The organism is Erythrobacter colymbi, assembly GCF_002155685.1.
In the GTDB taxonomy this organism is placed as follows: domain Bacteria; phylum Pseudomonadota; class Alphaproteobacteria; order Sphingomonadales; family Sphingomonadaceae; genus Erythrobacter; species Erythrobacter colymbi.
Genome location: NZ_MUYK01000006.1, coordinates 112,732 through 168,912, shown reverse-complemented (window position 1 = coordinate 168,912; position 56,181 = coordinate 112,732). Strand labels below are relative to the sequence as shown.

At 68.9% G+C, this 56,181-nt stretch carries 49 protein-coding genes and 1 tRNA gene (2 of these 50 cut by a window edge); 25 read left to right on the top strand and 25 right to left on the bottom strand.

All coding sequences use genetic code 11. The features are described 5' to 3' along the window. From glmM to BZF57_RS13710, 5 genes are all read left to right on the top strand, one after another. A protein-coding gene (glmM, locus tag BZF57_RS13730) for a phosphoglucosamine mutase (RefSeq protein WP_086738907.1) crosses the window boundary here: on the top strand, nucleotides 1-299 show its 3' end. Its footprint begins 1,039 nt before the window's first position; only the last 299 of its 1,338 coding nucleotides appear in the window; its start codon lies beyond the left edge, outside the window; the stop codon is at nucleotides 297-299. Nucleotides 300-311: 12 nt separating this feature from the next. Beyond that, a complete protein-coding gene (locus BZF57_RS13725) occupies nucleotides 312-536 on the top strand; it encodes a DUF1272 domain-containing protein (RefSeq protein WP_086738904.1) in 225 nt (74 codons plus the stop codon). A 66-nt stretch (nucleotides 537-602) separates the two neighbouring features. Further along, nucleotides 603-2,927 carry a trypsin-like serine protease gene (locus tag BZF57_RS13720; RefSeq protein WP_086738902.1) on the top strand — a complete coding sequence of 775 codons (2,325 nt, stop codon included), beginning with the start codon at nucleotides 603-605 and terminating at the stop codon, nucleotides 2,925-2,927. A gap of 49 nt (nucleotides 2,928-2,976) precedes the next feature. Next, complete coding sequence (gene thiD / locus BZF57_RS13715; protein ID WP_206073270.1) at nucleotides 2,977-3,780, top strand: bifunctional hydroxymethylpyrimidine kinase/phosphomethylpyrimidine kinase; 804 nt, start codon at nucleotides 2,977-2,979, stop codon at nucleotides 3,778-3,780. After that, a complete protein-coding gene (locus BZF57_RS13710; protein WP_240505988.1) occupies nucleotides 3,777-4,682 on the top strand; it encodes an acyl-CoA desaturase in 906 nt (301 codons plus the stop codon). The genes thiD and BZF57_RS13710 overlap by 4 nt, the downstream gene beginning before the upstream one ends. 211 nt (nucleotides 4,683-4,893) lie before the next feature. Here the strand turns inward: BZF57_RS13710 and BZF57_RS13705 are convergent, their stop codons facing one another. The 20 genes from BZF57_RS13705 to BZF57_RS13610 form a co-directional block, all read right to left on the bottom strand. Next, entirely contained in the window at nucleotides 4,894-7,797 is a 2,904-nt protein-coding gene (locus BZF57_RS13705) for a DUF6519 domain-containing protein (protein ID WP_143738504.1), read from the bottom strand. Between the two features lie 10 nt (nucleotides 7,798-7,807). Next, complete coding sequence (locus tag BZF57_RS21130) at nucleotides 7,808-9,889, bottom strand: hypothetical protein (protein ID WP_086738895.1); 2,082 nt, start codon at nucleotides 9,887-9,889, stop codon at nucleotides 7,808-7,810. After that, complete coding sequence (locus BZF57_RS13695) at nucleotides 9,886-12,453, bottom strand: putative baseplate assembly protein (protein ID WP_086738893.1); 2,568 nt, start codon at nucleotides 12,451-12,453, stop codon at nucleotides 9,886-9,888. Before BZF57_RS13695 ends, BZF57_RS21130 begins: the two co-directional genes overlap by 4 nt. After that, nucleotides 12,450-14,966, bottom strand: a complete 2,517-nt coding sequence (locus BZF57_RS13690; protein WP_086738891.1) for a baseplate J/gp47 family protein — start codon at nucleotides 14,964-14,966, stop codon at nucleotides 12,450-12,452. Before BZF57_RS13690 ends, BZF57_RS13695 begins: the two co-directional genes overlap by 4 nt. Further along, complete coding sequence (locus BZF57_RS13685; RefSeq protein WP_086738889.1) at nucleotides 14,963-15,322, bottom strand: GPW/gp25 family protein; 360 nt, start codon at nucleotides 15,320-15,322, stop codon at nucleotides 14,963-14,965. Before BZF57_RS13685 ends, BZF57_RS13690 begins: the two co-directional genes overlap by 4 nt. Continuing rightward, nucleotides 15,319-15,627: a hypothetical protein gene (locus BZF57_RS20820; RefSeq protein WP_143738503.1), complete on the bottom strand. Its 309-nt coding sequence runs from the start codon at nucleotides 15,625-15,627 to the stop codon at nucleotides 15,319-15,321. Before BZF57_RS20820 ends, BZF57_RS13685 begins: the two co-directional genes overlap by 4 nt. Beyond that, the gene (locus BZF57_RS13675) at nucleotides 15,627-16,118 is read right to left on the bottom strand and encodes a phage baseplate assembly protein V (protein ID WP_086738887.1); all 492 of its coding nucleotides are present in this window, start codon (nucleotides 16,116-16,118) and stop codon (nucleotides 15,627-15,629) included. Before BZF57_RS13675 ends, BZF57_RS20820 begins: the two co-directional genes overlap by 1 nt. Then, nucleotides 16,115-17,257 carry a hypothetical protein gene (locus tag BZF57_RS13670; RefSeq protein ID WP_086738885.1) on the bottom strand — a complete coding sequence of 381 codons (1,143 nt, stop codon included), beginning with the start codon at nucleotides 17,255-17,257 and terminating at the stop codon, nucleotides 16,115-16,117. Before BZF57_RS13670 ends, BZF57_RS13675 begins: the two co-directional genes overlap by 4 nt. Beyond that, nucleotides 17,254-17,556 carry a hypothetical protein gene (locus tag BZF57_RS13665; protein WP_086738883.1) on the bottom strand — a complete coding sequence of 101 codons (303 nt, stop codon included), beginning with the start codon at nucleotides 17,554-17,556 and terminating at the stop codon, nucleotides 17,254-17,256. The genes BZF57_RS13670 and BZF57_RS13665 overlap by 4 nt, the downstream gene beginning before the upstream one ends. Before the next feature lie 16 nt (nucleotides 17,557-17,572). After that, nucleotides 17,573-18,223 (bottom strand): hypothetical protein, encoded by a 651-nt coding sequence (locus BZF57_RS13660; RefSeq protein ID WP_206073269.1) that lies wholly within the window; start codon nucleotides 18,221-18,223, stop codon nucleotides 17,573-17,575. Next, complete coding sequence (locus tag BZF57_RS13655) at nucleotides 18,220-23,058, bottom strand: eCIS core domain-containing protein (RefSeq protein ID WP_086738879.1); 4,839 nt, start codon at nucleotides 23,056-23,058, stop codon at nucleotides 18,220-18,222. The genes BZF57_RS13660 and BZF57_RS13655 overlap by 4 nt, the downstream gene beginning before the upstream one ends. Nucleotides 23,059-23,060: 2 nt before the next feature. Further along, on the bottom strand, nucleotides 23,061-23,321 hold the full coding sequence (locus BZF57_RS13650; protein ID WP_086738876.1) for a hypothetical protein: 261 nt from the start codon (nucleotides 23,319-23,321) through the stop codon (nucleotides 23,061-23,063). Continuing rightward, nucleotides 23,318-25,225, bottom strand: a complete 1,908-nt coding sequence (locus tag BZF57_RS13645) for an ATP-binding protein (RefSeq protein ID WP_086738874.1) — start codon at nucleotides 25,223-25,225, stop codon at nucleotides 23,318-23,320. Before BZF57_RS13645 ends, BZF57_RS13650 begins: the two co-directional genes overlap by 4 nt. Beyond that, complete coding sequence (locus BZF57_RS13640; protein ID WP_086738872.1) at nucleotides 25,222-26,547, bottom strand: Pvc16 family protein; 1,326 nt, start codon at nucleotides 26,545-26,547, stop codon at nucleotides 25,222-25,224. The genes BZF57_RS13645 and BZF57_RS13640 overlap by 4 nt, the downstream gene beginning before the upstream one ends. A gap of 3 nt (nucleotides 26,548-26,550) precedes the next feature. After that, entirely contained in the window at nucleotides 26,551-27,309 is a 759-nt protein-coding gene (locus tag BZF57_RS13635) for a hypothetical protein (protein ID WP_086738869.1), read from the bottom strand. After that, entirely contained in the window at nucleotides 27,306-27,983 is a 678-nt protein-coding gene (locus BZF57_RS13630; RefSeq protein ID WP_086738867.1) for a hypothetical protein, read from the bottom strand. The genes BZF57_RS13635 and BZF57_RS13630 overlap by 4 nt, the downstream gene beginning before the upstream one ends. Before the next feature lie 10 nt (nucleotides 27,984-27,993). Continuing rightward, the gene (locus BZF57_RS13625) at nucleotides 27,994-28,509 is read right to left on the bottom strand and encodes a phage tail protein (protein WP_086738865.1); all 516 of its coding nucleotides are present in this window, start codon (nucleotides 28,507-28,509) and stop codon (nucleotides 27,994-27,996) included. Between the two features lie 20 nt (nucleotides 28,510-28,529). Continuing rightward, complete coding sequence (locus tag BZF57_RS13620; protein WP_086738863.1) at nucleotides 28,530-30,716, bottom strand: phage tail sheath C-terminal domain-containing protein; 2,187 nt, start codon at nucleotides 30,714-30,716, stop codon at nucleotides 28,530-28,532. A gap of 419 nt (nucleotides 30,717-31,135) precedes the next feature. Further along, entirely contained in the window at nucleotides 31,136-32,026 is an 891-nt protein-coding gene (locus BZF57_RS13615; protein ID WP_086738861.1) for an LOG family protein, read from the bottom strand. A gap of 112 nt (nucleotides 32,027-32,138) precedes the next feature. Then, nucleotides 32,139-32,212, bottom strand: a tRNA-Gln gene (locus BZF57_RS13610). Nucleotides 32,213-32,397: 185 nt separating this feature from the next. Here BZF57_RS13610 and BZF57_RS13605 point away from each other — a divergent pair. Together BZF57_RS13605 and BZF57_RS13600 are read left to right on the top strand one after the other, a co-directional pair. Next, nucleotides 32,398-33,651, top strand: coding sequence for a Ppx/GppA phosphatase family protein (locus BZF57_RS13605; protein ID WP_086738858.1), 1,254 nt, complete (start codon nucleotides 32,398-32,400; stop codon nucleotides 33,649-33,651). Then, the gene (locus BZF57_RS13600; RefSeq protein WP_086738855.1) at nucleotides 33,648-34,307 is read left to right on the top strand and encodes an RlmE family RNA methyltransferase; all 660 of its coding nucleotides are present in this window, start codon (nucleotides 33,648-33,650) and stop codon (nucleotides 34,305-34,307) included. The genes BZF57_RS13605 and BZF57_RS13600 overlap by 4 nt, the downstream gene beginning before the upstream one ends. A gap of 47 nt (nucleotides 34,308-34,354) precedes the next feature. Here the strand turns inward: BZF57_RS13600 and BZF57_RS13595 are convergent, their stop codons facing one another. Further along, on the bottom strand, nucleotides 34,355-35,032 hold the full coding sequence (locus BZF57_RS13595) for a c-type cytochrome (protein ID WP_086738852.1): 678 nt from the start codon (nucleotides 35,030-35,032) through the stop codon (nucleotides 34,355-34,357). Between the two features lie 129 nt (nucleotides 35,033-35,161). Between BZF57_RS13595 and BZF57_RS13590 the strand changes: the two genes are divergently transcribed. The 8 genes from BZF57_RS13590 (at nucleotide 35,162) to bla (ending at nucleotide 43,470) form a co-directional block, all read left to right on the top strand. Continuing rightward, nucleotides 35,162-36,055, top strand: coding sequence for a prephenate dehydratase (locus BZF57_RS13590; protein ID WP_086738849.1), 894 nt, complete (start codon nucleotides 35,162-35,164; stop codon nucleotides 36,053-36,055). A gap of 62 nt (nucleotides 36,056-36,117) precedes the next feature. Next, the gene (locus BZF57_RS13585; RefSeq protein ID WP_086738848.1) at nucleotides 36,118-36,825 is read left to right on the top strand and encodes a hypothetical protein; all 708 of its coding nucleotides are present in this window, start codon (nucleotides 36,118-36,120) and stop codon (nucleotides 36,823-36,825) included. Then, nucleotides 36,822-38,198, top strand: a complete 1,377-nt coding sequence (locus BZF57_RS13580; protein WP_086738846.1) for a DUF4350 domain-containing protein — start codon at nucleotides 36,822-36,824, stop codon at nucleotides 38,196-38,198. Before BZF57_RS13585 ends, BZF57_RS13580 begins: the two co-directional genes overlap by 4 nt. Beyond that, entirely contained in the window at nucleotides 38,195-39,157 is a 963-nt protein-coding gene (locus BZF57_RS13575; protein ID WP_206073268.1) for an AAA family ATPase, read from the top strand. The genes BZF57_RS13580 and BZF57_RS13575 overlap by 4 nt, the downstream gene beginning before the upstream one ends. Nucleotides 39,158-39,159: 2 nt before the next feature. Next, the gene (locus tag BZF57_RS13570; RefSeq protein ID WP_206073267.1) at nucleotides 39,160-40,536 is read left to right on the top strand and encodes a DUF58 domain-containing protein; all 1,377 of its coding nucleotides are present in this window, start codon (nucleotides 39,160-39,162) and stop codon (nucleotides 40,534-40,536) included. Continuing rightward, complete coding sequence (locus BZF57_RS13565; protein ID WP_086738842.1) at nucleotides 40,533-41,600, top strand: stage II sporulation protein M; 1,068 nt, start codon at nucleotides 40,533-40,535, stop codon at nucleotides 41,598-41,600. Before BZF57_RS13570 ends, BZF57_RS13565 begins: the two co-directional genes overlap by 4 nt. After that, nucleotides 41,597-42,538 carry an RDD family protein gene (locus tag BZF57_RS13560; protein WP_086738840.1) on the top strand — a complete coding sequence of 314 codons (942 nt, stop codon included), beginning with the start codon at nucleotides 41,597-41,599 and terminating at the stop codon, nucleotides 42,536-42,538. The genes BZF57_RS13565 and BZF57_RS13560 overlap by 4 nt, the downstream gene beginning before the upstream one ends. Beyond that, nucleotides 42,535-43,470 carry a class A beta-lactamase gene (gene bla / locus BZF57_RS13555; RefSeq protein WP_086738838.1) on the top strand — a complete coding sequence of 312 codons (936 nt, stop codon included), beginning with the start codon at nucleotides 42,535-42,537 and terminating at the stop codon, nucleotides 43,468-43,470. The genes BZF57_RS13560 and bla overlap by 4 nt, the downstream gene beginning before the upstream one ends. A gap of 106 nt (nucleotides 43,471-43,576) precedes the next feature. Here the strand turns inward: bla and BZF57_RS13550 are convergent, their stop codons facing one another. Then, nucleotides 43,577-44,668, bottom strand: coding sequence for an isoaspartyl peptidase/L-asparaginase family protein (locus BZF57_RS13550; RefSeq protein WP_086738836.1), 1,092 nt, complete (start codon nucleotides 44,666-44,668; stop codon nucleotides 43,577-43,579). Nucleotides 44,669-44,742: 74 nt separating this feature from the next. Here BZF57_RS13550 and BZF57_RS13545 point away from each other — a divergent pair, with 74 nt between their 5' ends. Then, nucleotides 44,743-45,255 (top strand): GNAT family N-acetyltransferase, encoded by a 513-nt coding sequence (locus tag BZF57_RS13545; RefSeq protein ID WP_086738834.1) that lies wholly within the window; start codon nucleotides 44,743-44,745, stop codon nucleotides 45,253-45,255. 11 nt (nucleotides 45,256-45,266) lie between these two features. Next, the gene (locus BZF57_RS13540; RefSeq protein ID WP_086738832.1) at nucleotides 45,267-46,217 is read left to right on the top strand and encodes an SDR family NAD(P)-dependent oxidoreductase; all 951 of its coding nucleotides are present in this window, start codon (nucleotides 45,267-45,269) and stop codon (nucleotides 46,215-46,217) included. Here the strand turns inward: BZF57_RS13540 and BZF57_RS13535 are convergent. Then, nucleotides 46,214-47,152: an alpha/beta hydrolase fold domain-containing protein gene (locus tag BZF57_RS13535; RefSeq protein ID WP_086738830.1), complete on the bottom strand. Its 939-nt coding sequence runs from the start codon at nucleotides 47,150-47,152 to the stop codon at nucleotides 46,214-46,216. The two genes, BZF57_RS13540 and BZF57_RS13535, sit on opposite strands and share 4 nt — an antisense overlap. Before the next feature lie 47 nt (nucleotides 47,153-47,199). Continuing rightward, nucleotides 47,200-47,937, bottom strand: a complete 738-nt coding sequence (locus BZF57_RS13530; RefSeq protein WP_086738828.1) for a hypothetical protein — start codon at nucleotides 47,935-47,937, stop codon at nucleotides 47,200-47,202. Between the two features lie 200 nt (nucleotides 47,938-48,137). Here BZF57_RS13530 and ispG point away from each other — a divergent pair, with 200 nt between their 5' ends. From ispG to BZF57_RS13500, 6 genes are all read left to right on the top strand, one after another. Further along, nucleotides 48,138-49,286, top strand: a complete 1,149-nt coding sequence (ispG, locus tag BZF57_RS13525; protein WP_086738826.1) for a flavodoxin-dependent (E)-4-hydroxy-3-methylbut-2-enyl-diphosphate synthase — start codon at nucleotides 48,138-48,140, stop codon at nucleotides 49,284-49,286. Beyond that, nucleotides 49,283-49,780 carry a thioredoxin family protein gene (locus BZF57_RS13520; RefSeq protein ID WP_086738824.1) on the top strand — a complete coding sequence of 166 codons (498 nt, stop codon included), beginning with the start codon at nucleotides 49,283-49,285 and terminating at the stop codon, nucleotides 49,778-49,780. Before ispG ends, BZF57_RS13520 begins: the two co-directional genes overlap by 4 nt. Continuing rightward, nucleotides 49,777-50,322 (top strand): manganese efflux pump MntP, encoded by a 546-nt coding sequence (locus BZF57_RS13515; RefSeq protein WP_086738822.1) that lies wholly within the window; start codon nucleotides 49,777-49,779, stop codon nucleotides 50,320-50,322. The genes BZF57_RS13520 and BZF57_RS13515 overlap by 4 nt, the downstream gene beginning before the upstream one ends. 10 nt (nucleotides 50,323-50,332) lie before the next feature. Beyond that, nucleotides 50,333-51,256, top strand: a complete 924-nt coding sequence (locus BZF57_RS13510; protein ID WP_086738820.1) for a histone deacetylase family protein — start codon at nucleotides 50,333-50,335, stop codon at nucleotides 51,254-51,256. Nucleotides 51,257-51,326: 70 nt separating this feature from the next. Continuing rightward, nucleotides 51,327-52,028 (top strand): murein L,D-transpeptidase catalytic domain-containing protein, encoded by a 702-nt coding sequence (locus BZF57_RS13505; protein ID WP_086738818.1) that lies wholly within the window; start codon nucleotides 51,327-51,329, stop codon nucleotides 52,026-52,028. A gap of 3 nt (nucleotides 52,029-52,031) precedes the next feature. Continuing rightward, entirely contained in the window at nucleotides 52,032-52,547 is a 516-nt protein-coding gene (locus BZF57_RS13500; RefSeq protein WP_086738816.1) for a hypothetical protein, read from the top strand. Here BZF57_RS13500 and BZF57_RS13495 read toward each other — a convergent pair. Next, on the bottom strand, nucleotides 52,544-53,950 hold the full coding sequence (locus BZF57_RS13495) for a L,D-transpeptidase family protein (protein ID WP_240505987.1): 1,407 nt from the start codon (nucleotides 53,948-53,950) through the stop codon (nucleotides 52,544-52,546). The two genes, BZF57_RS13500 and BZF57_RS13495, sit on opposite strands and share 4 nt — an antisense overlap. Before the next feature lie 176 nt (nucleotides 53,951-54,126). Here BZF57_RS13495 and BZF57_RS13490 point away from each other — a divergent pair, with 176 nt between their 5' ends. Further along, complete coding sequence (locus BZF57_RS13490) at nucleotides 54,127-55,041, top strand: DMT family transporter (RefSeq protein ID WP_086738983.1); 915 nt, start codon at nucleotides 54,127-54,129, stop codon at nucleotides 55,039-55,041. 118 nt (nucleotides 55,042-55,159) lie between these two features. Continuing rightward, nucleotides 55,160-56,181, top strand: partial view of an aconitate hydratase AcnA gene (acnA, locus tag BZF57_RS13485; RefSeq protein WP_086738814.1) — the 5' portion only. Its footprint extends 1,651 nt past the window's final position; 1,022 of the gene's 2,673 nt are visible here — the first part of the coding sequence; the start codon lies at nucleotides 55,160-55,162; the stop codon falls past the right edge of the window.

The following is a 56,181-nucleotide window of genomic DNA, read 5'->3' as shown; positions in this document are numbered from 1 at the left end:
TACGGGTGCTGGCGAGCCTCGTGCGCTCAGGCAAGCCGGCGAGCGAGCTGCTCCACGTGTTCGACCCTGTGCCGCAGCTGCTCAAGAATGTGCGCTACGAAGGCGGCAAGCCGCTCGAGAACGATGCGGTCAAGGCCGTGATCGCCAAGGCGGAGGCGAGCCTTGTCGGCAAGGGCCGCCTGGTGATCCGCCCCTCGGGCACCGAACCGGTGATCCGCGTGATGGCCGAGGGCGACGATCAGGCGCAGGTCGAACAGGTGGTCGACGCGATCTGCGAAGCGGTCCGCGCGGCGGTTTAGGAGGGTCCCACAATGCTCGAAATGCGCCCCGATTGCGAAACCTGCGGCGTGCTGCTCCCGGCCGATGCGCCCGGGGCCTTCATCTGCTCGTTCGAGTGCACCTACTGCGCCGAATGCGCCGAGGATCTCGACGACCGCTGCCCTAATTGCGGCGGCGAGCTGATGGACCGCCCGACGCGGGCCAAGGCGCTCCACGCCAAGTACCCGCCCTCGACCGAGCGCAAGTTCAAGGGCTGACCCGGGCTCGCGCTTGACGCGGGAGGCCTGTTCTGATGCACTCCCGTCCACGAGGGGGTGGCGGTCATGGGGTGGATCAACCGGAGCGCCGTTCAGGCGATCATGCTGGCGCTGGTGCTCTGCGGTTCGGGCAGCGCCGCCCTCGCCCAGCCCGCATCGGACCGCATCGCGGCACCCGCCGCCCCGGAGGAAGCCGTATCCGAACGTCCGGAAGAATTCTCCTCTGACGATTTCGAGGAAGCACAACGCGCTTTCGACATTCTCGCGCGCAGCTTCAGCAAGAAGAAGCGTTCGGAGCTGATCAACCTCAAGACCTACACCGATGCCGAATGGGCGCAGCTCGAAGCCGGTGTGAAGGCCGACAACGCCGCCTGCCGCAAGGGCGATGCCGAGGCATGCCTCGCCGCTGGCCGGGCTTACGAGAACGGCGACGGCGTGTGGCTCGTCCCCGCAATCGCCTACATTCTTTACGGCGAGGCGTGCGAACTCGGCCTCGGCGAAGGATGCCGTGCCTTTCATGACCTCGCCAATTCGGGCTGGGGCTACCCCGAAGGCGGGATCACGGCGGCAGACGGAATGCTCGAGAAGGGCTGTGAGAAGGGCGATCTGGTCAGCTGCGAAATGTTCGCCGTCCAGTTGCGTGAAACGGACGAAGCCCGGTCCGATGCTGTTCTCGACACAGCATGCGCAGCGGGCGGCCTCGAGGCCTGCATGACCTACGGGAGTTATCTGCTTGGGAGCGCGGTTCCCGCGGACGCGGCAAGGGGTCGGGGCATCCTTGCAGCCAGCTGCGACAGGGGCGTGTCTGCGGCTTGCATGACGCTCGCGACGCGCGGCGGGCAAGATCCGGCCGAAGCCGTCCGCTACCTGAAGCTCGCCTGCGAGGGCGGCGATTCCGAGGCGTGCAGCCAGATCGGGCAGCGCGCATGGACCGGCACCGGCATCCCCGAGGATCACCAGCAGGCGATCGCCTATTACGCCAAGGCCTGCACTATCGACGATTACCTCTGCGCGATCCCCGCTTCCCTGGCGAGCCTGCCCGCAACGCGCGCGGCCTGCGAAGACGGCGCGGCGGAGGCCTGCGCCGATCTCGGCCGGGCGCTGCTGGTCCCCGGCTCGCCCGCCTTCGATGAGCCGCACGGCGCCGATTTGCTGGCGGCGGCCTGCCTTGGCGGAAAGAGCACTGCCTGCGCCGATGCCGCTGCTGCCGTCGGGACGCTCGGCGACAACGAGCGCGCGGGCGAACTGCTCGAGACCGGCTGCCGGGCGGACGACCCGCGATCCTGCATGGACCTTGCCGGCTGGCTCCAAACATTGTCGGACCGGGCGGGGCTCGATCGCGCCGTGGCGCTGTACCAGCGCCTGTGCGACAGCGGCGGGAACAAGGCCTGCGAGGCCGAGGCGCGCTTCGCCGGGGTGGTCGCCGCTGCTCGCATTCCGCCTGCCGACGGAACCTATCAGCCCCCCCTGCCCACGGACGGCGCATCGGGTTTCCAGCGCCCCTTGAACCTCCCACAGATCTGTCTCACCGGCAGCGAGCGCTTTCGCGGCAAGACCTATTCGTACCAGACCTGCGAGCGCCGCGAGCAGGGCATGAACAGCGACATCGCACGCTATGGTCAGGCCCCGTGGCAGGCGCTGCTGTGGCGGCCGGCAGCCATGCTGGGACGCGAACTCGTGGGGACGGAGCGGGTCCTGTGCGGCGGATCGCTGATCGCGCAGGGCTGGGTGCTGACAGCGGCGCACTGCACCCTCGACAACGGGACCGATCTCGCGAGAGACCCCGCGAGCAGCGGCTACCTGATCCGGCTCGGCGTGTTCTATTCCACGAGGGACGAAGGGATCGGCTATCCGATCCGGCGCGTGATCCGCCATCCGCGCTACGATCCGGCCAACCGCTATGCCTTCGATATCGCCCTGATCGAATACGACACCAGCCGCGGGCGCCCCGGCAGCGAGGGCGGGTTTCGCAATCCGGTCCGCACCATTGCGCTCGATCCGCGCGATGCGGACACCTACCAGTTCCCGGTCGGCGTGCCGGTCTATGCCTTCGGCTGGGGCTGGCAGAAAGTCGTCGATGGATCGGCAACCGATCACCTCCAGATCATGAAGATGACCGTCAGGTGGGAGGCCGCCTGCACGCTGGCCGCCGATTCGACCGGCGATTTCCGAAACTCGGCCCTGTGTGCGCTCGGCCCGAACCTCGAACAGGCCTGCACCGGCGATAGCGGCGGCCCGCTGGTCTATTACGACAAGGACAGCCGCCCCGTCCTCGTCGGGATCGTCAGCTCGGGCCATATGTGCGGCACGAAGAGGAATGCGAGCAAATACACCCGCGTGGCCAAGGTGCGCGACTGGATCGCGGCCTATGTTCCCGCGGCGGTCAAATAGCGGCGCAAAACCATCCCCTTGGCTGCGCCGAGGTGCTAGAGCGACCCGCATGACCATACGCCAGCCGCCCCGCATCCTGTCCATCGCCGGTTCGGACTCATCGGGCGGGGCGGGGATACAGGCCGATATCAAGACCATCACGATGCTCGGCGGCTATGCTATGACCGCGATCACCGCGATCACGGCGCAGAACACCGTGGGTGTTCAAGGCGTCGAGGCGATATCGTCTGCAATTGTCGCCCAGCAGATCGCCTCATGCATCGGCGATATCGGGGTGGACGCGGTCAAGATCGGGATGCTGGCAACGCCCGAGGTGATCGAGGCAGTGGCTGGCGCGCTTGCCGGGATCGCGGCTCCGGTGATTCTCGATCCGGTGATGATCGCGACCTCTGGCGCGGTGCTGGTGGGGCCCGAAGCGGTCGCGGCGCTGCGCGGGACGCTGTTTCCGCGCGCCACGCTATTGACCCCCAACCTGCCCGAACTCGCGCACCTCGCCGGACGCGGCCTGCCGACGCATGATGCCATGATCGAGGCGGCGCAGGAGCTGGCCGAAGCGACCGGCGCGGCGGTGCTGGCGAAGGGCGGCCATGCGGGGGAAGAGCGGGTCATCGACGTGCTGATCATTCCCGGCGAGGCTCCCCTCGCCTTCGATCATGCCCGGATCGACACCCGCCACACCCACGGCACCGGCTGCACGCTGTCGTCGGCCATTGCCACACTGCTTGGACAGGGCCAGACCTTGCCCGAGGCCGTGCGGCAGGCCCGCCAGTTCGTCTACAAAGCGATCGAGGCTGCGCCCGGCTACGGCGCGGGCAGCGGACCGCTCGGCCATCAGGCGGTGCGCCTGCCATGATGGAGCCGGTGATCCGCGTCGACGGTACGGGGGCCGACCCTTGCGCCGGACGGGTGCGGATCGACGGACCCAAGGCGCTCTGGAACGGCGCGATGATCGCCGGAACGCTCGCCGCGCTTATGGTGGCGACATGGCAGGCGGTGCTGCTGTTTCTGGCGCTGACCTATGCCACGCTGCTTATCGGCCATTCGGTGGGGATGCACCGGATGATGATCCACCGCACCTTCAAGGCGAGGCTCTGGCTGGCGCGCCTGCTGCTTTATGTGGGCACGATTGTCGGCGTTTCCGGCCCCTCGGGCATCATCCGCATCCACGACACCCGCGACTGGGCTCAGCGCGAGCCGCTTTGCCACGATTTCTTCGCCCACCGCGCCGGCTTCTGGCTGGATCTGGCGTGGAACCTGTTCTGCCGCTTCGAGTTCGACCGCCCGCCACGCATCACCATCGAGCCCGCCATCGCCGCCGATCCCTTCGTGCGCTTCCTCGATGCGACATGGCGCTGGCAGCAACTGCCGCTGGCGGCGTTGCTCTATGTCTGGGGTGGCTGGCCCTTCGTATTGTGGGGTGTGTGCGCACGGGTGTTCGTCAGCACCGCGGGACACTGGAGCGTCACCTATTTCTGCCACAATCCCGGCCCGGGCCGCTGGCGGGTGAAGGGCGCGGGGCTTCAGGCCTCGAACCTCCCCGGCCTTGGCCTCCTCACCTATGGCGAGTGCTGGCACAACAACCACCACGCTTTCCCCGAGAGCGCGCGTATCGGGCTCGAACCGGGCCAGACCGATCCCGGCTGGTGGGTGATCTGCGGGCTGGAACGGCTGGGGCTGGTCACCGCCGTGGGCGAACCGCGCCCCGAACGGCTGCGCGATGATCTTGAGGAGCGCGCTGCGGCGCAAACCGGCTGACTTGTGAGCTGCGGGAGCAATCTGTCCGGCCCGGAAACAACGTGGGCGACAGCCAGAAGGCTGCCGCCCGTTACACCTCAGGTTTCGACCCCATGACATAAAGCAAAGTGAAAGCAGGCCCTAAACCGCACACTCAACCAATCATTGAACCGTTTCTCTGGTGCAAATCGAATATCTGCCTTTCGCATCGAAAGGTCAAGCGTGATTCTTTTCATCCCGTCAGGTTATCGCGATTCTTGCAGCGTCCATCGAGTTCATAGGCAACACCTGCCCCCGTCACGGCGTTGTCTGCAACAATCCACTGCTTTGTCGAACCTTTACCTTCGACCGCTATCGTATCGACCCTGACACCGGTGCGGCAATCGCGCACGCTGTTGCCCCGCACCGTGAACATCTGGCCGATCGCCCCGGCGAGCCGGATGCCGTCGGTTTCGAGCAGATGGAAATTCGCGTTGCGCAGCTGCGTCATCCGGGTCTGGTCGGCGTTGGGATCGGCGGTTTCGAGCAGGATGTCGTTGTCCGTCACCCAGGCCCGCTCGGGGTTGGCGATCTGCACGCCGCAGCGCTGCATATCGAGCGGGACGCCCGCCATGACGATGCGGTTTTCCGTCACCCGGACGCTGGGGGCGCCGATCCGCGCGCCCGCCCCGCCCGCCAAACTGCGCGCGATCCGCACGCCTGTCGCCACGCCGGTGAGGGTGTTGCCGCTCACTCTGATCGACGTCGCCCGCGATCCGCTACCGAGCGGCGTCAGGCGCGATCCGGCAACGATGATCCCGACCTCGATGGTGGGGGCGATGGTGCGCATGACCACCGTGTAGAGATTGCGGAACAGGGTGAAGTTCGTCGTCAGCTGCACATCGCCGTTGTTGCGCCACAGCTTCTGCACCGTGCGTCCCATCAGCCAGCGCCAGTGGGGATTGCTGCGCCCCGCATGGAACCGGTCGAAGGCGGCCGCGAAGGCGGTCCAGTTGGCCGGGATCACGGCTGACGCCGAATAGAACCGCGTCGAGGTTGCCGCCGCCTGGAGGGTAACCTCGTTGAACAGCCGCGTGTTCGCGCGGCGCGCGGGCCTTACCGCATTGGCCGAGGGGATGGCATGGCTGAAGGCGAGGCGGGAGAGGATCGCGACGATGCGCTTGTCCCCCAGCCACCGCGTCGTCGTGATGTCGCTGCGCTCGGCGCGCGGGCGGATGCGGTTGCCGGTGATGCTCACATCGGCACCGTCGAGGATCAGGATGCCCGAGGTGAGATCGCCCGCCACGATGTCGTTGTCGCGGATGATGCAGTCGCCGCTGCCGGGTGTCTCGCCGCTCGCGATCCGCAGGCACACCGCCTCGCGCGCACGCGGCGCGCTCACAACCAGCACACAGCGCTCGACCCGCACAGGGCCGCAATTGCTGCAATCGAGCGCGCCGGTGATCCGCTGGCCGGGCCCGTTGCCCTTGGCCTGGGCGAAGTTCTGTTCGGCCGCGATGGTCATGTCGCTCACCTCGACCGAGGCGCAATTCTCGAAGTGGAGCGCCTGCGCGCGGCCGTGGCACCAGATCTTGGTGGCAGGGCCGGCGCCGACCAGCTTGAGATGCCCCTTGCCGGCAATGGTGACCGGACCGGTCAGCGGGTAATTGCCCGCCGCAAAGCAGATCTTGCCGCTCCGGCCGTTTGGGATCTGGGCGAACACCGTCTCCCAGCCCGGGACGGGCAGCACGTGCCAGGTGCAGCACGCCGCATCGCGCACCGCCAACTCGTCGATCGCCTGCTGGACATTCGTGGCACCGAGCTGCGCGATGCTGTCGTCGAAGCGGATATCGACCGCGCGCTGATCGGTCAGGGGGGAGAAGACATCGCGCAGATCGTCGGTGACGCCGAGGGTGCCGCTAGCGTCGCGCAGGATAATGGCCAATGGGGCATAGCGGCGGCGGCCTTCGCTGGGGGCGTAGAACCCGACCGGCTGGCCGGCGATCGTGACGCTCCGGTCGGCGGGCTGGTAGGGCGGCCACATGATGTCGCCGAGCACGGTGCGCGCCGGGATCGTCCACGCGCTGCCGCGGGCATAATATCCCGCGCAAAAACGCACCTTCACGCCCTTGGACAGAACGGTCCAGGCATTGCCGGTGGGGATCGTCACCGGCATGCTTGCCCAGCGACGGATACGCACCCGCGCCGAAAGGGCGGAGGCCGCAACGCCATCGATGACGAGGGCATCGCCCACGGCGCTGGTGATGCGCCCCATCGGCCCCGGCTCGCCCGCACGTTCGCGCGCGTCGTCGATCACCTCGACAATCGCGTCGACCGGGAACCACGCCCCCGCGCGCTCGATCGGCAGGTCGATGGCAAAGCCCGCGCCCGAGGCAACCAGCCCGGCCTCAATCCCGGCGTCCTCCGCCCACTTGAACGTGGCCGTTCCGGGCTCGCCCGAGGCATGCACCTCGACCCGGTAGAGACGGTTCACTTGGTCGAGATAGCCCGCCGTCGGCGGCAGTTCGCAGGGGCCGGGATCGGTGGTTTCGGATTCGGTCTGCACATCGGCGTCGAGCCCGCCGGTGGTGGTGCGCCACTGGTTGATGGCAAGCGGCTGGTTGGTGGCGAAGGCCTGGCGCATCGCTGCGGCGCTGACGCCGGTTTCCGCGAGGCGCACGACGCGGATCGCCCAGTCGACCTCCTCGCGCACCACGGGGTCGATCCCGCCCAGCGCAGGATCGGACAGGAACGGCTGCACCCCCGCGCTCGACGGGCGCAGGACGGCTTCGGCATAGACGAAGCCTTCGGTGTTGTTGGGAAGCAGCGTGGCGAGCGGGGTGAAGCTCGCCGAGGGCTGCTGCGCGGCATAATCGAGCGTGGCCGGGTTATGCAGCGGCAGGCCCTCGGCATAGAGATAGCCCGCCCCTACGAACAGCGCATTGCCCGAAACGCTCACGCCGAAGCCCGCCTCCTCGCGCGGGGCGCCGTGTCCGCCGATGACATGCCGCGCGAGCGTTTCGGCCCGGTCGGCAGTGATCCCGGCCTGCTCGTTCCAGTCCGCATCGACCAGCGGTCGGCCCTGTTGCAGCAACACGGAGCGAATACCCGCCCGGCGGGCCCGTTCACGCGTGTCGCGGGTGAAATCTCCGCGCATCCTGCTTCTCCTATCCGTTCACCAGCAATGTTGCGGTGGCCATGCCAAAGGGAGCCCATTCGGGCAGTTCCAGATCGAGCGCCCGCCGGCGCCGGTGCCAGCTGCGGCCGTTCATCACGCCCATCTCGCCGCCGTTCTCCGCGCCCAGTGTCAGGCCCGGCGGGTTGGCAGCGATGAGCGTGGCGTAGAGGGGATCGCCGTAAGCGAGCGAAGCGAACACCGGCGCGAACGGCGCGGGGTCGCCATGCGCGGGGTAGCAGCGGTATCGCCGCGGGGTGCGCGAGCCCGGGGGCAAGGCGCTGAACCGCAGACACCCGGACTGGGTGCGCTCGACATCGACCGGCGGGGTGACCGCGGTCCGTCCACTGCGCACCGCGAATAGACAATCGCCGACCTCGCCCAGCCCGAGCACGCGGACATCGCCGAGGAACGTCGAGCGCTCGGCCGAGAGGCTACCCGCCCGCGCGTTGCCCGCGCCCGCAATCGCCGAAGCGGTCGGCAGATGGGCATCCACCACGCTGTCGATGACCTCGACGACCGAGCCCGCCTCCAGCTGGAGCCGCCCGGTGATCGAGCGTTCAATGCGGACCCGGCACCCCGGATCGCGGACCGTGATCGCGGTGGTCTGCGGATCGAAGGTGGAATCGATGATCGCCAGCTCGTCGATCCCCGCCGCGTCGATAACCAGCGCGCCGCCGAACACCCTGAGGCCCCGCAGTTCGAGGCGCGAGCCCTGTCCACCAGTGACCGTCCAGTTGCCGCCGATGCGCAGGGTAGGCCACAGCCCGTCCCCCGCCCAAAGCCGCGCAACGGCGCCTGCCGGGATGGCCGTCGCCGCCGGGCAGACCATCGTTCCGCCGAAGCGCAGGCTGATGCTCGGACGGGCCGCGAGATCGCCGAGCGCCGCCGCCAACGCGGTCGTGGCGGCAGCCTCGTCCTGGTTCTGGGCGATGATCGCGGGTGCGGCAAAGGCGATGCCGGCCGGCATCGCAAAGTCGCCCCCGCCGAAGGGCACCGCCTGCCCGTAGCTGTAGCGCACGCGGATCGTCGCCAGATCGATGCCGGCACCGCCACCGGGCAACAGCATGCGGCCACGCAGCGGATCGATCAGCAGCTTGGCCGGATGCGCCATCATCCCGCGCCGGTTCCACTGCGTGCCCGCCGCATCGCGGTCGCCAAGGTCGCAGAAGCAGATGTCGGCGAGCGCGCGGCGGGTCCCGGCGATGAACACGTCGACGCTCCTGCCCGCGCCATAATAGGCGCCGGGATTGTCGTGCGCATCGGCCAGCGGGATCGGACCGGGCATGGCGGCAGGCGGCAAGCGGCTGATCTGCGGATCGTCCGCCGCGGGCTTCCGCCACAGGGCGATGTCGCGGCCGAGCGGCGAGAAGCGCAACCGTCCGGGCTGGCCGCCGGTCACGGGCACCGGCACAACCTCGCGGTGCTCGCGCGCCGGAACCGGCCAGATGCGCACGCCCGCATTGCCATAGGCAAACCGACCGCCCTCGCGCATGTCGCGCACCTCCCAGCTGTGCTGGTCGTGGTGATCGGGCAGCAGCCGCGCGCGCCCGGCCTTCCGGTTGAGCGCGACGCTCGCCGTCAGGACCGGGCGGGGAAAATCGAGGTTTACGGCGGTGGCGACGAACTCGCGATATTCGATCGCCTCGGCCGGCGCATCGGCGATATCTCCCGCCAGATTGGCGAGCGCCCGCGCCGTGCCCTTGGAGCGGCGCCCCGCGATGGTATCGGCCACCTGCCGCCGGGCCGAGCGGCTGTCGCCCACATCGATGATCCGCGCCCCGACCAGCGCCCCGATATAGGGCACCACCCAATCGGCGCAGGTCTCGATGAACTGGTCCTCGTAGAGGGCGTCGACCTCGGCTTCGAGCTGGTCGAACTGCTGGCCGAGGATCGCGAGGAGGCTGGTAAGCGGCCCCTGCGGGCGGTCGACCACGGGATCGGGGGCCGGCAGATCGAGCTCAGCGGCGAGCGCGGCGGCCTGCTCGGCATCGCGCATCCGGAACAGCGCGGGCAGCAGTGCGAGCAGGCGCTCGGCAGCGGGGGTGAGGCGCGGATCGGGCATGTCGGTCATGGCATCACCTGCAGGTCGGCACCGTTGGGATCGAGCGTGAGAATTTCGGCTGCGGGCGGCGCCGACAGGTCCCTGCGACCCGAGCGCGGCAGCGCCGCTGTCAGCGACACGGCGTTTCCGCCGCTATTCTCGCTGCGGTGGAATTCATCGAGATCGAGCCAGTCGACCCCCGGCGTATTCTGGATCACCGCGATCACCTCGGAGCGCGCCACCGCCTGCCCCAGATCGCGGCTGTCAAAGCCGAAGGCGGCAGCAAGGCGCGCCCTGGCATCGGCGATCACCAGATCGGGCTGGTATTCGGGCAGAATTCTGAGCGAGGCCTTGAGCCGGAAGGCCGCAGGGCGATGGTTGACGATGGTCACCGCAATGGCCTGGTCCGAGGCTGCGGCAATCGCGGCGGTCAGATTCGTCATGTCCCGCCCCTCGACGTCAGCGCCGCCCGTTCCCGCGACGGTCAGCAGCACGGCCTTCTGCGTGCCGGTCCAGCTCCAGATCGCGTGCGCCTTGGCGATGCCGACGTAGGCCCGCGCGAAATCGGCGTAATCGGTGAGGGTGACGATGCGGCCCAGCGTCATCACTGAAAGGGGGGCGTTGCGCCGCGCATCCTCGACCGTCTCGCCATCGGCCGCGCCATAGGCGGGGAGCGGATTGACCGCCGATTTCACCCCCTGCGGCGCGCCCGCCAGCAGCGTCAGCTGGCCTGCGCGCACCATGCCGGTCTGGCCCAGTCCCTTTCGCCAGACCGCAACGACATTGTTGATGCCGGTCGGCAAACGGCGGCCATTCGTGCCGTCGCCGAACTGGACGAGCGTCGTCCCGTCCTCCTGATGGCGCAGGGCATAGACCGGATCGAGCGGCCCGGCATCGCGCAGCGAGGGCACCTCGCGCCACAGCAGCCCGTCGACGCGGATTTCCAGCGCGGCGGCAACCCCCGAAGGCGTCGGCGCACCCACGAAGGTCAGCGGACGCGCGGGCAGCGCGAAGGTCTGTCCGCCCACCATGCCGTTGCCGTGCCCGATCGGCTGCGCCTCGGTCTCGCCGTGGGTGGCGAGCGCGACATTGGCATTGATCCGCACCGTATCGCGCTTGAACGGCCCGGTGATCGCGCTTTCAAGTTGGAGGACGCTGTGCGCATCGACCAGCGTGACGCCTGCGATCGTGTGGATCTCGCTCGTGGTGACACCGGCAAGATCGGCGCGCTCTCCGGTGACGATCACCGGACGACCGGGGACGAGACCGGGGTAGTAGGTATCGAGCGGCAGGGGCGTGCCGCTCACCGCTTCGGTGACGGGCAGCGGCGCGAGCGGCAGTTCGACACTGTCGACCAGCACCGCGATCTCGGTCGAGGACTTGGCCATGATCCCGGCAGGCGGGTCCCTGTCGAGCGTGATGCGGGTGGTGCGCGCGGTCAGCTTGCCGTGGCGATGGGTGGCGGTCACGACGCCGGCCACGCGGGTGATGAAGGGGTCGCCGACAGTCGGCACAAAGGCCACCCAGCCCCCTTCGCGCAAATCCGGCAGATCGACATCGAGCGGGATCGAACGCCCGCTCAGCATGTCGCTGAAATAGGGCGGCACCCCCAGGGCGACATCCTCGGGCGGGTTAGCGGCTGGCACGTTGTGACCGAAAATCCCGGCCCGCGCGCGGAAGCGGAACAGGCCGGTGTCGGGGGGCAGCGGGGGATCGTAGTTGGCGATCTGGAGATGGATCGCGAGATCGAGGACATTGACCCCGCTGCCCTGCGCGCTGGCCTCGAAGGCGGTCTGGTTCAGCGCGTGGTTGATCAGGTGCCCCTCGCTCATCAGCGCGCCCAGCCCGCCCGAAGGGAAGACCGCGACGTCGGAGAGGAAGTAGAGCAGCGGGAAGATGACCTCGGGCCGCACCGGGTTCAGCGTCATGTCGATGCGCGTACGGTTGGCAGGGGCATCGGTGGTGACCGTCGCGACCCGCTGGAGCGTCGGGGTGACGGCGGAATCGCTTGCGAGCAGCAGCCAGTCACCGCGCCGCACGTCGTTGAGGACGCCGGTGCACAGCGCGCTCTGGGCGGCGGCAATATCGGCGAAGGTCTGGGGGCGGGTCATGCGCGGCAGCATCGCGTTGAGGTGCGGGCGCGCGGTGATCGCCTCGACCGTCTCGAAGGTCGCCATCGTCTCGCCCGGGCCGGGCACGCTCTTGATCCGCACGCCGACCGGGATCGGCACCTCGGCGGGCGCACCTGCTGCGGTCTCGAGCGTGAAGGCGATCCACGCCTCCGCCGCCTTGCCGGGGCGCAGCTCGTAATCGATCAGCCGCGCGAGCGAACGCAGCGAGCGGCGTTCCTGCGCAGTCGGCAGGTAGCTCTCGTTGACGATCCGCTCGGCATAGAAGCTCAGAACATCCCCGCCGATGGCCCAGGCGTCGATGAGGGCGATGGTGGGGTCGGACGGATCGCGGGTGTTGAGATCGCACAGCCACTCCGTATCGCGCGCCAGCGCATCGAGCATCGCCTCGCGCGCGGTGCCGTAGCGGACCGAGCGATAGCTTACGCTCGACTTGCCGGGCGCATTGTCGGTCGGCACGGTCATCGTCCGCCCTCCATCGTGAAGGATACCGTCCCGCGATCGGGAAAGTTGGGATCATTGGCGAGCAGCGGGATCTCGTAATCGCCCACCAGCAGCCGCCCCGTATCGAGCGCCTCGTTGCCCGCTCCGGCGACTCCTTGGCGGCGCAGGCGGGTGACATCGACATGGCGCACCCCGTCGACGCCCTGCGCCGCGGCATAGAGGCGCGAGAGCAGCAGGGGCGAGCCGAAGGTGAAGCGGTCGGGATGGAACAGGCCGGTGCTGCCATCGGCGAAGCGGCCGCTCGAAAACACCCGCAGCAACTGTTCGTGGACCTTGTCGCGCAGGGCATCGGGACGGACGCAGACGCGCATCGCCAGCTCGACCGGCACCATTACCGGCGTGCGGAATTCGAGCACGTGGCCGGCGAGGCGATAGGGCTCCAGCAGGCGCCGCAGCTGCCGCTCCACCCCGTCATCGAGCGGCGCACCGCCCACAAGATCGACCAGCAGCACGATCGCGCGCTCGGCCCCGGTCCAGCGCTCGATCGCATAGGCATTGGTGACCAAGGGATCGTCGAGCAGGCGCTCGGCATAGTCCTTCGGCGTCACCGCGCGCCGGGGCTCGCGGAAGTTGAGCGGGGCGCGCAGACGGGATGTGTCGATGGTCTCGGGATCGGCGCCGCCGCGCGCGGGTAGCGGGTTGCGGACCGCCGCGATGTCCGAAGCCTGCCCGCTGAAGCCGACCACCAGTGCGCCGCCCAGCCCGACATAGGCGTCGGTCAGGAGATGGCTGATGCTCTCGGCCCCGACATTGCCGATGGTGCCGCCCCCGACGCGGTAGCGCAGCTCGAAATCGGTATCCTCTTCGGGGATGCGCCCGTTGACGCCGTCCCCCGTGCGCAGGATGCCGATGCCGCGGTCATCCACGTCGAGCGAGAGCACGCGGGCATCGCCGCGCTCGTCGAACATGTCGGGCACCAGCGTCCATACGGCGTCGGCACCGGCCCCCACATCCTGCCGTGCCTCGATCCGCGCGTAGGCGGTCGCCGGGTCGGGAGCCAGCATCGCCTGCGCCGGAACGCCGGCTTCGGGCGGCGGCGGCGCGAAGGCGACGGGGGCCTGCGAGAGCGGCATGAACACCCGCCGGCGACCGGGGGCGCGCACCGGCCGCAACTTGTCGTGGCCGCGCGCCTCGCCGTGATCGACCAGCACCATGTTGCCGCGGGCAATCGCGGTGGGCTGCACCGTGCCGATCGCCAGCCCCTCGACCGCATCAAGCGCGTTGACCCGCGCCAGCGGCAGCGCGAAGGGCAGCGCATCGGCGGATGACCAGCTGACATGGAGCAGCGCCATCGGCACCGGGTTGCCCCCGCCATCGACACCGCCCGCCGGATCGCTCCCCGCCTGCACTGCGGTGATCCGCACCACGTGCCGCCGCGCCGGATCGGGACTGGCATTGCCGAATTCATCGAGCACTTCCTCGATCAGCAGCAGATCGCCCGCCGCCAGCGTCAGCGCGCCGTCCGGATTGGCGAGCGCCATGGCGGTGGTGCCGCGCGGCAATTCGGTCAAAGCGCCGGCATAGTCGTGGATCACGATGCGGTTGTGGACCGAGCTGAGCTTCGCCGGGAGCACCGCCTCGAACACCTGCGCGCCGCCGGCCCGTGCCTCGCCCGCGAAGCGGGCATCGGGTCCGGCAGGGGGGAGCGCGGGCCAGGCGGTGAGGAAGCGCGCCCCGGGATTGATGTCACCGACCAGTGCGGGGCGTCCGGGTGCGGGCGTGATCATCCGCACATGGACGAAGGCCCGCGCGCTTGCCCCGTCGCTCATCGCGTAATCGACCATCCGCGCATGGCGCTTGGCCGAAATCCGCATCCGCGCGGTATCGAGCGTCGCCTCGGTCGCGACGCTGTCCTGCGCATAGGCGATGCGGTCGGCGACATGGGCGAGCATCTCGATGATCGCGACCTCGGCCGAGGCCGGCCCGGGATCGCGCCAGCCCGGGGTGAGCGCCGCGAAGCGGTCGAGCATCAGCCGCCGGAAGCCGGTGAAATCGCGGGCGAGATAGTCGATCGGCGCCTCGGCCAGCGGGGTCTCGTCAGCCGGATCGGGCGCTTCGCAATCGAAGTTCTGGGTGCATTGCAGGCGGAAGCCGACCGGGATGACCGACAGCAGCGGATCGAAGCCCGGCAGCGGCGCACCCCCGCGCGAGAGGCGCAGGGTATAGATCGAGAAGTCGCCGCGGCGCGGCACGCGCACGGTCAGCGTCCGGCCGGATGCGGTTACGGTGCCGACCGCTACGCTCGGGCGGCGCTGCCCGCCGGTGATGCTGATATCGGTGCCGAGCACCTGCGAAGGCCCGCTGGGGGCAGCGTCGAACACCAGCTCGAGCCGCAGGTCGACCGCCTCGCCGCCCACATCGATCACCTCGACCGCGATGATCCCGTTGGCCTGCGCCGCGCCTTGCACAGCCGCCGCCACGCGCAGCAGGTCGGCGCGGGCCTGACGGCGCGGATCGCCCGACGCCCAGCTCATGACACCGGCCTCGTCAGGCTGATCTGCTGGCTCTCGCCAGTCGCCTTCAGGCGGTAGACCAGATCGATGATGAGCGTCGCATCCTCGCTGCGCACCGTCAGCCCCTCCAGCGTCATCACCTCCGACAGCCAGCGCTGCACCGCGCCGCGCACGGTCATGTCGACCGACAGTGCGAGATCGGGCGAGTTGCCGAGGAAAAGGAGCTGGTTGAGCCCGCAGCCGAAATCGGGGCGGTTGATGCGCTCGCCCGGCGCGGTGAACAGCACCTGCTCCAGCATGTCGCGCACATGGGCGGCATCGTCGCTGCGCGCGGTCCGGCCGAGGGCGGCCCGGTAGGGGTGCGCCATCCAGTTCATGTCGCCATCACCCGCACCTGGCCGACGGCGACGACGCCGGGGCCAATCCCCATCGGGACGCTGGTCTGCACCAGCACCGGCACCCCGCCCGCCTTGACCCGCAGCGCCGGCACGCTCCAGGTCAGCGTGGTGCAGGGCGTGGAGGGTACGGAGCTGAGCGAGCAGCCCGCCACGACATGCTGGTCGGATGCGACCGCGACCGGCATGCTGGCGATGCGGACGCGCATGTTGGTCGGCACGTGGGTCGCGCTGCCGCCGTGGCCGCACATCACGGTCGTCTGGCTGGTGATCACCGGCGTGCCCATCAGATCACCTCCAGAGCGCCGTTGTTGATGCTGATCTGCGGGCCCATCATGGTGATCTTGGCCCCCATGCCGTTGTCGATCTCGATCCCGGTCGGCCCCATCGCGATCTTCGCGCCGGTCGCGGTCTTGATCTCGAACATTGCCGCGCCCGGCAGATCGGTGATCGTCGCGGTCAGCCCGTCGCACTTGAACACCCGCATTGTTGGCATGGCGGGGCTGGCGGGCGGCATCGACGCGGTGCTCCAGAAACCGCCCATCCACACCGGATCGCTGCTGTTGCCGCCTTCGAACATGATCCACACATCCGCGCCGACCGGCGGGAGCGAGAAGCCGCCGACGCTGCTGCCCGCATAGGGCGCACAAGGCAGCGCCCAGGACATTTCCGAGGCGCCCGGCACGCCGGGCACCGACACCGCCAGCCGCCCCAGCATCAGCGGGTCGATATTGTTCTGCACCTTGCCGCGGTACAGGCCGGGATAGGTCGCGCTCATGTCGGCACCACCGGCGTGGTCGTGCCGGTCCCCTCACGGCTCAGCTTGAATTGCTGCTTGTATTCTCCGCGCATGATGACGTGCTTCACCTCCTCCACGAAGAAGAACCCGTTGTGCGCCCGGCCCGCGCCGCGCACGCCGACCAGCTGGCGCGGTTGCAGCACCTTGCCGTAGCGGTTGCCGTCGAGCTCGCCCTCGGCAGTCAGCACCTGCGCGGAGGCTTCGGAGGCCGCCTGCGCCTCGGCGAGCGCGGCCGCCGCGGTGCGCGCGCCATCGGGGCGGTAGGAGCGCACGCCCGCGACCTCGGGGTTGAGGATCGCAGGCTCGGTCGCGAGCGGCACGGTGAGCGGGGGCACGGATTCGACCGGCACCCGCGTCCCCGTCGTCCGGTCCTGCACCGCCCCGCTCACCCGGTGCGCGTCGCTCGCGTTGTTCTGGAAGTTGATCGACAGGAGATTGCTGTCGGGCCCCATGTTCAGCGTCAGCGCCGATTGCGGCAGACCGATCCGCGGCTGCGGCCCGAAATAGGCAGTGTTGGTGCCCGGCACCGGCCCCGGCGTCATGGTGAAGACGCAGCCGTTCTCGCCCGCCAGCCGGTTGAGGAAGCCGAGATCGGTCTCGTGCTGGGTCACCACCCGGTCGATCGGCAGCGGTATGTCGGTCGGCACCGGCGGCACGATCATCGGCACCACGCCGTAGCGGGCGTATTTCGCCAGCACGACCGGCACGATCGCGGCGACCGGCATGCCGGGATATTCGGTCGAGACCTCCTCGCGGTCCATCGCCTGGCGGATGTCGAGCGCGGTCACCGCCAGCGTCCCGTCGCCCTGCCCCTGCCCGGGGTTGAGTTGCACCTGCGTCACCAGCCCGTCGAACAGCACGTTGGGCATGATCCCGAGCGTCAGCACGATGATGATGCGCGCGCCCGCCATCAGGCCAGGGAGCTTCATCAGCGGGTAATCGACCACATCGGCCAGCGTCGACCCGCGCCCCGCCTTGAACTGGATCTGGAGCGCGGACGGATCGCGGGTGACCGAGGCGACCTCGATCTTGTCGAGCGCGTTCAGTGCCATTTCGGGCAGCGGCAGGGGCACACCCATGCCGGCAAGGATGGTGAGATGGGTACCGAACAGGCTCATGCCCCGGGCTCCGGCAGGGCGACGACCAGCCGCTGGCCCTCGGGCCATTCGAGCGTTTCGGGATGGATCACGCGGTTCGCGTCGGCGATGCGCCACCATGCGGTCGGCACGCCGACGGTGCGCGCGGCAAACAGGTCGACCCGCTCGCCCGCCTGCGTCGGGAGGACACCGGCGATGGTCATGCGCGCAGGATCGGGCACGAAGCGCCGGGCGAGATGCACCACGGTGCGCCCGCCGGGCAGCGTGTGATAGCGCAGCTCGCTGCGGGCGTAGCGGCCATCGGGATCGTTGATCGACATCTCCCCCCTCTCCCCTTCAGAGTATCCGCTGCCCGCTGCCGAGCACGGCATCGAGCGAACCCGCGGTTGCGATCTTGGCGAGCACCTCCTTGCTCACCTGATGCGCGAGGCTGAGGTGATGGCCGGGGTGCGTGAACTGGAGGTCCGAATAGGTGAGCACCTTCAGACCCAGCGAAACCTTGGCGCGGATCGGCGCGAGATCGGGCCCGAACTCGTCCTCGCTGATGCTGAACTCGGCGATCCGCACCGGCACGATCCGGTGCTGCCCGAAGACCAGCACCGTGAAGGGGGCCTGCGGCGGAATGATCTCGATCGTGCCGACCTGCGCGAGGATGGTGTTGGCGATCACCATCGCGGTCGAGGGTGCGATCAGCAGCTCGAGCGCCGCAAGCTGCGCCAGCACCCCGCCCGGGCGCGGGGTATCGGAGCCGGCGGTGCCATCAGTATCGTCGAGCTCGATCTCGAGCTTGATCGTCTCGTTGGGCGCCCCGGCGATGCGGAACGCCTCCTCCCCCGCCCCCTCGCCTCCGCCCGCAGTGCGCGCCTCGAGCGTGCGCGATAGGCTTGCGGGGTTGTATTGGAACACGATGACACTGGGCGCAGGGTCAGGCAGCTTGAAGCTGATAATCGCCCCGCGCAGGGTCTTGGGGGTGAAGGGGGCGGTCATGATAACACCGCCCTTGCCCGCGCGAAGTCGGCGCGGATCTGGGTCCCTGCGTTCGCGGCACGTGTCAGGATCTCGTCGAGCCCCGTCACGGCTCCGGTCGAACTCGTGTACCCGCTGAACGTGCCGACGCCGCTGACCTCGCGCGTCTGGAGCACGGTTGTATCCGTGAACGTCTTCACCGCCTCCATGATCGCCTGCACCCCCGCCTTGGAATCATTGGTCGACCCGGCAACGAACCGGTCGCGCAGCTCGTCGTGCCACCAGGGCTGCCCCTTGGTCTGGGGCACGGGCCGCGCTGTCAGCGCGCCGTCCTCGGCGGGCGCATAGACCGCGCCGCTATGGCCTTGCAGAATGACCACCGGCAGCCTGCGGGTCGTACCATCGGGCTGCGGCACATCGGCGGTGAAGGCCCGCCGGGTGTTCCCTTCGGGCTTGAAGATCAGACTGCGTGTCGGCGTCCGCCATTCATGCTGGACGCGCACCCAGAGAGCGAAGGTCTCGCCCGCTTCCTGTCCGGCAGGGGTCGCAACCGATGCCAGCCGCACCACGTTCGGGATGAAGTTGGACGGGATCCACTCGTGCTGTTCGGGCATGGCCGCCCGGAACAGGTCCTTGACGTAATCGAGGTTGGCCTGATTGGTCCATGCGGTCTCCAACTGGGACTCGGACATCCCTCCGGCCGAGCGGTTCTTGGCCATGTTGTTGAGGAAGGGAATGATCCCGCCAGCATTGCCGATGGCAGTGACCAGCGCCTGATCGCGGGTCCCGGCGGACCGCGCCATCTCCGTGGTCGCCTGTGCCGCGGCGCGCTTCATCAGATCATTGAGCGTCGTGACGGCCTGACCGTTGCCCGTCATGATCAGTCGTGTGGTGGCCGCATAGAGTTCGCCGAAGACACCCGGAGCGCCGTCGCGCACACCGGACGCGAGTTCGCGCAGCACGCGGTCAGTGGGCGCATTCGCACGGGCCCCGCCCGGGTCATCTGCCGGCGTTCTCGCCATTTCGGCCTTGTGCGCATCGATCTGCGCGGTCGCCGCGCCTCTCAGCGCTGTCGGGAAAGCGGCGCTGGTAGCGAGGAAGGGTTGCTGCAGCAGCGCATAATTGCGCTTGAGCATGGCCGTGACCCCCGCCCAATCGGTGTTGCGTGCGTAGTTGCCGATGTCGCGGCGCAGTTCGAGCCGAATGGCGTTGGCGGCATCGCCATGCACACGCGCGAGGTCCGCCGCATGACCTTCAATGAAGGCATCCCCGGCCCCGGATAGGTTATCGAAGATTTCCTTGAGGATCGGCCCCATCCGCTCCTCCTTGCTGACCACGGTCGCCTCGCTCGGAGCGGAAGCGCCGCCAGCAGCAGCCGGCCGGGGCGTTGCGGGAGCAGCTGTCGTTCCTGCAGGACGGGCAGCGGCAATGGCGTCGGCTGCAGGCTCGAGCTCCGCAAGCAGCGTGCGCGCCTCGCCGATCTTTCGCAGCGCGGTCGCCTTCTTGGTCTCGTTCCGCTCGGTCTCGGCCCGAGCCGCCAGAACGGTCAACCAGTCCCCCAGCGGCCTTGGATCACTCCGCAGCATAACAGTCGCCCCGCCCGGGCCGGTGCGGTCGATCGAGAGGGTGTGGTCCTCACCCTCGGCGACATCGACGCGGACGGGGTGGCCGATTTGCGCTGCCGCCGCGCCTCCAGCCCCCGCAGCACCCGCCGCTGCCGCATCGCCGGAGCCCCGCCGCAGGCCGAGCGTCGTCAGCACCCGTTCCAGCATCCGGTCGACCGCGTTGGCGATCGACTGGCGCAAGTCGGTGATGATCTGGCGCACCCGCGCCGCCACGCCGGTCACGCCGAGCAGGCTCATCAAGAGGTCGATCACCACCGGCACGAGGTTGCCGAGCACCTCCTCCACCCGCTGCTTGGCCGGATCGAGCACGCCGTGGGCGATGTTCGAGATCGAGGCGACCACCGCCGTCGCGATGCCCATCAGGCGTTGCAACTGGGCGCTGACGAACTGGTAGATGTTCCAGATCGTCATCACGAGCTTCACCAGCGCGCCGACCGGATTGAACAGGCTCGCGAGCCAGCCAATCGCGGCCATCACCACCCGCTCCATCAGGAAGTTGCGGATCGATTCGAGCACGCTGTCGCGCAGCGAGGCGAGCGATTCCTGGATGCGGGTCCACAGGCCCTGCCAGCCCTCGGTGATCAGCGTGCCGATCCAGCTCGCCATCATCTCGAGCCGCGCGACATTCTGCGGCCCGATCAGCCGTCCGGCCCGCTCGCGGACGAAATCCCAGGTCAGCCCCATGATCTGGCGGACGAGATCGAGCACGGTCCACAGCGTCCATTCGCTCGGGATCTGGATGTCGCCGAGCGCGCCGGTGAGCCAGCCGATCACCCCGCGCCTCAGGTGCGTGCCGAAATTGTCGCGGAATTTCTCGACCCCGCCGACCAGCGCCGAGATCATGTTGCCTACGAAGGCGCCCGGATCGTTGACGATGATCGAGATCGCATCGGTCGCCTGCGCGATCAGAGCGTGGAAGGCGGCCGGATCGATGCCGAGCACGCGCAGCACCGCATCGAGCACCTGCCGCAGCAGCGCGCCCCAGTCGCCGCTGATGGCCGCCTGCAACACCGCGACCGCGGCGTTGAACGCGCCCTGAAACGCATCGAGCAGCGCATTGACCGCAGAGGTCAGCGCGGCGGCGATGGCGTTCACGCCGGCGATCAGGCGGTTGGCGACGGCATCGATGGCGCTGTTGACCGCGTTGACCGCGCGGTCGATCGCGGCACTCAATCGCGCGGCGAGCTCGGGGAAGATCTGGCCGATCAGCCCGTCGATGAGACCCTTGAGGATGTCGCCCAGCGCCGAGACCAGCGCCTGCAGGGCGCGCGAGGCGAGGTCGATCAGCGCCGTCACCGCACGGCGCGCGAGGTCGATCAGCCCGGTGATCGCCGAACGCACCAGATCGAAGATGCCGTTGACGAGCGAGACCAGCGCCTCGAAGGCATCGGCGATCCAGCCGGCGGCGCGTTCCCACCAGCTCTGCTCCTCGCTCTCGCGCCGCTTGCGCTCGCGCTCGGCCTCAGCCCTGCGTTCGCCCTCGGCGACTTCGGCGCGGGCGTCGGCCTCGGCCTGGTCGTAGCGCGCATTGATCTGCGTTTCGGCGTTGCGGACCTCGGTCTCGGCCTCGGTGCGCTTGGCATCGCGGGCGCGGGCGGCCTGTCCGTTGACCTCGGCCATCGCGGTGTTCTGGTCATCGACGGTGCGCTGGCGTTCGTCCTGGATCGCCTGGCGGTGCTCGGTCACGGCGTCGCGCTGTTCCTGATCGGCCTGCCGCTCGGCATCGGCGCGGCTGGTCTCGGCCTCGGAGACGGCAGTGTCGTGCGCGGTCTGGCGGTCGGTCTCGGCGGTCTGCATCTGCTCGCGCGCGGCGGCAGTGCTGGCGGCCATCTCGGCGCCCGTTGCGGCATCGAAATCGGCGACCACGGTTTCGGGGAGAGCGAGCGCTTGAAGCTGCGCGGCCTCGGGTGCGGGGGTGATCGCCGGGGTCGCGGCGGCCTGCATCGCGGGGGCGGGCACCTCGGCCTCCAGAGCGCGGGGCATGATGGTCTCGGGGCCGGGGCCGTTCACCACCGCCGCCGCCGCTTCCTGCCGCTGCGAGGAGGCCGCATCGCGCTGCTGCTGCTGCGCCTCGTCGAGCCGGGCGGGATCGTTCGCCCCGTCGCGCGGCACATCGGCCCGCTCGGTCACCGCGGTCTGGATGCCGGGATTGCGGGTCGAGACCGCGTCGATCTGGTCGTCCACGCGCTCGGGCGTCGCGCTTTCGGTGAAGTGCCGCTCCATTTCATGGTTGAACGTGGGCGGCACCGAAAGCGTCGGCTGTTCGGGCGCGGCGGGCACGTCCACGGTCGGCGCGGCGGCGTCGGCGGGGGTGATGTCGGGCGCGTCGGTGGGGACGGTGATCGGCGCGGGCAGCGGCAGCGCGGCATCCTCGCCGCGGGTGGCGACGCTGACCGCAGGGGTCGCCTCGGCGAGCTTGGTGTTGGCGGTGGCGTTGCTCGCTTCGAGCCGCCCTTGCAGCCCGCCCATCGCCAGCGCCTTCTGCGAGGGGGCCATCGTCGAATAGGCGTCCATCACCCCCGCCGGGCTCTCGGCCGCCGCCATCGCCTCCTGCGCCGCCGCAGCCTCGGCCGCGCGCTGGGCGGCGACGGCGGGATCGATGGTGGGCTCGGCGAATTCGGGCGGGGCGAAAGTGGGCGCGATGTCGGCCTCGCCCGCAGCTGGAGTCACCGCAGCTGGAGCCGCGTTGTCGGGGCCGGAGGTGGCCGGAGCAGGAGCGGGCGGATCGGCGCGGGGGGTGACGGGCGCGGGCGCGGTGGTCGCCTCGCCCTCGGGCACGGTCCGCCGCAGTGCGGCCACACCGGCGGGCAAGGGCGCGGCAGCGAGATCGGCCGGCGCGCTGCCCGCGCCGTCCGCCGCTTGCTCGGCAATAGCCTCGGCGCGGCTGTGTTCGGGCAGCACCGGGGCATGGGCCAGCCGTTCGAGCAGGGCGGCGGGCGGCGCATCGGCGAGGCCTCCCGCTTCGGGCTGCTGCAAGGCGTGGGCGAGCTCGTGCGCGACCAGATCGGCGTCGGCGCCCTCGTTCGGCAGGAACACCGCCCCGTCGATCGCCGCACCCTGCGCCTGCTTGCGGCCGAGCTGCTGGGCGACCGCAGGGCCGACGAACACCGGCACATGCGCGGCGCGGCGGCCGAACCTCGCAACCATCAGCGCGCGGTGCGGGGTCTCCGCCCGGCGGATCGCCCCGCCCGATGCGACGTCGGCCGTCCCGGCCCTGAGGCGCGCGCGCATCTTCACGACGGTCGCTCCACCACGATGAAATAGGACCGGATCGCCCGGGCCATGCTGGCAGGATCGACGGTGCCGTCCGGCTCGCCTTCGAGCGTCAGATCGACCGGACCCTGCGGCTGCTGCCACACCACCCCGTTCGCGCGGTCGGCATCCTCGAGCGCGGCAAGATGGCCGTGGAGGTCTGCCGCCAGCCGCTCGGCGTCCTGCGCGCCCATTCCGGGCACGACCAGCGATTCGATCGAGAGCGAGGGCACGCCTCTCATCCCCAGCTCCTCTGGTCGATATCGCTGAGCGGGCGGCCGAGCTTCACCAACTCCGCACGCGCCGCATCGAGGATCTCTGCCATCCCCACCACCCCGCCCGCTGCCGCCGCGCGCAGGCTTGCGCCCAAGGCGATGTTGCGGATGTTGCCGCCAGTGAGCGAGAGGCGCGAAAGCGCGGTGTGGTCGATCTCGCCCAGCGGTGTCGCCGCCGGGAAGATCCCCGCCCAGATCCGCTCGCGCTCGGCCTGGCCGGGCAGCGGGAACTGCACCGCAAACCGCAGCCGCCGCATGAAGGCGCTGTCGAGCCCGTCGTCGATATTGGTGGTGAGGATGGTGATCCCGGCGAAGCTCTCCATCAGCTGGAGCAGGTAGCCGACCTCCATGTTGGCATAGCGGTCGTGCGCGTCCTTCACCTCGCTGCGTTTGCCGAACAGGGTGTCGGCCTCGTCGAACAGCAGCACCCCGCCGCCAGCTTCGGCTGCGGCGAAGACCCGGCGCAGGTTTTTCTCGGTTTCGCCGATATACTTGCTGACGACGGCGGAGACCTCGACCCGGTAGAGATCGAGCGACAAGGCATGGGCAATGGCTTCGGCGGCCATGGTCTTGCCGGTGCCGCTCTCGCCCGAAAACAGCGCGGTGATGCCGAGCCCACGCGCGCTCGCCCCGCCAAAGCCCCATTCGCCCACGACGCGGTGATGCGCGCGGCCTGCACCGATGATGGTGGCGATGGTCGCCGCCGCCTCGTCGGGGAGGATCAGCTGCTCGGCGCGCGCCACGGGGACGATCCGGTCGACAAAGCCGATATCGCGCGGAGAGGCTGCCGCGCGGGCGGCGGCCCAGAGCGTCTCGGGGCTGTCCGCGGCGTGGCGCTGTGCGAGATCGGCGACCACCGGAACGGGCAGGCGGAAGCTGTGTGCGAGGCGCTCGACGAGATCCGGGGCGGGCGTGCCCGAGGTCTCGCCGAGCGCGCTCTGCCATGCCGCGCGCTGCTGCGTCCGGTCATGGCCGACAACGAAGCTGCGCCGCGCCGTCAGCTCCAGCCGCGGCGTATCCGTCACCAGCGCGACGGGCCCTGCCCAGCCGCCGACCAGCGGATCGAGCATCGCCGCGCCCGGCACGTCGTCGACCAGCACCAGCGCCAGGCCATAGAGCAGCGCATCGCGCAGCCACAGATCGCGCAGCCCCACCAGCGCCGCCGGATCGGCAGGCAGGCGCGAGAGCGGGACGACGAGGCTGCCGAAGCCCGCCGCATGGAACCCGGCGAGCGCGTGGGCGACACCGTCTGCCCGCTCGCTCGCGTTGAGTTCGATCACCGGCATGCCCAGCAATGCCCCGCCCGCCGCCTCGCAGGCCCCGGCGATCTCGGCGACCAGCGTCGCATCGGTCGCCAGCCGCGCCGAGGCGGGCAGCGTCTGGCTCACCGCGATCAGTTCGGGCGCGATCTGGGTGCAGCCGTTGAGGAACAGCAGCACGTTGTCGTCGATCCGGAACGGCCGCTCGCTTAGCCCCGCGCCCGGCACTTCGGCGAGTGCGATCAGGCGCGCGCGGCGCAATGCGGCGTCGGGGCGGAGCGCTGCCCAGTCGAGCCCCTCGCACACCCGGATCGCGAGGCCCAGTGTCGGCGGGCCGCTGCCGATGCGCGCGACCAGCGCGGCGGTGGCGGCGCAGCATTCGCTCGCGGCGGCAAAGAGCAGTGCGGCCCGCTCGCCCGCCGAAAGGCCGAAGCGCAGCGCGACCGCATCGACGGCCCAGCGCGGCGCGGCCTCGGGCGGCATGGCCTCGGGCGGAGCGACCCCGGCAAGCTCGGCCAGGCGGCGATTGATCGCGTCGATCTCCGGCGCGAGGGTCGGCGGCTCCGCTGTGCCGGCTGCGGCGCCGGTGAAAGGATGGACGCTAGCGCTCATGCCGGCACCGTGGCGATCGGGCCGTTATAGCCCGCCGCTCCCGTCCTGAGCGCGCTTTCCGCACCGTCGATGATCACCCGCGCGAGATATTGCCCCGGCGTGACGCCGGCGATGGTGAAGGTGCGGTTGGTGACCGCTGCGTCCGCCGTGCCCGGGGGCGGATCGGGCGCTTCGAAGACATAGGCCGGGAAACGCCCGTTGGCGTCCGGGTTCACCGCATTGAGCAGCAGTTCGGCGCGCTGCAACCGTCCGACCGCGACCGCGAAATGCACCGTCGCGGTAAAGCGCACCACACCGTCATCGACCACACGTCCGCTGAATACGAAGGGGTTCGTGGTGCGCAGCACCGGACGGATGGCGATGGCGACGAGGTTCGACTGTTCGACCGGGATGTTCCCGGCGGGCGGCGGCGGAAGCTTTCCTGCGGGCTTGGCGATCCGGTGGCGGATGCGCAGCTGCGCCAGGCCGGGGCGCAGGTTGGCAGGAAGGCTCGCTTCGAGAGCATCCTGCGCCAGCGCGGTGGTGGGGACGACCAGCCCGCCCACCAGCAGTTCGGTGATCGCGCCCGCAAGCCCGCTGCCGGTCAGCCTGATGCGCTCGCCCGGTGCGGCGATGGCGCGTTCGGCGAAAGGCTGGGCGGGATCGGCGGGGGCGACCAGCAGGCGGTCGATATTGGGCGCGCGCAGCAGCGTGACCGCCAGCCGCCCCTCGCGCACCGGGGGCGCGGGCGCACGCCGCCGCTGGCGCTCCATCAGCAGGGTGCCGACCTGATAGGTCATGCCCACGCGAAGCCCGCTGTTCATCATCGACCACAGCTGCGAAAGTGGCTCCATGTCGAGCGGCGTGGCGGACACCTTGATCGGCGCGTCCTGACTGGCGAGCTGCTGCACCGCCTGCGGCAGAGGCGAGGTGCCCGGCAGCGAGGCATCGGAGGCTGCGGCCTGAAGCAGCGCGGCGGTCAGCTGCGGGGTCTCGTGCAGCGCGAGCATCGCTATGCCGAGCGCGAGCTCGGGCAGCACTGCGTTGGGGCCATAGGCGGCGAGCAGATAGTGCACGTCGAGCGCCAGAAGCGGATCGGCCTGCCGCTCGCCGGCGGAATTGTAGGGCGCGCCGCGGCTGCTCTGCCAACCGGCATTCGGCACAACGCGATAGGGGTAGAGCAGCAGGGTCGCGCGGGTCGGCGCGGGGGTGCCCATTTGCTCGGGCGCGCGGGTGACGACATCGATCTGGCCGATCGCGGCGCTGTCTTCCTCGGTGATCACCTGGCGCAGGCGGAACCGCAGCGCGTGGGACAGGGCAGCGATGGCGAGACCTCCCGGCATGGCTCAGCGCCCCCTGCGACGGTAGTCGTCGAGCGACTGGCGGGGCAGCGCGCGCGGGATGGCGGTGGTGCGGAAGGCGTGCTGCGGCGGGGACGGCGGCGCGGCGGGCGCGGGCGGCGGCGGGCGGACCTCGATTCGCCCGATGGTGAGGCTGCGTCGCTCGGGTGCGCGGGGCACGGGGGTGTCCTGCGAGGGCGGGGAAAGGGTGGCGGCAGCCTCGGTACCGGGCGCGGCGAGCGGGGCGAGGAGGAGCGGGGCAACGGCGGTATCGGTGCTGCGCACATCGGCGGCGAGGGGCGCGCGGTCGACGGGGGTGCCGGAGTTGTCGGCAGGACGCACCGGCTGCGGACGGTCATCGGCCGCAGCCCGAAGCGCGAGGCGCTGGTTTGCGGATGCATCTTCAGCCTCACGCGCCGCGCCGCGTGCCATTTGCGGCGCGGACGAGACCTCGGGCAGGAGCGTGCCTGAGGCAGTGGGCAGATCGCGAGATGCGGCCAGAACACCGGGCACAGTGCTTTTCGGCGCGCGCGCATCAGGCAGAAGCGCGTCAGAGGCAGGCTGGCTCCGCTCGCTGGCAGCGCGGGCAGCAGGCAGCGGCGATGCCCCGACCTCGTCCCGCGCCACAACGCCAATCAGGCGCTCGTCCTCACCCTCCTCGAACCCTGCCGCGGGATCAGGCTCGAAGGTGCCGCGCGGGCGGGCCTGGAGCGTGCCCTCCCCCCCTTGCGCCGCGGCGGCGAGCGTAGCGAACAGGCCGCTCATTGCAGCGCCATTTCGCGGTAGAGCTGGCGGCGGGTGGGGCTCAGCGCGAAGATCTCCGCCTCGCTCCAGCCATAGGCCCGCGCGAGGCAATCGACCGTCGCCAGCGCGGCCTTCGCGCGCGCCGTGACCTGCGCCCACAGCAAGGGCACCGGATCGAAGCGCCGCGCGAACTGCGCTCCGCAATCGTCACAGTCCATCGCGATCATGATGTTGAGCAGCGGAAAGGCCGAATCGAGCGCCTCTTCGATCGCGGCGGGATCGGCGAGCGCCCCGGGCGCGTCGCAGCACCGCTCGGCGAGCGTCGCCGCATCGCCGCTCACCACTGCGGCGGCAAGGTCGCGGCTGGTCGGGGGGCGGAGCGCTGCCGGGCGATCGCCGAAGGTCACCTGCGGCGCGGCAGCGTCACGGGTCTCGAGCAGCGGGGCGAGCGCCACGTCGGCCTCGTGCAGCGTGCCGCATTCGGGGCAGGTCGCCACCACCGCCGCGCTCGGCCCGCCCATCTGGCGCAGCGCCGCCAGCAGCAGCCGGTCGCGCTGCGGAAGCGGCAGGTCGGCCGCGGCCTCGATGCCGGTTCCCCCCAGCACCGCCGCCAGCCGCACCGCGCGGTCGAGCATGCTCAGGCGCTCGCCGCTTTCCCACAGCGCCAGCGCGTCCGCCTCGTCGAGTTGGGGCATGGCTGTGCCCTCAGATCACCAACGGCTCGGTCGGTTCGGGCACGTCGATGTCGCGCACGAAGCCTTCGTGCTGGAGGATCATCGACTGGATCGCGACCGCATTGGCGTTCGCATCCAGCTCCGGCAGGGCGTTGTATTCCGACACCCACGCCCGGAAGATCTTGTAGACGATCGCGATCTGCCCGGCTTCGTTGTGCAGCTCCAGCAGCAGGTTGCGCCGGAAGCCGCCGAGCGCGATCTGGCTGCCACGTTCGTTGTTGATCCGCCAGACCTGCGAGGCCCAGTCCTCGAACTCGGTATCGTGCGTCACCCCGCGTTCGAGCGTGATCGGCTCGAACTTGGTGTTGCCGGGCGATTTGCGCATCGTCGTCGGGTCGCCCCCGTCGCGGTGCTCGACCACCTCGGTCGTGCGCTTGAGCGCGCTGACCTTGGAGATGCCGGCGATGTAGCGCCCCTCCCACTTCAGGCGGAACCGGAAGTTCTTGTAAGGGTCGAAACGGTTGGCGTTGGTGGTGAAAATGGCCATGTCCTGATCTCCCTCCCCGCTCAGGCTGCCAGCCGGCCGGCCAGCTGCGTCAACCGCACCACGACGAACTCGGCGGGTTTCAGCGGCGCAAAGCCGACCAGAATGTTGACGATCCCGCTGTTCACGTCCTGCTGCGACGTGGTCTCCCGGTCGCACTTGACCAGATAGGCCTCGCGCGGGCTCGATCCCTGGAACGCGCCCTGCACGAACAGCGATTGCATGAAGGCCCCGATGTTGAGCCGGATCTGGGCCCACAGGCTCTCGTCATTGGGCTCGAACACCACCCAGGGCAGCGAATCCTTGAGTGTGCGCTCGATCATCAGCGCGGTGCGGCGGACGGGGACGTATTTCCACTCGCTCGCGAGCGCATCGGCCCCCGCCAGCGTGCGCGCGCCCCAGTTGACCGAGCCCGCGAAGGGCTTGACCCGGATCACGTTGAGCCCGCGCTTGTTGAGCTGCGCTTGCTGGCGATCGGTCATCGGGACCGAGGGGCGCACCCCGCTCAGCGAGGCATCGAGCCCGGCCGGCGCCTTCCACACCCCGCGCTGCGCATCGGTGCGCGCCATCAGCCCGGCGATGCTGCCGCTCGACGAGAGCGTCCGCTCGCCGCCCAGCGGGTCGCTCTTGACGACCTTGGGGAAGCACAGCGCCGCGCTGCGGGCGAGATCGGTGCCGAGAGTCTGGGCGATCGGCCAGCCGGTGATGCCGGTGACCGAATCCGCGGCGACCGGGTGATCGACCAGCAGGAACGCCAGCTGGTCGCGGCAGAAGGCTCCGGCGGCGGCATAGACCCCGTTGCCCCCGTCGGCCATGTAGGGCGCCTCGGGGATCGCCATCAGCGTGAAGTAATCGGGTTCGAGCTGGCTGAAGGCGAACAGCCCGGTGCGATTGGCCTCGCTCCCGAGGAACGCTGCCGAGGCAGCCGCCGCCCATGCCGGATCGCCCGGCAACGTCCCGTCCGTCCCTCCGGTCAGGGCATAGAGAGCGGGAAGCGGGACGTTCTCGATATCGATCGCTGCGTTCGAAGATGCGCGCGGCAGCACCACGGCATTGCTCACCCGCACCAGTTCCGACTGGCGGGCGACCACGGCGACAACATTGTTGGGATCGTTCGGAATGACGTTGAGGTTGCGGAACAGCTCGCCCCTTACCCGTTCAGCGCCGCGATATTCGGACACGGACATGTCGAACCCGCCCGAGAGCGTCGGCATGATGCCGATCCTGAGAGCATTGCCCCAGCTACCCGGATTGACCGCCGTCACCGTCATCGCGTTGCCGTTGCCGCTGGCGCGCGGGATGGCAGTGCTGGCCGAGGGCACGGCAGTGCCACCGCCCGTGAAGGACGCCGCAGCGGCAACCGCCGGAACGCGCAAGGGATGCTGGCCTTCCACCACCGCGACCACCCCCGTCCCGTTGACCCGGCTGACGACATAATCCGCCGAAGTCGGGTTGAGCACGAGGTTGTCGAGATCGCGCGCGGGATTGGCGAAGACCAGCCGGAAGGTGTTGGCGGCGGTGCCCGCGGTCACCTGCACAGTCGTGCTGTTGCTCGCGCCCGACAGGGCCTGGAGCGTCAGAGCCGGAAGCGGCACCGAGGTCAGCGGCGCGCTGGCAGCAACGCCGACCGCGCCGTTCTGCAGCGTGACCGAGGTGTTGCCGGTCGCCGCCGGCAGCTGGGCGATGCCTTCAAGCTGGATCAGCGGCGATCCGCCCGCCGCCACCGCAGCATTGACGATCAGGCCGGCAAAGCGGCTCGAGAGCGGATCGGTGCTGAGATCGTTGTATTCGGTGAAAGGCCCCGCATTCCCGTCACGCACCTGCAGGTTGAAGTTCCCGCCATTGGTGTGGGTGATGCGGACCTCGATCGCATTGCCGCCCGTGCCGGTGGCCCGCGCCCGCACGGTCATCGCGGTTTCGGTGGTGGTGAGCACGATGCCAGCATCGCGGAAGGCGATGCGCGCCACCCAGGCCTGGGTTCCGCCCTGAAGGAAGAACTCCTGAAGCGCGTAGGCCGCCTCGTAGCGCCGGTCGATCCCGCCAAAATTGCGCTCGACGTCGCTCCAGCTGGTGACCCGCACCGGCCGGTCGACCGGGCCGCGCGGGAAGTGTCCGGCAATCGCGAGGATCGCGGTCGAGGCGCCGGTGATCGTTCTGACCCCCGACGGCACCTCCTGAATGTAGACGCCAGGATACCCTTCCAGCAGCATAACCGTCCCCTCCCCAAATCGCGCCCCGTTCAGGACGCAAGATTCCGGCTTCGTCAGTCATGTAAAATAACCGACGAATAACTCAGCTATGACCCGCGTGATTTTTTAAGATGAACGCGCAAGTTCTTTGAGACGCGACTCTTTGTTCTTGTGCCTGAAGCATGAACGCGATTCGCCGTTCGGTCAAGACAACCGATTTTGAACCATATTTGCTTGGAAAACACGTCTTTGGAGAACGTAATTAACAAAGATGAAAGTACGTTATTGCGCGAGTCGGATGTGGTGCCGGAATCGGCGCAAGCCGTCGCTCCGGCCGCGCACAGCAAGGCACGGCGGCTAACGCAGACGCACCGATCGCGCGCTGCGGGCGGGTATTCTGGTCGGATCGGGGGGGCTGCACCCGCGCCGGGTGCGCGCGGTCAGTCGTCCTGCGCGCCGTGGTCCCTGATTTCGTAGAAGTCGCTGATGCAGGCCCAGGCATCCTCGGCCGTCTCGCACCAGGTGATGAGATCGAGGTCCGACTTCGAGATCACGCCTTCCTCGGCCAGAGCCTCGAAATCGATCACGCGGTTCCAGAATTCCCGGCCGAACAGGATGATCGGCATCGGCTTCATCTTGCCGGTCTGGATCAGCGTGATGAGCTCGAAGAACTCGTCGAATGTGCCGAAGCCGCCTGGGAACACCGCCACCGCACGGGCGCGCAGCAGGAAGTGCATCTTCCTGAGCGCGAAGTAGTGGAACTGGAACGAGAGATAGGGCGTCACATAGGGGTTGGGCGCCTGTTCGTGCGGCAGGACGATGTTGAGCCCGATCGATTCGGAGCCGGCGTCCGACGCCCCGCGGTTGCCCGCCTCCATGATCGAAGGCCCGCCGCCGGTGGTGACGACGAACTGGCGAAGGCCGTTCTCGATGATGCCCTTCTCGCTGACGAGCCGCGCAAGGCGGTAGGCCTCGTCATAATATTTCGCCTTCTCGGCGAGGCGGGCGGCGACCTTCTTGTCCCATTCGCTCCCCTGCTCGGCCGCGGCAATGCGCGCCTCGGCCTGCGCGGGGCTGGGGATTCGGGCCGAGCCGTACATCACGAGGGTCGATCCGACGCGCGCTTCGTCCAGCAGCATCTCGGGCTTCAGCAGCTCGAGCTGGAAACGCACCGGGCGCAGTTCGTCGCGCAGCAGGAAATCGGTGTCGCGGAAGGCGAGCTTGTAGGCCGGGTGCGCGGTCTGCGGGGTGCGCTCGGGGCCGCCCTCGGCAAAGCGCGTCTCTTCTCCCGCACGGTAGAACTTGCGGTTGGTCAGGTCTTTGTCAGTCATGGCTAGACCCCTAGTAGGGGGTGGTTAGACCCGCAATAGCCTTGGCTAGCACGGGCTTGGCACGATGTTTTGCGTGAAACAATCGCGGATGGAAGAGGGTGCTGGATGTGGCTGGATGCCCCGCAAGGATTCGAACCTTGATTGACGGAGTCAGAGTCCGCTCTCTTACCATTAGAGGACGGGGCATTGGCCAACCGCCCGGCACGGCCCGGCGGAATCAGCGAGCGCGCTCCCTAGTTTCGCGGAGGCGGCAGGTCAAGCACTGACGTTGCGGGTGACAGCTTGCCCTCGGGGGAGGCTTGCGGTAACTTCATATCAAGTGCCGCGCGTCCGGAGGGATAGGCGCGTGGTGATATGAAAGCGTTACGAACATGGCGGAAACACTCCCGCCGGACAGGAATAAAAGTGCTGGGAACAACCGGGGCGGCAAGTCCGGCAAGGTAGCCGATTTCCGCTACAAGCGCCCCCCTCAGCCCGATACCCGTGCCAAAGGCACCAATGGAGACGCGCGCCGTAGCGGCCGCCCGGCACCCAAGAACGCTGCCCGCACCCGGCCCGATCTGGCCGATATCGGCGCGATCCGGGGCGCGGCCAATGGCGAGGCCTATGCCGCGCTCGACCTCGGCACCAACAATTGCCGGCTGCTGATCGCGCGCCCCTCGGGCCGGGATTTCACCGTGATCGACGCCTTCAGCCGGGTGGTAAAGCTGGGCGAGGGGCTGGCGACCAGCGGCCGCCTGTCGGATGCGGCGATGGACCGAACGCTGGCCGCGCTCACCATCTGCGCCGACAAGCTCCAGCGCCGCAATGTCCGCCTCGCCCGCTCGGTCGCGACCGAGGCCTGCCGCCGCGCCTCGAACGGCCCGGAATTCATCGAGCGCGTGCGCCGCGAGACGGGCATCGCGCTCGATATCATCAGCGCCGAGGAAGAAGCCCGCCTCGCCGTGTTGGGGTGTCATATTCTGCTCGAATCGGGCGATGGCCCGGCGGTGATCTTCGATATCGGCGGCGGCTCGACGGAACTGGTGCTGCTCGAACCCGGCGGCGGCGAGGGCAACCGCGTGCCGCGCATCCTCGACTGGCAGAGCGTGCCGTGGGGCGTGGTCTCGCTCACCGACACGGTCGGCCGGGGCGAGGACAGCGAGGCGGCGCGCATCGCCCGCTTCGCCCGCATGCGCGAAATGGTCGCCGAGAGCTTTGCGCCTTTCGCGGGCCGCGTCGCCAAGGCCGCCGAGCACCCCGACATCCGGCTGCTCGGCACCAGCGGCACGGTGACGACGCTCGCCAGCCTCTATCTCGAACTGCCGAGCTATGACCGCAAGGCGGTCGACGGGCTGATCGTCCCCGCGGTGGAGATGCGCGGGATCAGCGCAAGGCTTTCGGTGATGACCCCCTATGAACGCGCGACCTTGCCCTGCATCGGGCAGGACCGCGCGGATCTGGTGGTGGCGGGCTGCGCGATCCTCGAGGCGATTCTCGACCTGTGGCCCGCGCGCCGCCTGGGCGTGGCCGACCGCGGTATCCGCGAAGGCATCCTTAGGAGCATCATGGCCGCCGAACGCCAGTCGGAGCGCTCGCTCAAGGCCCTGCACAAGCAGCGCGGCAACGGGCGCCCCGCCCGATGACCCGCGGCGCCAAGGACACCGGCAAGCGGGTCAAGACCGCCAAGGGCCGCACCGCGAGCCAGGTGCGCTGGCTCGAACGCCAGCTCAACGACCCTTACGTGAAGCAGGCCAAGGCCGACGGCTACCGCAGCCGCGCGGCCTACAAGCTGATCGAGCTCGACGAGAAGTTCGGCCTGCTGAAAAACGCAACCCGCGTGGTCGATCTCGGCATCGCGCCGGGCGGGTGGAGCCAGGTGGTGCGCGCCAAGAAGCCCAAGGCGGAAGTTGTCGGGATCGACCTGCTGCCGGTCGAGCCGCTCGACGGGGTGACGATCTTCCAGATGGACTTCATGGCCGACGAGGCCCCGGCCTTGCTCGCCGAGGCTCTCGGCGGCCCGCCCGATCTCGTCATGTCGGACATGGCGGCCAACACGGTCGGCCACAAGCAGACCGATCACCTGCGCACGATGGGGCTGGTCGAAGCGGGCGCATGGTTCGCGGTCGAGAACCTCGCGCCGGGCGGGGCGTTCGTGGCCAAAGTGCTCGCAGGCGGGACCGACACCGATCTCCTCGCGCTGCTCAAGCGGCACTTTGCCACCGTCAAGCACGCCAAACCCCCGGCCAGCCGCAAGGGCTCGTCGGAGTGGTATGTGATCGCTCAGGGCTTCAAGGGCTAGGGCCCGAAACAAGAAGGGCGGCCCGAAGCCGCCCTTTTCGTATCCGCTTATTCGGCCGGAGTTTCCGTCGCCGCAGGGGTTTCCCCCGCAGCCGGCGTGGCCTCGCCCTCGGGCGCGGCGGCCGCCGCCGCGTCAGCCACGAAGGCCGGAACCGGCAGGTTCGAGCCCTGCGAGTTCAGGTACATCGCCACCGCCGCGCGGTCTTCGATCTTGGTGAGACCGGCAAAGCTCATCTTGGTGCCAGGCACATAGGCCTTGGGGTTCTTGAGCCACTCGTTCATCGAGTCCCAATCCCAGTTGCCAGCCTTGGCCTTCAGCTCGGCGCTGTAGGCGAAGCCGGGATGGGCGCCGTGAGGCTTGCCCAGCACGCCGTGGAGGTTGGGGCCGATGCCGTTCGGACCGCCGGCGGCGATCGTGTGGCAGCTCTGGCACTTCGAGAAGACCTTCTCGCCCGCCGCGATCAGATCGGCAGCCGGCATCTTGTTGAGCGCTTCGGCCATGGTCATCTCGGCCGGGCCGGCAGTCTCTTCGACCGCACCTTCGATCACGTAGCCGAGCTTTTCCGGACGTTCCGGCTTGTCGGCTTCGAAGTAGTGCTTCGAAATCTGCGCCAGACCGAGCCCGACGATGCCCGCGAAAAGCACCCAGCCGGCGGCAGTGTTGAACAGATCGCCGCCACCGTTCTGGCCTGCAGCGTTATCCTGCGAAGAGTTGTCCTGTGTCATCCCGCGCGCTCCATAGTGTCGCCTCCGCGCGTGCGCAAGACTGATCGTGGCACGAATTCTTGCACCTTTTGCAATGCGGCGCGCGCGGGGCTTGCCGCCGGGGGCGCGGGCCTCTAGGCGGCTTGCACCATGCGTTCCTTCCCCGGCCCCGCCCTTGCCATTGTCGACCGGATGCGCGCCCTTGCCGCCGCCGATCCGGCGCGCGCGATTGCGTTTCAGGGCTCGCCGGGCGCGAATTCGCACCGCGCCGCGACCGAGGCCCGCCCCGATCTCGCCCCGCTCCCCTGCTTCAGCTTCGAGGACGCGCTGGAGGCGGTGAAGGACGGGCGCGCGGGGGCGGCGATCATTCCGATCGAGAATTCACAGCACGGGCGCGTGGCCGATATCCACTTCCTGCTGCCCGAAAGCGGGCTGCACATCGTCGGCGAATATTTCATGCCGATCCACCATGCGCTGATGGCACTGGGGAGCGGCCCGTTCGAGGCGGCCTATTCGCACCCGCAGGCGCTCGGCCAGTCGCGACATTTCCTTCGCGAGCGGGGCATCGTCCCCCTCAGCCATGCCGACACCGCTGGCGCTGCGGCCTATGTCGCCGAGCGCGGTGACCCGAACGTGGCGGCCATCGCCCCGGCGCTGGCGGCGGAGCTCTACGGCCTCACCATCATCGAGAACAATGTCGAGGACAGCGCCGACAACATGACGCGCTTCGTGATCCTCGCGCGCGACGCAATGGCACCCGAAGCGCTCGCGGGCCGTCAGCTGATGACGACCTTCATCTTCGAGGTGAAGAACATCCCTGCCGCGCTCTACAAGTCGCTCGGCGGGTTCGCGACCAACGGCGTCAACATGACCAAGCTGGAAAGCTACCAGCAGGGCACGAGCTTCGCCGCGACCACCTTTTACGCCGACATCATCGGCGCGCCGGGCGATCCGGCGGTGGACCGCGCGCTTGAGGAATGCGCCTTCCATTCCAAGGAATTGCGCATTCTGGGCAGCTACGAACAGGCCCGCCCGCGAGGCTGACACGCCGACAGAGCGGTTTCCCGTTGCGCTGGCCCGAGCGGCATGCCACCACCCGTGCCGGGATGACCGCAGCGGCCGCACAACGCCTTTCCGAATCGCCAGCCGAATCAGCGGGATCGCCTCCCGCCGGATGGGAACAGCTGCGCGCCGATGGCGATGTGCAGTTCGCTCCGGTCACCATACCCAAGACCCCTCCGCCCAAGCCCAACTGGCTGTCCGAATTGCTCGACAAGCTGTTCGGCTGGCTGGGCGATCTGCTCGCCCCGCTCGGGCGGGCATTGGGCGGGGCGTGGTGGTGGCTGCAATGGGTGCTCCTTGCCGCCGTCGCCGTTCTGGTCGTGGTGCTGGTGATCCGGCTGATCGACCCCACCATGTTCCGCCGGAACAAGGGCGCTGCGGCCGACGCCGTGCCGTCGCAGGACGAGTGGCGCCCCGATGTCGCCGCCAGCCGCGCTCTGCTCGAGGATGCCGACAGCCTGGCCGCCCAGGGGCGCTATGACGAGGCGACCCACCTGCTGCTCCAGCGCAGCGTCAACCAGATCAGCACGGCGCGGCCCGAATGGGTCGAACCGTCGAGCACCGCGCGCGAGCTTGCCGCGCTGCCCGCCCTACCCGATGCCGCCCGCGCCGCCTTCGGCGTGATCGCCGGGCGGGTCGAGGCCTCGCTGTTCGCGCTGCGGTCGCTCGACCGCGCCGACTGGGAGGCCGCGCGCGCCGCCTATGCCGAATTCGCGCTGGCGAAGTTTGACCGCAAGGCGATCCCCGCATGACCCCCTCGGCCTTCTCACGCGGCGGTGCGCTGGCGCTGGTGGCGGGCGGCTTTGCGCTGTTCCTCGCGATGATTTGGCTGATCGGATCGGACGCCGACATCGCCGGAGAGCGCGGGCGGGGCGAGGCGCATGCTGCCTCCAACGGGCTCAACGGCTTCTCCGGTCTGGTCCGGCTGGTCGAGGCGCAAGGCTATTCGATCGCACGCACCCGCAGCGGCGAGGGGCTGAAGACGGGCGGCCTGCTGGTGCTGACCCCGCCCAACTCCGCCAAGGCCGACGACATCGCCAAGATCCTCGCCGATCGCACCTTCCGCGGGCCGACGCTGGTGATCATGCCCAAGTGGATGGCCCGCCCGCCGTCCGACCGGCTCCCGCCCGAGGTCCAGTCCAAGTTCAAGCGCGGCTGGGTGATGCTTGGCCCGGCCTTCCCCGCGGGCTGGCCAGCCGATCTGCCGAAGTCCTACCGCTTCGAGCACAAGTCCTATCCCGACGACGCCTTCGCCGCCTTCATCGCCGCGGACGCGGACGCCGCGCCCGGCAAGGATGGCAAGCCATCCACCCCGCCCAAGCCCGGCCGCTGGAGCGGCATGGGTCATGCCGGCGCGCTGCCCGCCGCCCCCACCCTGTTCGCCGAACCGGACACCTCGCAGGAAGTGCTCCTCAGCGACGATGCCGGGCGGGTGCTCGCCTTCCAGACCGCACGCGCAATACGCCAGGCGGTGAACGGCTCGGACGAGGCCGTCCCCGTAACGGCGCTCGAAGACGACACAGTCACCTATCCCGTGATCTTCCTCGTCGAGCCCGACCTTGCCAACAATTACGGTCTCGCCGATCCTGCCCGCGCCGCGGCCACGCTTGCGCTGGTGGACGAGCTGACAGTGGAGGACGATATCGACCAGGTCACCTTCGACATGACGCTGAACGGCTTCGGCGCTTCGGAGAACCTCCTCACTCTCGCCTTCCGCCCGCCCTTCCTCGCCGCCACGCTGAGCCTGCTGGTGGCGCTGCTGATCGTCGGCTGGCGCGCCTTCATGCGCTTCGGCCCGGCAGCGGCAGAGGGCGGCCTCGGCATCGCCTTCGGCAAGCGCCAGCTGATCGCCAACGGCGCGGGGCTGATCGTGCGCGCCCGCCGCTTCGCGCTGCTCGGCACTCCCTATGCCGCGCTCTCCGCAAGGCGTCTGGCCGAGCGTCTGGGCCTTGCCCGCCCCGATCCAGCCGCGATCGACGCCGCCCTCGCGCGCCGCCTGCCGTCCGAAGAACCCTATACCCGCCGCGCCGCGCGGATGGAGGCGGCCGAGAAGCCCGCCGATCTCCTCGCCGCCGCGCAAAGCCTCGACGATCTCGCCACCAAGCTCACACAGGGACCGAAATGACCATGAACCTCGAAGACGTCCGCGTCCTCGCCGACGCCATCCGCGCCGAAATCGCCAAGGCGATCGTGGGGCAGGAGGCGATGGTGGACATGCTGCTGGTGGCAATGCTCTCCGAAGGCCACGTGCTGCTGGAAGGCCCGCCGGGCACCGCCAAGACCTTCCTCGCCCAGAGCTTCGCGACAGCGGTAGGCCTCGATTTCGGGCGCATCCAGTTCACCCCCGACCTGCTGCCGGGCGACATTCTGGGTTCCAACCTGTTCAACTTCCAGACCAGCCAGTTCACCCTCACCCGCGGGCCGATCTTCTGCGACCTGCTGCTGGCCGACGAAATCAACCGCACCCCGCCCAAGACGCAGGCGGCCCTCCTCGAAGCGATGCAGGAGCGCCGCGTGACGCTCGACGGGGAGACGCACCTCCTGCCCGAACGCTTCATGGTGGTCGCGACGCAAAACCCGATCGAGAACCAGGGCGTCTACCCGCTGCCCGAAGCGCAGCTCGACCGCTTCCTGTTCAAGCTGCTGGTGCCCTATCCGGCGGAGGAGGAAGAGTCGCGGATCGTTGCCACCTACGGCAAGCGTTCCGGCCCGCAGCGACCCGCCGATCTGGGCGTCGCCGCCGTCACCAATGCCGCCGGCCTGACCGCGGCGAGCGCGGCGCTCGATCACGTCACGGTCGCGGAGGACATCACCCGCTATGTCGTGCGCCTGATCCGCGCGACCCGCGAGCATGCGGAGCTGACGGTCGGCGCCTCGCCGCGTGCCGCCGTGCTGCTGGCCAACGCCGCCCGCGCCCGCGCGGCGCTCGACGGGCGGGCCTATGTCATTCCCGATGACGTCAAGGCGCTCGCCGTGCCGGTGCTGCGCCACCGCTTGACGCTCTCCCCAGCAGCCGAAATCGAGGGCCGGGACATGGAATCGCTGGTCGCCGATCTGGTCGAAGCTACCGAGGCGCCCCGCTGAGAATGCTTCGCGTCCTGCGCCTCATCCTCAACATCCTGCTGCTGCCGCTGCGGCCGCTGATGGTGTTCACGCCGACCGAGCGCGCGGCGTGGATCGCGGCCGCGCTCGCGCCGGTGGCGGTGGTGATCGCGGCGACGACGCCGGGGGCATGGGTCGCCGCGCCGATCCTGGGCGGCGCGCTGCTGGTGCTGGTGGTGTTCGATGCACTGCTGGCCGGCAAGCTCGAAGGCTGGGAGGTGCGCACCGCCGAGGACATCGAGGTCGGGCAGGACAGCGTTCTGGCGATCACCGCAAGATTCAGGGGCCGCCAGCCCTCGCGCGCGGATGCGGCGCTTGCCTGCGATCCGCGGCTCGCGACCGACGGGCGGGTGACGCTCGCCCTCGCACCCGATCCCGTGAATGGCGGCTGGCGCGGCGAGACCACCCTCACCCCCACGCGGCGCGGCACCGCCATCGTCGCCCGGGCGTGGATGCGCTGGAGCGGGCCGCTCGGCCTCGGCGCGCGCCAGTTCGATTATCCGCTCGAAAAGCCGGTGCGCATCTGGCCTGACCTCTCGCCGGTGCGCTCGCCCGACTTGCAGACCTTCCTGCGCAACGCCCAGATCGGCCTCATCAACCGCCGCATCCGGGGCGAGGGCACGCAGTTCGAGGCGCTCTCCGAATACGAGCCCGGCATGGACCGCCGCCGCATCGACTGGAAGGCGAGCGCGCGCCATTCGCGCCTTTACGCCCGCGAGAACGAGAGCGAGCGCAACAACCAGATCGTCTTCGCCTTCGATTGCGGGCAGGCGATGTGCGAGCCGGTTGACGGCCTGCCCCGCATCGACCGCGCCGTCAGCGCGGCGCTGACCTGCGGCTATGTCGCGCTGAAGGGCGGGGACAAGGTCGCGCTGTTCGGCTTTGCCCGCCGGCCGCAGCTGATGACCCCCTTTATCGCCGATGCCCGCGCCTTCCACCGCCTGCAGAGCGCGGCGGCGGGCCTCGATTACGAAGCGGTCGAGCCCAACTTCACCCTCGCGCTCGCCACGCTCACCACCCGGCTCCAGCGCCGGTCGCTGGTGGTGGTGTTCTCCGATTTCACCGATCCCACCGCTGCCGAGCTGATGGTCGAAAGCCTCGGGCGGCTGGTGAACAAGCATCTGGTGCTGTTCGTCACCATGACCGACAGCGAGATCGAGGAGCTGATCACCGCGCCCCCGGGCGATATCGCCACCCTCGCCCGCTCGGTCACGGCCGACAGCCTCGCACAGCAGAGAAAACTGGTGCTGACCCGGCTGCGGCGGCTGGGGATCGACGTGCTCGAAGCGCCGTGGGAAAGCATCGGCCCGCGCCTGATCGACCGCTATCTCGCGATCCGCGGCAGCGAGGCGATAGGATGAAGGCACCCATCATCTCCTCCTGGTTCGGACGCGGGCAGGTCGAAGCGTCGCCCGATATCGAGAGCGCCACGCTGCGGTCCGACCGCTTCCGGCTGGAACGCGAGGGCGATTGGAAGCGATTGGAGGCGATCCTTGTCCGGATGGAGAAGGGCGGCCTCAGGCGCATCGCCGACGACGATCTGATCGCGCTCCCCGCGCTGTACCGCACCGCCGCCTCATCGCTTTCGGTGGCGCGCGAGACGAGCCTCGATGCCGCGACCCTCTCCTATCTCGAAGGGCTGGTGCAGCGCGCGTGGTTCCAGGTCTACGGCCCGCGGCAGGGCTTCTTGCGCTGGCTGCGCAGCTTCATCTTCGGCGGCTGGAGCCGCGCGGTGCGCGAATTGTGGCTCGATATCTGCATCGCGCTGTTCGTGATGGTGGCCGGCACGGTGGTCGGCTGGCTGCTGGTGGCGCAGGACGAGTCCTGGTACTACCGCCTCTACCCGGGACGCATGGGCGACCCGCGCCAGCCCGGGGCGAGCCGCGAGGAATTGCTCCAGGTTATCGGGCACGACGAAGGCGCGGCCGGCCTTGCCGGGTTCGCCGCGCAGCTGTTCAGCAACAATTCGGGCGTGTGCATCCTCGCCTTCGCGCTGGGCTTTGCCTTCGGCATCCCCTCGCTGATGCTGCTGGTGCACAACACGGCGATGCTCGGCGCGCTCCTGTGGCTCTACGACGGGCAGGGGCTGATCGTGGATCTGGCCGGATGGCTCTCGGTCCACGGCACGACCGAGCTGTTCGGCATCCTGCTTTCGGGCGCGGCGGGGCTGCATATCGGGCGGGCGATGGCCTTCCCGGGCAAGTTGCCGGTGCTGGGATCGGCCGCTGCCGCCGGTCGCCGGAGCGCGGTCGTCATGGTCGGCGTGGTGATCATGATGATCGTCGCCGCGCTGCTCGAAGCCTTCCCGCGCCAGCTGGTGACCGACACAGGCAGCCGCTTCGTCATCGGCGGGTCGATGCTGGTCTTCTGGCTCGCCTACTTCATCCTCTACCGCCCCGCCCCGCAGGCCGGAGACGCCGCATGAGCGCGCGGGGGAAGGCCGGGACGACGCGCGAGGACAAGCGCGCCCGCACGCTCGTCACGCCCGAGGGGCTGGCGCTGCCGATCACGATCGCCCCGCGCGCCAGCCGCGCCGGGGCGCTGATCATCGATGTGATGATCATCGTCTTCGGCCTTGTCGTGTTCCGGCTGCTGATGAGCTGGATCGCCCAAGGACTGCTCGCCGGCACCATGCTCGATCCCGACCAGCTGTCGGGCGGCGCGCTCGAATTCCTCGGCATCGTCTATGTGCTGATCGTCTTCGCCACCTGGTACGGCTACTTCCTCGTGCAGGAACTGGGCCCGCGCGGGGCGACGCTGGGCAAGCGCATGGTCGGCATCCGCATCGCCGCACGCGGTCAGGCGCGGCTCACCCCCGAAGCGGTGATCGCGCGCAACCTGCTGCGCGATATCGAGATCTTCTATCCGCTGATCACGCTGCTGATCCTCACCGTCGCCGCGCAGACCGGAGAGCCGGTCGGGGCGCTCGGCTGGGTGCTCGCCGGATGGTTCCTGCTGTTCCTGCTGTTCCCCTTCTTCAACCGCGATGCCCTGCGCGCGGGCGATGTCGTGGCGGGGACATGGGTGGTCGAGCGTCCCCGCACCAAGCTTGCCTCCGTGCTCTCGGTGCAAGGCGCCGTCGCTGCCGAGGGCGCGAGCGAGGTCACCGGCGCGCGCTACCAGTTCGGCGATGCGGAGCTCTCGATCTACGGCGAACGCGAGCTCCAGACGCTCGAACGGATGCTGCGCGATGCGCCGGACGAAGCGCTTCACGCCGTCCACGCCACGATCTGCCGCAAGATCGGCTGGGACCCGGGCGCGGGCGACGAAAGAGCTTTTCTCGAGGCCTTCTATGGGCAATTGCGGGCCAAGCTGGAGGCCGACCTCCGGTTCGGCAAGCGCAAGGCGGACAAGTTCTCATGAAGCTCGACAGGCGGATGTTCATCGGCGGCTCGCTGGCGCTGGGAGCCTCGGCCTGCATCCCGCCCGACCAGAGCCCGGTCGGACGACTCGCGGCGGAGCTGCGGATCATCGAGGCGGCCTCGGGCGGCACGCTCGGTGTGGAGCTCTACAATACCGCCACCGGCGCATCGGTCGGGATCAACCAGGACAAGCGCTTCGGGCACGCCTCCTCGTTCAAGTTCAGCCTCGCCGCGCTGCTGCTCCAGCGCGATGCGGCGGGCACGATCGACGCCGACCAGAAGGTGACGTGGACCGAGGCGGACATGCTGAGCCACGCGCCCTTCACCCGCGAGCGGATCGGCACCGGGGCAACCTTGCGCGAGCTGTCGCGGGCGACGCAGACGACCTCGGACAATCCGGCGGCGAACATCCTGCTGCGCTATCTCGGCGGCCCGGCAGGGCTGACCGCCTTCTGGCGCAGCCTCGGTGACGAGGTGAGCCGCGTCGACCGGTTCGAGCCGGAGATGAACCTCGTCCCCGCGACCGAATTCCGCGACACCACCACGCCCGCCGCGATGGCGCGGACGGTGGCTAAGATCGTCTATGGCGACGTGCTGCCCGAAAAGGAACGCGCGGAGCTGAAGCAGTGGATGATCGAGACCGAGACCGGCCTCAAGCGGGTGCGCGCCGGGCTGCCCGAAGGCTGGGTCGCGGGCGACAAGACCGGCACCAGCGGGCTGATCGGCACGAGCGAGTACAACTATATCGACATCGGTTTCGCGGAAGGGCCGAAGGGCCAGCCGCCGATCACCTTCGCCTGCTACCTGCGCGCGCGGCAAACCGAGGACGAGATGCTCGCCGCCCCGCAAGCCGCGCTGGCGCAGGTCGGCCGCATCATCAAGGAATTCGCCGAGCCCGAAAAGGGCCTGCCGCTGGTGGGCAAGCTGTACTAGTCTTCTCCCCTCCCGCTTGCGGGAGGGGTCGGGGGTGGGCCACGCGGCGGGCGATGGGACATTCCCACCCCCAGCCCCTCCCGCAAGCGGGAGGGGAGATTTCGGCTCAATGATCCGGCGTCTTGGACGCCTTCTCCTCGCCGCCGAAGATCGCCACTTCGTTCACGCCCGCACTGGTCGCACGGCCGCGATACATGCCGGTGGTGTTGAAGCTGAAGATCGCGTGACCCTCCGGCGTGACAAGGATCACCCCGCCATCGCCGCCTAAGTTTGCGACATCGGCCATGACCATATCGGCGGCAGCTTGATCCGATATAGCGAGCAATTGGTAATAGTGGCTCATCGGCGTCGGTGAACGATGAGGATCTCCGATTCCCATCTGCCGGGGCAGCGTCTCGCGCTGAACCCGCAGCCGCGCGCAGATCTCGTGCGCCACGCCGACGCGGATGAAATACTCCCCCCAACCCGTCGCCGACACCGCGCAGGCGCGGTTGTCCGCATAGGTCCCTGCGCCGATCACCGGCGCGTCGCCCACGCGGCCCCAACGCTTGCCGGTCAGCCCGCCGGTCGAGGTGCCCGCCGCCATGTTGCCCTTCTGGTCCAACGCCACCGCGCCCACCGTGCCGAACTTGTGGTCGACATCCAGCGCGGAAAGCTTCTCCGCCTTCAGCCGCTCCAGCGCCTCGCGCCTGGCGTCGGTGGCGAAATATTCGGGCGGGGTCACGGCAAAGCCCTTCGAGACCGCAAACTCCTCCGCCCCCTTGCCGACGAGGAACACGTGCTCGCTCTGGGTCCGCACCGTATCGGCTAAAAGGATCGGGTTCTTGACCGTCTTCACCCCCGCGACCGCGCCCGCCGAGCGATCCCGCCCATCCATGATCGAGGCGTCGAGCTCGTTCGTCCCGTCCCAGGTGAACACCGCGCCCTTGCCCGCGTTGAACAGCGGCGAATCCTCGAGGATCACGATCGCCGCCTTGACCGCATCGAGCGCCTCGCCGCCGTTCTTGAGGATCGTCGCCCCCGCATCGAGCGCGCGCTGGAGATCGGCCTCGTAGGCCGCCCGCTTCTCGGGCGTCATCTGCGCGGGATCGAGCGTCCCTGCCCCGCCGTGGATCGCGAAGGACCACTTGGGCGCTTCCTCGGCGAGGGCGGGCTGGGACATGAGGACGAGAGCAACCAGTGCGACGAGTTTCTTCATGGCCGCAAGGTGTAACGCGGCCCTGAGCCTTTCGCCAGCTTAACAGCACGGCTCTCACCCGCTAGGGCGAGGCCATGATCTTTCGACCCGCCACCCCCGCCGATGCCCCCGCCCTTGCAAAGCTCGGCGCCGACACCTTCGTCGCCGCCTTCGGGGAGCTTTACACCCCCAAGGACCTCGCCGACTTCCTCGCCGAGGTGCACAATCCCGAGGCCGTAGGCGCGGAAATCGCCGGAGAAGAATGCACCCACCGGCTGGTCGAGGTGGAAGGCGAACTCGTCGCCTTCTGCAAGCTGCGCTACCCCACCAAGTTCGGCGAATACACCGAGGCGCGCGACCCGATCGAGCTGGGCCAGCTCTACGCTCTGCCCGGCTACACCGGCAGCGGGATCGGTGCGCAGCTGATGGACTGGGCGCTATCCCATGCGCGCGATGGCGGGCACGATGCCGTTCTGCTCAGCGTCTATGCCGAGAACTTCGGCGCACAGCGCTTCTACCAGCGCCACGGCTTTGCCAAGATCGCCGACATCACCTTCAAGGTGGGCGATCACTACGATCCGGAGTTTCTCTACGAACTGAAGCTATAAGGGAGAGGACCATGAGCGAATTCGGCTGGGGCAGTACCACGGACGAGGTGCTGGCGGGCAAGGACCTGTCGGGGCGGACGGTGTTCATCACGGGTGCCAATTCGGGCCTCGGCCAGGAAACCGCGCGGGCGATGGCGGCGCGCGGGGCGCATGTGATCATGGCCGGGCGCGATCAGGCCAAGCTCGACGAAAGCGTCGCCGCGATCCACGCGGACCACGCGAAGGCGCAGCTCGATACGCTGACGGTCGACCTCGGCAACCTCGAGAACATCCGCGCCGCGACCTCGCGCGCGCGGCAGCGGTTCGGCAAGATCGACCTGCTGATCAACAATGCCGGGGTGATGGCGACGCCCTTCACGCACACGCATGACGGCTTCGAGATGCAGATGGGCACCAACCACCTCGGCCATTTCGCGCTGACCGCGGAGCTGATGCCGCTGATCGAGCGCGGACACCTGAAGCGCATCGTCAACCTCTCCAGCCGCGGGCACCACTTCGCCCCGGTCGATTTCGACGATCCCTTCTTCGAGCGCCGTCCCTACGATCCGTGGATCGCTTACGGCCATTCGAAGACCGCCAATGTGCTGTTCACCGTCGGGCTGGAGGCGCGCTTCGCCGTGCTGGGCATCCACGCCTATGCGGTGCATCCGGGCGGGATCCAGACAAACCTCGGCCGCCACATGACGCCCGAAATGATGGAAGCTCTGATGGCGCGCGTCACCTCGCGCGATACGGGCTTCCAGTGGAAGTCCATCCCCCAAGGCGCGGCCACCAGCTGCTGGGCGGCGACCGCCGAGGAGCTCGAGGGCAAGGGCGGCGTCTATTGCGAGGACTGCCACGTTGCGGAAGTGGACGACGAAAGCGCCACCCACGGCGTGCGCAGCTATGCGATCAACCCGAGCTTCGCCGACCAGCTGTGGAAGCTGTCGGAAGAGCTGACCGGCGCGAAGTTCCCTAGCTAGCCCGCGACGAACTCCGCCAGCAGGCCGAGCGCGTCCTTGGCTTCGCGGGTGGGGAGGATCGCCATGAAGACGTGCGGCGCGGCCTCGTATTCGTAGAGCTTCGCGTCCACCCCGGCAGCGCGCAGGCGCCCGAGGAAGGTGCGCGAATCGATGATGAACAGGTCGTGCCGCCCGGTCCAGATACGGGTCGGGGGAAGCTGGGCGAGCGCCCCGGCGGAGGCGTAGAGCGGGCTCACCGCCGGATCGTCGATCGCGCGGCCTCCGGCGAACATCCCGCCGCAGGCGCGCAGGGTGCCGATCTTGAGCATCACGTCATGCGGCTCGATCGCGGCGATGGCAGGGTCGGCAAGGCCGAGGTCGAGCCACGGCGCGAACAGCGCGAGCTTGCCCGGCAGCGGGCCTCCGGCTGCGATCAGCCGCAGGGCGAGCGCGAGCGCCATGTGCCCGCCCGCGCTGTCACCATTGAGGATGATCCGCGCCGGATCGTGCCGCGCGGCAAGATCGGCCCAGACTGCATCCGCCAGCGCATCCTGCGCGGCGTAGCTCGCCTCGGGCACCACGGGATAGAGCGGCACGGTGACGCTGATACCGCAGCGCTTCACCATTTCGGCGACCAGCGGCCAGTGGACCTTGAACATCGGCTTCACGAAGCCACCGCCGTGGAAATAGATCATGTGCCATGCGCCGGGCCCGCCCTTGGGGTGGAGCGTCACCACCTTCTGGCCGAGCATCTCGCGCTCCTCGACGGCGAAGGTCTTGCGCAGCCCCTCGGGCATCGGCGCATCGAGCGGCAGCTTGCGGCCCGCCATCGCTGTGTGGAAGCCCGCCTCGTCGAGCGGGAAGACGGGCGTCTGGCGGCTCACCACCCACTTCACCGCGCGCATGACGAGGCTGGGCGCGGCGCTGCGCAGTTCGATCGAAGTATCGGTCAGCATGGTCTCTCCCCTTGGCCGCGACGAGACTGCCGCGCGGGAGAGCGAAGTCAAGCGCTGGCGGTGCGCAGGCCCTTGGGCGTGCCCGCGGCAGCGGTGTCGCTCCGCCGCTCGACATCGTAGATCCCGACGCTCACCGCGAAGGTCAGCATCAGCATCGTGAACTCGCCCTCGTCCTCGAGGAAGGCGAGGAAGTTGAGCACGTTGGGCGTATGCTCGCCGAGCGAGGTGAGGGTATCGATAAACACCCCGAACACCGCAGTCAGAACGATGCAGGCCCCGATCATCAGGCCGTAGACCGCCTCGCGCTTTTCCGAGCGCCAATAGGCCGAGACCGTCCCCGCCAGCCACACCGCGCCGACTGCGGCGAAGAAGAACAGCTCGCCCAGATGATTGGCCTTGAGCGGCAGCCACGCAGGCACCGGCAGCACGGGGGCGAGCGCAAGGCCGACCTGCTCGTGCACCTCGACCCAGTTGTCGATCGTCAGCCAGGCGAACAGGATCGCACTCGCCAGATAGAAGGGCGCGCGGGCGCGCTGCCAGCGCAGCAGCATCAGCAGCGCAGCCGATCCGGTCATGGAATATTCGAGGAACTCGCCGAAGGAATGGTCCTCGGACATGAAGAACTGCACCGGCAGATAGGCGCCGGTCGCATCGCCGTAGTGCGCGGCGACATCGAGGCCGACCAGCACGCAGGCATAGGGCACGATCAGCATCAGCACGCGGTGCATCGCGCGCGAGAGCGCGACGTCGATGACCGCCTGCTTCAGATCGCCCTTGGTGATCATGCCTACCCGTTCCTGTCGCCGTTCGAAGACGGCCAGCCTGCCTTCGGCCTCAATTCCTAACAAATAGCTGCCCGAGGCCGCCTGCGAGACGGGGAATGCGGCCTATGCTCCAATATACGACAATTGCGAGAGTTGCAGTTAAGCGCCGCCGCCTGCGCGGGTCATTGCTCCCGCGCGCATTGCGGCCTATATGCGCCCCCATGTCTTCCATCCGTCCGTGGCGCACGATCGAGCGGCGCAAATCGCGCCAGATCATGGTGGGGAATGTCCCCGTTGGCGGTGATGCTCCCATCACCGTGCAGACCATGACCAACACCCCCACCGAAGACGTCAAGGCGACGATCGACCAGATCCGCCGCTGCGAAGAGGTGGGCGCCGACATCATCCGCGTGTCCTGCCCCACGGAAGAATCGACCCGCGATTTCAAGAAGATCACGCGCGCCGCGCGCATTCCCATCGTCGCCGACATCCACTTCCACTACAAGCGCGCGCTCGAAGCGGCCGATGCGGGCGCGGCGTGCCTGCGCATCAACCCGGGCAATATCGGCTCGGCCGACCGCGTCGCCGAAGTGGTGCGTGCCGCCAAAGCCAACGGCTGCGCGATCCGCATCGGGGTGAACGCCGGCAGCCTCGAGAAGGACCTGCTCGAGAAATACGGCGAGCCCTGCCCCGAAGCGCTGATCGAAAGCGCGCTTGATCACATCAAGCTGCTGCAGGATCACGACTTCCACGAATACAAGGTGGCGGTGAAGGCCTCCGATGTGTTCCTCGCGGTCGCGGCCTATCATGGCCTCGCCGAGACGGTCGATTGCCCGCTGCACCTCGGCATCACAGAGGCGGGCGGGCTGATCGGCGGGACGGTCAAGTCGAGCATCGGCATCGGCAGCCTGCTGTGGGCCGGGATCGGCGACACCATCCGTGTCTCGCTGTCTGCGGAGCCGGAACAGGAGATCAAGGTCGGCTTCGAGATGCTGAAGGCTCTCGGCCTCAGAACCCGCGGCGTGCGGGTGGTCTCGTGCCCCTCGTGCTCGCGCCAGGGCTTCGACGTGATCCGCACTGTCGAGACGCTCGAAAAGCGGCTCGAACACATCAAGACCCCCATGAGCCTCTCGGTGCTCGGCTGCGTCGTCAACGGCCCTGGCGAAGCGCGCGAGACCGATATTGGCCTCACCGGCGGCGGCAACGGCAAGCACATGGTCTACCTGTCGGGCATGAAGGCCCACGCCATCGACGACGAGGCGATGCTCGAACACATCGTCAAGCTGGTCGAGGAAAAGGCCGCCGCGATCGAGCGCGGGGAAGCCACCGCCTTCGATCCCCACGCGACCCCCGCCGAAGCCGCAGAGTGATCCGCGCCCTGCTGGCCACCGGCCTCGCGCTGGCGCTCGCCTCCTGTGCGAGCGTGCCTGACGCGCCGGCGCATCCCGAAGCGCGCGCCTATTCCGCCACCGCCGATGCCAGCGCCGATGTCGACGCCGCGCTCGCCCGCGCCGCCGCGAACGGCAAGCGGGTGCTGCTGGTGATGGGCGCGAACTGGTGCCATGACAGCCGCGCGCTTGCCGGATGGCTCGAAACCCCGCGCTTCGCCGCGCTCACCGCCGCGCGCTACGAGGTGGTCTATGTCGACGTCGGCATTCCCCAGACCGGAGAGGGCCGCAATCTCGACATCGCCAAACGCTTCGGCCTCGCGGATGTCCCGGGCACCCCGGCCCTGCTGGTGCTCACGCCCGAAGGCAAGGCGCTGAACCTCGACACCGCTGTCAGCTGGCGCAATGCGGCCAGCCGCAACGAGGACGCCATCCTTGACGAGCTGACCGCGCTCGCCGACAGGCCTGCGCCATGATCGAAGCCCTTCTCCTCGCCCTCGCGCTCGCAATGGACGCCTTTGCCGTCGCGCTGACGCAGGGGGCCAAGTTCCGCCCCTCGCTGCGCGGGGGACTGGCGATCGCGCTCACCTTCGGGGTGTTCCAGGCGCTGATGCCGCTCGCCGGGTGGGCGATCGGGGCGGTGGCGCTGGTCTATGTCGAGGCGGTCGATCACTGGATCGCCTTCGGTCTGCTAGCCTTTCTCGGGGTGCGGATGCTCGGCGGCCATGTCGGCGACGAGGAAGCGAGCCACGCGCTGACCGGGCGCGCGCTGCTGCTGGCGGGCGTGGCGACCAGTATCGATGCGCTTGCCGCCGGGATCACGCTCCCCGCGCTCGGCGTGACGCCGTGGATCGCGGTGGCACTGATCGGGCTTGTCACCTTCGCCATGAGCGGTGCGGGCGTGGTGCTCGGCCGCCGCGCGGGCGATCATCTGGGCGAATGGGCCGAGCGCATCGGCGGCGTGATCCTGATCGGCCTTGGCGTAAAGATCCTCGCCGAGCATTCGGGCTGGATCTGAGGCGGGGGCGATGCTCCACGTCGTCCACCACGCCGATTACATGGCCCCCCGCCCAGAGCGCGGCACCTTCCGTTTCGACAAGTACTGGCTGGTGATGGAGGCGCTGCGGGCGAGTGCTGCGCCGATCACCGAGCACGCCCCCGAGCCGATGCCGCGGGAGTGGCTCGAAGCGGTGCACTGCCCCGACTATGTCGACGAAGTGTTCCGCGCCGAAGTCCCCCGCGCCAAGGAGCGGCGCATTGGCTTCCCCGTCACCCCCGCGATCACCTCACGCGTGCGCCACACCAACGGCGGCACCTGGCTCGCCGCACAACTGGCGCGCACGCACGGCTATGCCGCGAACTCCGCTGCGGGGAGCCACCACGCGCTGCACGATACCGGCGCGGGCTACTGCGTGTTCAACGACCTCGCCGTCACCGCCAACCGCCTGATCGCCGAACGCCACGCCGCCCGCGTGCTGATCGTCGACCTCGACGTGCACCAGGGCGACGGCACGGCAAGCCTCATGGCGGGGCGTGAGGATGTCTTCACGCTTTCGATCCATGCCGAGAAGAATTTTCCCGTGAGGAAGGCCCGCTCCAGTCTCGATATCGGCCTGCCGGACGGGATGGACGACGAGGGCTACATGGCGGTGCTGACCCGACACCTGCCGCAGGTGATCGAAAGCTTCGCGCCCGACTTCGTGCTCTATCAGGCAGGCGTCGATCCGCACGTCGACGACAAACTCGGGCGGCTCGCGTTGAGCGATGCGGGGCTGGCCGCGCGCGACCGCTTCGTCATCACCGAGGCCCGCAAGCGCGCCCTTCCCGTGGCGAGCGCCTTGGGCGGCGGATATGGCGATGATCCGGCCGAGGTCGCCGCGCGCCATGTCGCCTCGATGCTGGCGATGGCGGACGCAAACACCGCATTTCCGGCACCGCCCGCGATGAAGTGAGACTAACCTACGATAGGATGCGCGAGCCCTTATTGGGAACGCAGGCCCTGCGGTTTACGTTACGGAGATAATGAAGCGTCGCGACATCCTGAAAGGCACCCTCGCTGCGGGCGCGGCGCTTGCGCTGCCTTCGCGCCTGTTCGCCTCGGTGATGCCCGGCACCCCGCGCGACCGCATCCTGTTCGAGATCGCCAAGCGCGAGCTGCTGCGCCACGGCAATTCGATCTGGCGGCACGATGTGGTGGGGATCGCCGATTTTGGCCTCCATTCGGCCAAGCCGCGCTTCCACTTCGTCAACCTCGAACGCTCCGAGGTGCAGTCCTATCACGTGTGCCATGGGCAGGGCTCCGACCCGCAGCATGACGGGTGGCTCAAGCAGTTCTCGAACACCGAAGGCTCGAACGCAACCAGCCGCGGGGCCTATGTCACGTGGGAGTGGTACAAGGGCCGCTACGGGACCTCGGTGCGGCTCGGCGGGCTCGACGAGACCAACAGCGCGGCGTTGCAACGCTACATCGTGATGCACCACGCCGACTATGCCGAGGATGCGCACCTCGCCAAGTACGGCCGCCTCGGCCGCTCCAACGGCTGCTTCGCGATGGGGACCGAACAGTTCCGCGAGGCGCTGTTGCACCTGTCGGGCGGGCGTCTGCTCTATGCCGACAGCCTCGGGCTGGAGGAAGACGGCTCGATCCAGCCGCTCCCGCCGCTGGCGATGATCGACCGCCAGCCGCTCGACCTGCCCTCGCGCCCGGTCGCGACCGCGTACTGAGGCATGGCCTACCGCCCGAGTTACGCCGGGTTCGAGCTCAACGTCATTTCGCCGATTGCCGGGGTCCTGCCCGCCAGCTTGCAGGCCGCCGCGATCGGCTCGGCGCTCTCGCTGACGGGATTCGCGATCGCAGGTCTCGGCAGGGGCGATTTCGCGCTCTCTGACATGTCGTTCGCCGTACTGTGGGGCGCGCTCGGTGTCGGCTTGATGATGACCCTCGTCGGCACCGTGTTTTGTGCCTTCTACATCGCCCTGTTCGGCGTGCCGGTCGCGTGGCTGCTGCGCGGCCGGCTGGACACGCCGTTCGGGATGGGCGTGGCTGTGGCGATTGCGGTGGCTGCCGGAACGGTCGCTGCGGGGGTTATCGCTGGCCTCGCGCCACTCAGCACCGAGCATCTGCTGCTGGGCGCGCTGATTTCGGCCTATGCCCTGCCTGCGGCCATTCTCTACCGCCGCGCCGTTCTCGCGGCGCGCAGCTTCAGCCCCTTCGCCGAGCCGGAGCGCGGGCCCGCGGCCTAGGTGTCCTTGAGGTCGTCCTCGATCACGATCACCTCGCTGGTCGGCGCAGCCGAGCGGTTGCGCACACGCGGCTTGTCGAGGCTGGCGAGCACCGGCGCATCGCGGCCATAGATGTCCTTGAAGGTCGACAGCTCGCCGTTGATGTCGGTCGCCATGGTGAAATAGGTGATGTAGGCGGCCCACTGCTTCTGCAGGTTGACGCGGGTGTACTTGCCCGAGGTCGAGATCGCGACCGCTTCCTGCTTGGTCGCACCCTTGCCGAGGATCGCCATCGTCATCGCCAGCTCGAGCGCGCGCTCGGTCCGCACGCAGCCGTGCGAGAGCGCGCGAAAGTCGTTGGCGAACAGGTGGCGCGAGGGCGTGTCATGGAAGAAGATCGCATGCTCGTTGGGCATCTCGAGCTTCATCATGCCGAGCGAGTTGCCCGGCCCGGGCTGCTGCACCACGGTGACATAGCCGTTCGCGCCCTTGGTCGCGACATAGCCGTTGCGCTTGCCCCACGCGGGGTTGGCGAGCACCTTGGCACCCAGCCCCTCGCCCTTCACGATCGACTGCGGCACCGTCCAGGTCGGGTTGAAGATCACGCCCTCGATCGTCTCGGCGAGCTGCGGGGTCGCGGTGCGGCCCGGCTTGCCGACGATCGTGCGGTAGGTGCTGATGATCTTGTTCTTGACCGTCAGCCGCAGCTGGAACTCGGGCACGTTCGTGATGAGGTATTGCGAGCCGAGATCGCGCGCGAGCCAGCGCCAGCGGTCCATGTTGGCGCGGATCAGCTTGCGCTTGGCGACCTGCCCGTCGGAGGTGACGGCCAGCTCCGCCTTGAGGCGCGCATAGTCGGGGTGGGTCGGGTTGAGCTTGGCCAGCGTGCCGGCGATGTCATTGCTCTTGAGCGCGTCGGCCAGCACATTGCCCGAGGGGTTCGCATCGCGGTCCGGATCGACCACGAACCACTGGGTGCGCGCCTCCATCGGGGTGCGCCCGTCGCGCAGGTCCTCGACCAGCCAGACAAAGCTCTGCGAGGCGATCTGGTTGAGCTCGGCCGAGGGGCCGGACGCAATCGCGACCTTGAGCGGCTGGAGATCATAGTCCTTGGGGTCGAGACCCTCGGCCCCGATGCCCTCGATCACCGAGACGAGCTGCTGCGCCTGCGCCACGGTCCAGGTCTGCACCAGCGGCGCGTCGATGCGCAGGCCGCCCTGCACCACCGGCTGCGAGACGGTGGTCTGCGGGAATGCCTGCGTGAAAGCATCCGAGCTCTTGGGAGCCGGAGCGGGGACGGGCGTCGAAGCAGGCGCCGGCTGTGCGCGCGCCGCAGCGCCGTCCTGCGCCAGCGCTGCCGTAGCGGTTGCCACCAGCGCGGCAATGGCCACGCCGCCCGCCAGTTTGCCCGAGAACCTCATCATTACCTGTCTTGCCTTTTCGCCCCGTGCGCGCCGCAAACCGGCCGCACCATCGTTACCGCGATCTTACCCGCAGCGCCCTGCCCCTATCAACCACCTTGGCTTTCACCTGCATTAATGTTCACACCCCTGTGACTTCCGGTGTGACCTTCGCGCCGCGGGCGACTATGGACGCGGTCATGCCGTTCCGGAACCACGCCTTGCTGCCCTTCGCCGTCGCGCTGCTGGGAGTCGGCTTCCTGTCGCTGATGGACGCCTTCATGAAGACCGCCGCGCTGCTGGTCGGCGCCTATACGGCGACCGTGCTGCGCGCCTTCATGGGCGCAGGCCTGATCGCGCCCCTGTGGCTCGCCCGCGGCGGGCGGATGCCCTCGCAGGCGGTGTGGAAGCTGCATCTCGAGCGCGGGGTGGTCTCGGCCTTCATGGCGCTGACCTTCTTCTACTCGATCACCGTCCTGCCGCTGGCCGAGGCGATCGCGCTCAGCTTCATTGCCCCGCTGATCGCGCTCTACCTCGCCCGCGTGCTGCTGGGCGAGACGATCAGCCGCCACGCAATCGGGGCGAGCGTGCTCGGCTTTGCGGGGACGCTGGTGATCGTTGGCGGGCGCGTGGGGCAAGGGCAGTTCGATGCGGAGGCGGCGCTGGGCGTTGCCTCGCTGTTCGTCTCGGCGCTGCTCTATGCCTACAATTTCATCGTCATCCGGCGGCAGGCGCAGGTCGCCGGACCGATGGAGATCGCGACCTTCCACAGCGCGGTCAGCGGGGTCGTGCTGCTCACGCTTGCCCCGTTCTTCTGGGAGATGCCGCACCCCGACGCGCTGCTGCCGCTCGGCGTGGCGGCGCTGCTGACCGTGTGCGGCTCCACCGCCATCGCCTGGGCCTATGCCCGCGCCGAGGCCAATGTGCTGGTGCCGACCGAGTATTCGGGCTTCGTCTGGGCGGCGCTGTTCGGCTGGCTGTTTTTCCGCGAGGCGGTGACGTGGCCGACGCTCGCGGGAACCGCGCTGATCGTCACCGGCTGCTGGATCGCCGCCCGTGCGCCGCGCCCCGCACCTGACGCCGCGCCCGAGTGCCCTAGCGTCACCGCGACCTGAGACAAAAGCCGTAGTCCTCACCCCCTTGACCTCGCGCGCGTGTGCGCGCAGGAGCGCGGGCATATACCGCGCCCTTGGTGGATCGGGGGCGGGCCAATCGAAAGGACGGAACCCTCCCATGACCGCAATCGGCCAGGACTCGCTCGGCACCCGCCAGATGCTTGACGTTAACGGCAAGCAGTATGCCTATTACTCGCTCGCGAAAGCCGCAGAGCAGCTGGGCGACATCAGCAAGCTGCCGATTTCGATGAAGGTGCTGCTCGAAAACCTGCTGCGCTTCGAGGACGGCGGCTTCACGGTCGATCGCTCGCACATCCAGGCGCTGGTCGACTGGCAGAAGAACCCCACCACCGGCGAGGAAATCCAGTACCGCCCGGCGCGCGTGCTGCTTCAGGACTTCACCGGCGTGCCCTGCGTGGTCGACCTGGCGGCCATGCGCGATGCGATCAAGAAGCTCGGCGGCGATACCGCCAAGATCAACCCGCTGGTCCCTGTGAACCTCGTGATCGACCACTCGGTGATGGTCGACGAATTCGGCCACCCCAAGGCGATGGAAGCCAACATGGCGCTCGAATACGAGCGCAATGCCGAGCGCTACGACTTCCTCAAGTGGGGCTCGAAGAGCTTCCAGAACTTCACCGCCGTGCCCCCGGGCACCGGGATCTGCCACCAGGTGAACCTCGAACACCTCGCCCGCGCGGTGTGGTCGTCGGAAGGCCCTGACGGCGTGACCGTGGCCTATCCCGATACCTGCGTCGGCACCGACAGCCACACCACCATGATCAACGGCCTCGGCGTGCTGGGCTGGGGCGTGGGCGGGATCGAGGCGGAAGCCGCGATGCTCGGTCAGCCGGTCTCGATGCTGATCCCCGAAGTGGTCGGCTTCTACCTCGAAGGCGCGATGGCCGAAGGCGTGACCGCGACCGACCTTGTGCTGACCTGCGTGCAGATGCTCCGCAACGTCGGCGTCGTCGGCCGCTTCGTCGAATTCTACGGCCCGGGCGTCGCCAACCTCACCCTCGCCGACCGCGCGACCATCGCCAACATGGCCCCCGAATACGGCGCGACCTGCGGCTTCTTCGGGATCGACGACAAGACCCTCGATTACCTGCGCCTCACTGGCCGCAGCGAGGAAACCAT

What these genes read in the sequence shown, in the direction of transcription:
- BZF57_RS13725 (WP_086738904.1), top strand. Translation starts at nt 312, where the DNA reads ATGCTCGAAATGCGCCCCGATTGCGAAACCTGCGGCGTGCTGCTCCCG.
- BZF57_RS13720 (WP_086738902.1), top strand. Translation starts at nt 603, where the DNA reads ATGGGGTGGATCAACCGGAGCGCCGTTCAGGCGATCATGCTGGCGCTG.
- thiD (WP_206073270.1), top strand. Translation starts at nt 2,977, where the DNA reads ATGACCATACGCCAGCCGCCCCGCATCCTGTCCATCGCCGGTTCGGAC.
- BZF57_RS13710 (WP_240505988.1), top strand. Translation starts at nt 3,777, where the DNA reads ATGATGGAGCCGGTGATCCGCGTCGACGGTACGGGGGCCGACCCTTGC.
- BZF57_RS13705 (WP_143738504.1), bottom strand. Translation starts at nt 7,797, where the DNA reads ATGCGCGGAGATTTCACCCGCGACACGCGTGAACGGGCCCGCCGGGCG.
- BZF57_RS21130 (WP_086738895.1), bottom strand. Translation starts at nt 9,889, where the DNA reads ATGACCGACATGCCCGATCCGCGCCTCACCCCCGCTGCCGAGCGCCTG.
- BZF57_RS13695 (WP_086738893.1), bottom strand. Translation starts at nt 12,453, where the DNA reads ATGACCGTGCCGACCGACAATGCGCCCGGCAAGTCGAGCGTAAGCTAT.
- BZF57_RS13690 (WP_086738891.1), bottom strand. Translation starts at nt 14,966, where the DNA reads ATGAGCTGGGCGTCGGGCGATCCGCGCCGTCAGGCCCGCGCCGACCTG.
- BZF57_RS13685 (WP_086738889.1), bottom strand. Translation starts at nt 15,322, where the DNA reads ATGAACTGGATGGCGCACCCCTACCGGGCCGCCCTCGGCCGGACCGCG.
- BZF57_RS20820 (WP_143738503.1), bottom strand. Translation starts at nt 15,627, where the DNA reads ATGGGCACGCCGGTGATCACCAGCCAGACGACCGTGATGTGCGGCCAC.
- BZF57_RS13675 (WP_086738887.1), bottom strand. Translation starts at nt 16,118, where the DNA reads ATGAGCGCGACCTATCCCGGCCTGTACCGCGGCAAGGTGCAGAACAAT.
- BZF57_RS13670 (WP_086738885.1), bottom strand. Translation starts at nt 17,257, where the DNA reads ATGAGCCTGTTCGGTACCCATCTCACCATCCTTGCCGGCATGGGTGTG.
- BZF57_RS13665 (WP_086738883.1), bottom strand. Translation starts at nt 17,556, where the DNA reads ATGTCGATCAACGATCCCGATGGCCGCTACGCCCGCAGCGAGCTGCGC.
- BZF57_RS13660 (WP_206073269.1), bottom strand. Translation starts at nt 18,223, where the DNA reads ATGACCGCCCCCTTCACCCCCAAGACCCTGCGCGGGGCGATTATCAGC.
- BZF57_RS13655 (WP_086738879.1), bottom strand. Translation starts at nt 23,058, where the DNA reads ATGCGCGCGCGCCTCAGGGCCGGGACGGCCGACGTCGCATCGGGCGGG.
- BZF57_RS13650 (WP_086738876.1), bottom strand. Translation starts at nt 23,321, where the DNA reads ATGAGAGGCGTGCCCTCGCTCTCGATCGAATCGCTGGTCGTGCCCGGA.
- BZF57_RS13645 (WP_086738874.1), bottom strand. Translation starts at nt 25,225, where the DNA reads ATGAGCGCTAGCGTCCATCCTTTCACCGGCGCCGCAGCCGGCACAGCG.
- BZF57_RS13640 (WP_086738872.1), bottom strand. Translation starts at nt 26,547, where the DNA reads ATGCCGGGAGGTCTCGCCATCGCTGCCCTGTCCCACGCGCTGCGGTTC.
- BZF57_RS13635 (WP_086738869.1), bottom strand. Translation starts at nt 27,309, where the DNA reads ATGAGCGGCCTGTTCGCTACGCTCGCCGCCGCGGCGCAAGGGGGGGAG.
- BZF57_RS13630 (WP_086738867.1), bottom strand. Translation starts at nt 27,983, where the DNA reads ATGCCCCAACTCGACGAGGCGGACGCGCTGGCGCTGTGGGAAAGCGGC.
- BZF57_RS13625 (WP_086738865.1), bottom strand. Translation starts at nt 28,509, where the DNA reads ATGGCCATTTTCACCACCAACGCCAACCGTTTCGACCCTTACAAGAAC.
- BZF57_RS13620 (WP_086738863.1), bottom strand. Translation starts at nt 30,716, where the DNA reads ATGCTGCTGGAAGGGTATCCTGGCGTCTACATTCAGGAGGTGCCGTCG.
- BZF57_RS13615 (WP_086738861.1), bottom strand. Translation starts at nt 32,026, where the DNA reads ATGACTGACAAAGACCTGACCAACCGCAAGTTCTACCGTGCGGGAGAA.
- BZF57_RS13605 (WP_086738858.1), top strand. Translation starts at nt 32,398, where the DNA reads ATGGCGGAAACACTCCCGCCGGACAGGAATAAAAGTGCTGGGAACAAC.
- BZF57_RS13600 (WP_086738855.1), top strand. Translation starts at nt 33,648, where the DNA reads ATGACCCGCGGCGCCAAGGACACCGGCAAGCGGGTCAAGACCGCCAAG.
- BZF57_RS13595 (WP_086738852.1), bottom strand. Translation starts at nt 35,032, where the DNA reads ATGACACAGGACAACTCTTCGCAGGATAACGCTGCAGGCCAGAACGGT.
- BZF57_RS13590 (WP_086738849.1), top strand. Translation starts at nt 35,162, where the DNA reads ATGCGTTCCTTCCCCGGCCCCGCCCTTGCCATTGTCGACCGGATGCGC.
- BZF57_RS13585 (WP_086738848.1), top strand. Translation starts at nt 36,118, where the DNA reads ATGACCGCAGCGGCCGCACAACGCCTTTCCGAATCGCCAGCCGAATCA.
- BZF57_RS13580 (WP_086738846.1), top strand. Translation starts at nt 36,822, where the DNA reads ATGACCCCCTCGGCCTTCTCACGCGGCGGTGCGCTGGCGCTGGTGGCG.
- BZF57_RS13575 (WP_206073268.1), top strand. Translation starts at nt 38,195, where the DNA reads ATGACCATGAACCTCGAAGACGTCCGCGTCCTCGCCGACGCCATCCGC.
- BZF57_RS13570 (WP_206073267.1), top strand. Translation starts at nt 39,160, where the DNA reads ATGCTTCGCGTCCTGCGCCTCATCCTCAACATCCTGCTGCTGCCGCTG.
- BZF57_RS13565 (WP_086738842.1), top strand. Translation starts at nt 40,533, where the DNA reads ATGAAGGCACCCATCATCTCCTCCTGGTTCGGACGCGGGCAGGTCGAA.
- BZF57_RS13560 (WP_086738840.1), top strand. Translation starts at nt 41,597, where the DNA reads ATGAGCGCGCGGGGGAAGGCCGGGACGACGCGCGAGGACAAGCGCGCC.
- bla (WP_086738838.1), top strand. Translation starts at nt 42,535, where the DNA reads ATGAAGCTCGACAGGCGGATGTTCATCGGCGGCTCGCTGGCGCTGGGA.
- BZF57_RS13550 (WP_086738836.1), bottom strand. Translation starts at nt 44,668, where the DNA reads ATGAAGAAACTCGTCGCACTGGTTGCTCTCGTCCTCATGTCCCAGCCC.
- BZF57_RS13545 (WP_086738834.1), top strand. Translation starts at nt 44,743, where the DNA reads ATGATCTTTCGACCCGCCACCCCCGCCGATGCCCCCGCCCTTGCAAAG.
- BZF57_RS13540 (WP_086738832.1), top strand. Translation starts at nt 45,267, where the DNA reads ATGAGCGAATTCGGCTGGGGCAGTACCACGGACGAGGTGCTGGCGGGC.
- BZF57_RS13535 (WP_086738830.1), bottom strand. Translation starts at nt 47,152, where the DNA reads ATGCTGACCGATACTTCGATCGAACTGCGCAGCGCCGCGCCCAGCCTC.
- BZF57_RS13530 (WP_086738828.1), bottom strand. Translation starts at nt 47,937, where the DNA reads ATGATCACCAAGGGCGATCTGAAGCAGGCGGTCATCGACGTCGCGCTC.
- ispG (WP_086738826.1), top strand. Translation starts at nt 48,138, where the DNA reads ATGTCTTCCATCCGTCCGTGGCGCACGATCGAGCGGCGCAAATCGCGC.
- BZF57_RS13515 (WP_086738822.1), top strand. Translation starts at nt 49,777, where the DNA reads ATGATCGAAGCCCTTCTCCTCGCCCTCGCGCTCGCAATGGACGCCTTT.
- BZF57_RS13510 (WP_086738820.1), top strand. Translation starts at nt 50,333, where the DNA reads ATGCTCCACGTCGTCCACCACGCCGATTACATGGCCCCCCGCCCAGAG.
- BZF57_RS13505 (WP_086738818.1), top strand. Translation starts at nt 51,327, where the DNA reads ATGAAGCGTCGCGACATCCTGAAAGGCACCCTCGCTGCGGGCGCGGCG.
- BZF57_RS13500 (WP_086738816.1), top strand. Translation starts at nt 52,032, where the DNA reads ATGGCCTACCGCCCGAGTTACGCCGGGTTCGAGCTCAACGTCATTTCG.
- BZF57_RS13495 (WP_240505987.1), bottom strand. Translation starts at nt 53,950, where the DNA reads ATGATGAGGTTCTCGGGCAAACTGGCGGGCGGCGTGGCCATTGCCGCG.
- BZF57_RS13490 (WP_086738983.1), top strand. Translation starts at nt 54,127, where the DNA reads ATGCCGTTCCGGAACCACGCCTTGCTGCCCTTCGCCGTCGCGCTGCTG.